The sequence below is a fragment of the Maribacter sp. ACAM166 genome (assembly GCF_005771495.1).
In the GTDB taxonomy this organism is placed as follows: Bacteria; Bacteroidota; Bacteroidia; order Flavobacteriales; family Flavobacteriaceae; genus Maribacter.
Map to the genome: position 1 here is coordinate 1 of NZ_VAUW01000019.1, position 57671 is coordinate 57671.

Annotated in this window: 50 protein-coding genes, 1 tRNA gene and 1 riboswitch (1 of these 52 running past the window's edge); of the genes, 11 read left to right on the plus strand and 40 right to left on the minus strand. The window is 36.4% G+C overall.

The window, feature by feature from the left end; genetic code table 11:
• On the plus strand, positions 1-1350 hold a 1350-nt coding region (locus ES765_RS13035), incomplete at its 5' end, for a DUF11 domain-containing protein (RefSeq protein WP_138114765.1).
• A gap of 53 nt (positions 1351-1403) precedes the next feature.
• On the plus strand, positions 1404-3827 hold the full coding sequence (locus tag ES765_RS13040) for a T9SS type A sorting domain-containing protein (RefSeq protein ID WP_171017301.1): 2424 nt from the start codon (positions 1404-1406) through the stop codon (positions 3825-3827).
• 40 nt (positions 3828-3867) lie between these two features.
• On the opposite strand, the gene ES765_RS13045 is transcribed toward ES765_RS13040, so the two are convergent.
• From ES765_RS13045 to ES765_RS13065, 5 genes are all read right to left on the minus strand, one after another.
• A complete protein-coding gene (locus ES765_RS13045; protein ID WP_138114767.1) occupies positions 3868-4878 on the minus strand; it encodes an IS30 family transposase in 1011 nt (336 codons plus the stop codon).
• Positions 4879-4995: 117 nt separating this feature from the next.
• Positions 4996-6180 (minus strand): site-specific integrase, encoded by a 1185-nt coding sequence (locus ES765_RS13050; RefSeq protein WP_249356389.1) that lies wholly within the window; start codon positions 6178-6180, stop codon positions 4996-4998.
• Between the two features lie 227 nt (positions 6181-6407).
• Positions 6408-6481 (minus strand) — tRNA-Pro (locus ES765_RS13055).
• A 176-nt stretch (positions 6482-6657) separates the two neighbouring features.
• Positions 6658-7587 (minus strand): alpha/beta hydrolase, encoded by a 930-nt coding sequence (locus ES765_RS13060; protein WP_249356391.1) that lies wholly within the window; start codon positions 7585-7587, stop codon positions 6658-6660.
• Entirely contained in the window at positions 7584-8381 is a 798-nt protein-coding gene (locus ES765_RS13065; RefSeq protein ID WP_249356394.1) for a M15 family metallopeptidase, read from the minus strand. The genes ES765_RS13060 and ES765_RS13065 overlap by 4 nt, the downstream gene beginning before the upstream one ends.
• 82 nt (positions 8382-8463) lie before the next feature.
• Between ES765_RS13065 and ES765_RS13070 the strand changes: the two genes are divergently transcribed.
• On the plus strand, positions 8464-9588 hold the full coding sequence (locus tag ES765_RS13070) for a glycoside hydrolase family 130 protein (protein ID WP_138114768.1): 1125 nt from the start codon (positions 8464-8466) through the stop codon (positions 9586-9588).
• Between the two features lie 57 nt (positions 9589-9645).
• Complete coding sequence (locus tag ES765_RS13075; protein ID WP_138114769.1) at positions 9646-11430, plus strand: arylsulfatase; 1785 nt, start codon at positions 9646-9648, stop codon at positions 11428-11430.
• Positions 11431-11436: 6 nt separating this feature from the next.
• Here ES765_RS13075 and ES765_RS13080 read toward each other — a convergent pair whose 3' ends face one another.
• The 5 genes from ES765_RS13080 to ES765_RS13100 all read right to left on the minus strand — a co-directional run bounded on the left by ES765_RS13080 (position 11437) and on the right by ES765_RS13100 (position 17933).
• Positions 11437-13053: a sulfatase gene (locus tag ES765_RS13080; RefSeq protein WP_138114770.1), complete on the minus strand. Its 1617-nt coding sequence runs from the start codon at positions 13051-13053 to the stop codon at positions 11437-11439.
• Between the two features lie 90 nt (positions 13054-13143).
• A complete protein-coding gene (locus tag ES765_RS13085; RefSeq protein ID WP_138114771.1) occupies positions 13144-13968 on the minus strand; it encodes a sugar phosphate isomerase/epimerase family protein in 825 nt (274 codons plus the stop codon).
• Positions 13969-13982: 14 nt separating this feature from the next.
• Entirely contained in the window at positions 13983-14705 is a 723-nt protein-coding gene (locus tag ES765_RS13090) for a gluconate 2-dehydrogenase subunit 3 family protein (RefSeq protein WP_138114772.1), read from the minus strand.
• A gap of 3 nt (positions 14706-14708) precedes the next feature.
• Complete coding sequence (locus ES765_RS13095) at positions 14709-16430, minus strand: GMC family oxidoreductase (RefSeq protein ID WP_138114773.1); 1722 nt, start codon at positions 16428-16430, stop codon at positions 14709-14711.
• Positions 16431-16562: 132 nt separating this feature from the next.
• A complete protein-coding gene (locus ES765_RS13100) occupies positions 16563-17933 on the minus strand; it encodes a sialate O-acetylesterase (protein WP_138114774.1) in 1371 nt (456 codons plus the stop codon).
• Positions 17934-18087: 154 nt separating this feature from the next.
• Between ES765_RS13100 and ES765_RS13105 the strand changes: the two genes are divergently transcribed.
• A complete protein-coding gene (locus ES765_RS13105) occupies positions 18088-19461 on the plus strand; it encodes a Gfo/Idh/MocA family protein (RefSeq protein ID WP_138114775.1) in 1374 nt (457 codons plus the stop codon).
• A 1-nt stretch (position 19462) separates the two neighbouring features.
• Here ES765_RS13105 and ES765_RS13110 read toward each other — a convergent pair whose 3' ends face one another.
• From ES765_RS13110 to ES765_RS13135, 6 genes are all read right to left on the minus strand, one after another.
• Positions 19463-20479 (minus strand): LacI family DNA-binding transcriptional regulator, encoded by a 1017-nt coding sequence (locus ES765_RS13110; RefSeq protein ID WP_138114776.1) that lies wholly within the window; start codon positions 20477-20479, stop codon positions 19463-19465.
• Between the two features lie 171 nt (positions 20480-20650).
• Positions 20651-21967, minus strand: a complete 1317-nt coding sequence (xylA, locus tag ES765_RS13115; RefSeq protein WP_410504591.1) for a xylose isomerase — start codon at positions 21965-21967, stop codon at positions 20651-20653.
• A gap of 13 nt (positions 21968-21980) precedes the next feature.
• Entirely contained in the window at positions 21981-23465 is a 1485-nt protein-coding gene (locus ES765_RS13120) for a xylulokinase (protein WP_138114778.1), read from the minus strand.
• A gap of 239 nt (positions 23466-23704) precedes the next feature.
• On the minus strand, positions 23705-24346 hold the full coding sequence (locus ES765_RS13125) for a response regulator transcription factor (protein ID WP_138114779.1): 642 nt from the start codon (positions 24344-24346) through the stop codon (positions 23705-23707).
• A gap of 667 nt (positions 24347-25013) precedes the next feature.
• The gene (locus ES765_RS13130; protein WP_138114780.1) at positions 25014-26690 is read right to left on the minus strand and encodes a type IX secretion system membrane protein PorP/SprF; all 1677 of its coding nucleotides are present in this window, start codon (positions 26688-26690) and stop codon (positions 25014-25016) included.
• A gap of 83 nt (positions 26691-26773) precedes the next feature.
• Entirely contained in the window at positions 26774-28000 is a 1227-nt protein-coding gene (locus ES765_RS13135) for a TolB family protein (RefSeq protein WP_138114781.1), read from the minus strand.
• Positions 28001-28544: 544 nt separating this feature from the next.
• On the opposite strand from ES765_RS13135, the gene ES765_RS13140 reads away from it, so the two are divergent.
• Positions 28545-28997 carry a ferritin-like domain-containing protein gene (locus tag ES765_RS13140; RefSeq protein WP_138114782.1) on the plus strand — a complete coding sequence of 151 codons (453 nt, stop codon included), beginning with the start codon at positions 28545-28547 and terminating at the stop codon, positions 28995-28997.
• Between the two features lie 181 nt (positions 28998-29178).
• Here ES765_RS13140 and hpf read toward each other — a convergent pair whose 3' ends face one another.
• The 6 genes from hpf to ES765_RS13165 form a co-directional block, all read right to left on the minus strand.
• Entirely contained in the window at positions 29179-29481 is a 303-nt protein-coding gene (gene hpf / locus ES765_RS13145) for a ribosome hibernation-promoting factor, HPF/YfiA family (protein ID WP_138114783.1), read from the minus strand.
• A 9-nt stretch (positions 29482-29490) separates the two neighbouring features.
• On the minus strand, positions 29491-29889 hold the full coding sequence (locus ES765_RS13150) for a VOC family protein (RefSeq protein ID WP_138114784.1): 399 nt from the start codon (positions 29887-29889) through the stop codon (positions 29491-29493).
• Between the two features lie 99 nt (positions 29890-29988).
• Positions 29989-30387, minus strand: a complete 399-nt coding sequence (locus ES765_RS22060) for a hypothetical protein (RefSeq protein WP_212744237.1) — start codon at positions 30385-30387, stop codon at positions 29989-29991.
• A gap of 12 nt (positions 30388-30399) precedes the next feature.
• A complete protein-coding gene (locus ES765_RS22065; protein ID WP_212744239.1) occupies positions 30400-30690 on the minus strand; it encodes a hypothetical protein in 291 nt (96 codons plus the stop codon).
• 99 nt (positions 30691-30789) lie between these two features.
• Positions 30790-31449 (minus strand): hypothetical protein, encoded by a 660-nt coding sequence (locus ES765_RS22070; protein WP_212744240.1) that lies wholly within the window; start codon positions 31447-31449, stop codon positions 30790-30792.
• A gap of 388 nt (positions 31450-31837) precedes the next feature.
• Positions 31838-32107: a pyridoxal-phosphate dependent enzyme gene (locus tag ES765_RS13165; RefSeq protein WP_138114785.1), complete on the minus strand. Its 270-nt coding sequence runs from the start codon at positions 32105-32107 to the stop codon at positions 31838-31840.
• A gap of 430 nt (positions 32108-32537) precedes the next feature.
• On the opposite strand from ES765_RS13165, the gene ES765_RS13170 reads away from it, so the two are divergent.
• Both ES765_RS13170 and ES765_RS13175 read left to right on the plus strand, forming a co-directional pair.
• Positions 32538-33002, plus strand: coding sequence for a (2Fe-2S)-binding protein (locus ES765_RS13170; RefSeq protein WP_138114786.1), 465 nt, complete (start codon positions 32538-32540; stop codon positions 33000-33002).
• Between the two features lie 54 nt (positions 33003-33056).
• Positions 33057-35261 carry a xanthine dehydrogenase family protein molybdopterin-binding subunit gene (locus ES765_RS13175; RefSeq protein ID WP_138114787.1) on the plus strand — a complete coding sequence of 735 codons (2205 nt, stop codon included), beginning with the start codon at positions 33057-33059 and terminating at the stop codon, positions 35259-35261.
• A 1155-nt stretch (positions 35262-36416) separates the two neighbouring features.
• On the opposite strand, the gene ES765_RS13180 is transcribed toward ES765_RS13175, so the two are convergent.
• The 17 genes from ES765_RS13180 to ES765_RS13255 form a co-directional block, all read right to left on the minus strand.
• Positions 36417-37742 (minus strand): DUF3570 domain-containing protein, encoded by a 1326-nt coding sequence (locus ES765_RS13180; RefSeq protein WP_171017302.1) that lies wholly within the window; start codon positions 37740-37742, stop codon positions 36417-36419.
• A 25-nt stretch (positions 37743-37767) separates the two neighbouring features.
• On the minus strand, positions 37768-37980 hold the full coding sequence (locus tag ES765_RS13185; RefSeq protein WP_138114788.1) for a DUF4266 domain-containing protein: 213 nt from the start codon (positions 37978-37980) through the stop codon (positions 37768-37770).
• On the minus strand, positions 37977-38957 hold the full coding sequence (locus ES765_RS13190) for an FAD:protein FMN transferase (protein WP_212744241.1): 981 nt from the start codon (positions 38955-38957) through the stop codon (positions 37977-37979). Before ES765_RS13190 ends, ES765_RS13185 begins: the two co-directional genes overlap by 4 nt.
• Before the next feature lies 1 nt (position 38958).
• Positions 38959-39399 carry a thioredoxin family protein gene (locus ES765_RS13195; protein ID WP_138114789.1) on the minus strand — a complete coding sequence of 147 codons (441 nt, stop codon included), beginning with the start codon at positions 39397-39399 and terminating at the stop codon, positions 38959-38961.
• Positions 39400-39503: 104 nt separating this feature from the next.
• A complete protein-coding gene (locus tag ES765_RS13200; RefSeq protein WP_138114790.1) occupies positions 39504-40643 on the minus strand; it encodes an efflux RND transporter periplasmic adaptor subunit in 1140 nt (379 codons plus the stop codon).
• A gap of 10 nt (positions 40644-40653) precedes the next feature.
• Positions 40654-44991 (minus strand): CusA/CzcA family heavy metal efflux RND transporter, encoded by a 4338-nt coding sequence (locus ES765_RS13205; RefSeq protein ID WP_138114791.1) that lies wholly within the window; start codon positions 44989-44991, stop codon positions 40654-40656.
• An 80-nt stretch (positions 44992-45071) separates the two neighbouring features.
• Positions 45072-45470: a hypothetical protein gene (locus ES765_RS13210; RefSeq protein ID WP_138114792.1), complete on the minus strand. Its 399-nt coding sequence runs from the start codon at positions 45468-45470 to the stop codon at positions 45072-45074.
• A 91-nt stretch (positions 45471-45561) separates the two neighbouring features.
• Positions 45562-46683: a 2-iminoacetate synthase ThiH gene (thiH, locus tag ES765_RS13215; RefSeq protein WP_138114793.1), complete on the minus strand. Its 1122-nt coding sequence runs from the start codon at positions 46681-46683 to the stop codon at positions 45562-45564.
• A complete protein-coding gene (locus ES765_RS13220) occupies positions 46676-47449 on the minus strand; it encodes a thiazole synthase (RefSeq protein WP_138114794.1) in 774 nt (257 codons plus the stop codon). Before ES765_RS13220 ends, thiH begins: the two co-directional genes overlap by 8 nt.
• Positions 47449-48102 (minus strand): thiamine phosphate synthase, encoded by a 654-nt coding sequence (gene thiE / locus ES765_RS13225; RefSeq protein WP_138114795.1) that lies wholly within the window; start codon positions 48100-48102, stop codon positions 47449-47451. Before thiE ends, ES765_RS13220 begins: the two co-directional genes overlap by 1 nt.
• Positions 48099-48863 (minus strand): hydroxymethylpyrimidine/phosphomethylpyrimidine kinase, encoded by a 765-nt coding sequence (locus ES765_RS13230; protein ID WP_138114796.1) that lies wholly within the window; start codon positions 48861-48863, stop codon positions 48099-48101. Before ES765_RS13230 ends, thiE begins: the two co-directional genes overlap by 4 nt.
• Positions 48856-49443 carry a thiamine phosphate synthase gene (locus tag ES765_RS13235; protein WP_138114797.1) on the minus strand — a complete coding sequence of 196 codons (588 nt, stop codon included), beginning with the start codon at positions 49441-49443 and terminating at the stop codon, positions 48856-48858. Before ES765_RS13235 ends, ES765_RS13230 begins: the two co-directional genes overlap by 8 nt.
• A gap of 148 nt (positions 49444-49591) precedes the next feature.
• A complete protein-coding gene (gene thiC, locus ES765_RS13240; protein WP_138114798.1) occupies positions 49592-51451 on the minus strand; it encodes a phosphomethylpyrimidine synthase ThiC in 1860 nt (619 codons plus the stop codon).
• A 33-nt stretch (positions 51452-51484) separates the two neighbouring features.
• The gene (gene thiS, locus ES765_RS13245) at positions 51485-51688 is read right to left on the minus strand and encodes a sulfur carrier protein ThiS (protein ID WP_138114799.1); all 204 of its coding nucleotides are present in this window, start codon (positions 51686-51688) and stop codon (positions 51485-51487) included.
• Positions 51689-51809: 121 nt separating this feature from the next.
• Positions 51810-51906: riboswitch (TPP riboswitch) on the minus strand.
• A gap of 282 nt (positions 51907-52188) precedes the next feature.
• Complete coding sequence (locus tag ES765_RS13250; protein ID WP_249356399.1) at positions 52189-53136, minus strand: L,D-transpeptidase; 948 nt, start codon at positions 53134-53136, stop codon at positions 52189-52191.
• A 57-nt stretch (positions 53137-53193) separates the two neighbouring features.
• Complete coding sequence (locus ES765_RS22330) at positions 53194-53367, minus strand: hypothetical protein (protein ID WP_249356402.1); 174 nt, start codon at positions 53365-53367, stop codon at positions 53194-53196.
• A 30-nt stretch (positions 53368-53397) separates the two neighbouring features.
• A complete protein-coding gene (locus ES765_RS13255) occupies positions 53398-53961 on the minus strand; it encodes a TIGR00730 family Rossman fold protein (RefSeq protein ID WP_249356404.1) in 564 nt (187 codons plus the stop codon).
• 123 nt (positions 53962-54084) lie between these two features.
• Here ES765_RS13255 and ES765_RS13260 point away from each other — a divergent pair, with 123 nt between their 5' ends.
• Genes ES765_RS13260 through ES765_RS13270 form a run of 3 tightly spaced genes read left to right on the plus strand, consistent with a single transcriptional unit; the run spans position 54085 to position 56669 of the window.
• On the plus strand, positions 54085-54888 hold the full coding sequence (locus tag ES765_RS13260; protein ID WP_138114800.1) for an MlaE family ABC transporter permease: 804 nt from the start codon (positions 54085-54087) through the stop codon (positions 54886-54888).
• Between the two features lie 4 nt (positions 54889-54892).
• The gene (locus ES765_RS13265) at positions 54893-55687 is read left to right on the plus strand and encodes an ABC transporter ATP-binding protein (protein WP_138114801.1); all 795 of its coding nucleotides are present in this window, start codon (positions 54893-54895) and stop codon (positions 55685-55687) included.
• Between the two features lie 4 nt (positions 55688-55691).
• Entirely contained in the window at positions 55692-56669 is a 978-nt protein-coding gene (locus tag ES765_RS13270) for an MlaD family protein (protein ID WP_138114802.1), read from the plus strand.
• Between the two features lie 61 nt (positions 56670-56730).
• Here ES765_RS13270 and ES765_RS13275 read toward each other — a convergent pair whose 3' ends face one another.
• Positions 56731-57671, minus strand: the 3' portion of a protein-coding gene (locus tag ES765_RS13275) for a metallophosphoesterase (protein WP_249356406.1). It continues 145 nt past the right edge of the window; the window shows 941 of its 1086 coding nt (coding positions 146-1086); the start codon falls outside the window, past its right edge — the gene reads right to left on this strand; it ends in the stop codon at positions 56731-56733.

Genomic DNA, 57671 nt, shown 5'->3' on the forward strand with positions numbered 1-57671 from the left:
ATCACTGGAAGTCCAATTACTTCTTTGGAAGCGGGAGATTCTAGCGATGCAATCACTGGAACATATACCATTACACAAGATGATATGGATGCAGGAGGGGTAACCAACTCGGCTTTGGCTACGGCTAAAGGTCCTGAAGGGAATGACATAACCGATACCTCTGGTACAACAAACGAGAATGACACGCCAACGGTAACAACCTTCACCCAAACTCCAACTGTTGCCTTGATTAAGAGTGCCGTCGTGAGTGGAACGGGAACTCTAGGGGATGAAATCACCTATACCTTTACCGTTGAAAATACGGGTAATACGACTTTAACCAATGTCGTGGTAACCGACCCAATGGTAGGATTGACGATCACTGGAAGTCCAATTACTTCTTTGGAAGCGGGAGATTCTAGCGATGCAATCACTGGAACATATACCATTACACAAGATGATATGGATGCAGGAGGGGTAACCAACTCGGCTTTGGCTACGGCTAAAGGTCCTGAAGGGAATGACATAACCGATACCTCTGGTACAACAAACGAGAATGACACACCAACGGTAACAACCTTAGACCAAAATCCAGGCATTGCATTGGTTAAGAGTGCAGTCGTGAGTGGAACGGGAACCCTAGGGGATGTAATCACCTATATATTTACAATTGAAAATACAGGAGATACTACATTGAATAATGTCATTATAACTGACCAAATGGTAGGATTGATGTTCAGGGGAAGCCCAATTACTTCTTTAGCACCAGACGCAACGACTTTAACAATGGCTACCTATACCATTACACAAGATGATATTGATGCAGGAGGGGTAACCAACTCGGCTTTGGCTACTGCTCAAGATCCTGAAGGGAATGACATAACCGATACCTCTGGTACAACAAATGAGAATGACACACCAACCGTAATAGTAGCCTCAGTTCAACCAGACTTTACACCAACAATAGATATTGATGATTTAATCTTTTTATCTGCAGGAGATACAAAAGATTTTGTTGTTCACATATCTGAAATAAAAAGTGCACCATCAGTTGGGCAAGTAGTTCTTACAATTACAAAAGGAAAAGCATTTTTGATTACGTATGGAGCTGCGACTAGCACTTCTAGTGGTGTTTCAGTTAATAATAGTGACTGGATAATAACTGAAAATTCATTCAGTATAACAATGACATTAAAACCAGGTGTTATAATTAATGCCAATACATTCTCATCTATTGGTTTTACGATAAAACGGGAATCAGATATACCAACTCAAACTACGCAACCAATTACAGTTACAATTGAAAATGGGTCAGGATTAGATAGTGAGAATTCTAATAATACTTACAACACTGTTGTTAAAGCTCAATAAGAATGATTGTTGTTAAATATCCAAAAAAAATGTTACCGTTAAACAATAAGATCATGAACAATTCTCTAAATAAATTAATAGTATTGTTTTTTACAGCATTTATGGTGATACCGAAAGGATATGCACAAAATAACGCAGATCCTGGAATTGCAATTTTAATGAGTCCATCAAGTGTTTCTCAAGGTTCCACAGGAATTTTGATTGCTACTGTTGGTAATTATAGTAACCAAACTATAGTTGAAAATTCATTACGAGTCACTATTAGTGTTGGCGCCAATACTGAAATTATAGGAATTGCTTCAGGAAGCGACACACGTTGGAGTCAATTGAGTTTAACAACTGGTTCTTCAAATACAATAAAATTAACAAATTCAGGTGGAGGTTTTGACAACTCTAATGGTGGTGATATTTTGCTTACTGTTAGAGGCAATGTGCTGAGTGATAACGATTTAATTTTAGGGAATATTGTATATATTATGGCACAAAATGCGGTATTATGCCCTAATTGTAAAACACCTCCATTAAATACTTCTCAAGGCAATGCGAATAGTTCAAATGATAACTCACAAACAAGTTTGGCTGTAATCTGCGATTCAGGACTAGAATTAGATGCAGGAACAGACGGAGCGCTTACAATTTGTGAAGGAACTGATAAACCAACAGAAGCAGAATTATTTGAAGCCATAGCAGGCGAAGAGGAAGGTGGAGTCTGGACAGGTCCAGTAGCAGGTGTTTATACCTATACAGTTACTAGCGAATGTACGACAGAAACAGATACATCTATAGTAACTGTATCAGAAAGTCCAGCAGCAAATGCAGGAACAGACGGAGAGATTACTATATGTTGGGGGACTAATCAACCAACAGAAGCAGAATTATTTGGTGCGCTAACAGGTGAAGATACAGGTGGGACATGGTCTAATGTTGATTTGGTATATACCTATACCATACCCGCATCAGGAGCATGTCCAGGAGATACAGCAGTAGTACTAGTAACAGAAGTTAGCGCACCAAATGCAGGAACAGACGGAACATTTACAGTTTGCGAGGGAACTACACCAACGGAAGCAGAACTATTTAATGCCTTAACAGGAGAAGATACAGGTGGAACATGGTCTAATGTTCATTTGGTATATACCTATACCATACCCGCATCAGAAAAATGTTCAGGAGATACGGCAGAAATAATAGTAACAGAAGTTAGCGCACCAAATGCAGGAACAGACGGAGAGATTTCAATATGTTGGGAGGCTAATCAACCAACAGAAGCAGAATTATTTGCATCTTTAACAGATGCAGATTCAGGCGGAACATGGTCAGGACCTAATTCAGGTTTTTACACTTATTCAGTTGTAGTAAAAGGAATATGTGGTATTAACGCTACAGCTAAAGTAAAAGTAACGGTTGAACAACCAAAAGAACCAACAACAGCTTGTTATGAAATAGCAACATTTGATAGTGATAACTGTGTTTGGATGGTATCGGGTACGCAGCCTAAAGAACCAACAACTACTTTACACGAAAAAGCAACGTTTGATAGTGATAACTGTGTTTGGATTGTAACTGGTACACAACCAGAAGAACCAACAACCGAATGCTATGAAATAGCAACATTTGATAGTGATAACTGTATTTGGATTGTAACTGGTAAACAACCAGAAGAACCAACAACCGAATGCTATGAAATAGCAACGTTTGATAACGATAACTGTGTTTGGATTGTAATTGAGATACAACCTGAAGACCCAATAACAGCTTGTTATGAAATAGCAACGTTTGATAGTAATAACTATGTTTGGATTGTATCGGGTACACAACCAGAAGAACCAATAACAGCTTGTTACGAAAATGCTACGTTTGATAGTGATAACTGTATTTGGATTGTAACTGGTACGCAACCAGAAGAACCAATAACGGCTTGTTACGAAAATGCTACGTTTGATAGTGATAATTGTGTTTGGATGGTAACTGGTACGCAACTTGTAACACCAACCTTAGGTTCGGTAACACAACCAACATGTGAAACAGCTACAGGAAGCTTTGTTATAAGTAACTATGATGCATCATACACCTATATAGTAAGTCCAATTAAGGGAGTACGTATTTCAGGAGACACTGTAATAGTACCAGAAGGAACTTACACCGTAACGACAGAAGGACCTCATAACAGATTGGGAGATTGTACTAGTTTAGGTTCTACAAGTATAACTATTAATTCCCAAATAAAGTGCAGCGCAAAATTTGATGTTACTTTAGCTGAAAACCCTTCTTCGGATACTTTTACGTTGCGCATTGAGAGTATGAATCGTGAGAACCTCTGTATTAGAATTATTGATGCTTATGGAAAAATGATTAAACAATACAATTCACCTTATAAGGATATTATTAAATTAAGAAATGAATTAAGTCCTGGGCTTTATTTTATAGAAATTAGGCAAGGTGGGGAAAGAGTTATATTAAAAGCCTTAAGATTATAGAGTGAAAAATCTTATCTAATTACTCTATTTTTTCCCTTTATTAAGCAACGCTGAGTGCAACACATCTTTTATTTAGGACTTCAATTGGGTTATTATAATTAAACTTTCTAATAGGTCTGTAATTTAGTAATCTTTCTACTTCTTTTATCCTTTTGACCGAAACCTGTCGAAGGTCTGTTTTCTTAGGGAAAAATCTTCTGATGATACCTATTCTATTTTCTACCGTTCCCTTGTCCTGAGAGGTATATGGTCTAGTGAAATAAGTTTTTACATTTAAGTGCTCTGCTATTTTGTTGTGGTGTGCAAACTCCTTTCCATTATCAAAAGTTATAGTTTTTATCCAAGAAGCATTAAAATTGGTAAGTCTTTTATTCATTTTGAGGTATACTTCGTCCGCATTTTTACTGTGGAGCTTCTCTAGCATGGTAATCAGTGTTGTTCTATCGGTCATTACCAGTAACGCCGATTTATGATTGCTTCCCATCATTAGGTCTACTTCTATATCGCCTATTCGTAATCGTTGCTCCACGACCTCTGGGCGTTCATCTATACCCACCCTTCCTATAATGGCTCTGCGTCTGTCCTTTATATTATTGCGCCTTTGCCGTCGTCCGGTATGGCGTAAATATTTGTAAAGCTTTTTATATGGATCATGTTTACGATGATTGCTATGTTTGCTTAACCATATCCATTTGTATATGGTCTCATGACTTACAGACTCCTGGGATTCTTTTGCAAGCCTATTCGCAATAAGCTCGGGACTCCACTTTTCATATTCCATAAGCCCCGAAATACGCTTTTTAAGTGCATCGGTAAGCAATACCTGTTTTGGTTTGACTTTATGCCTCTTAAGTGCCTTGTCTTGGGCATGTAATGCAATATAGCTGCCCGCAGTTCTGCCACGGACAGGAATATTCCTGCATAGCTCGCGCGATACCGTACTTTTGTTTACGCCTATAATCTGTGCTATTTTAGTAATACTTGAACCTGCCTTTACCAAAGCTTCGATTTGATATCTTTGCTCCAAAGCCAACTGTTTATAATTTTTCATATAAGACGAATATAAATATTGAGCCTAAAAGATATTCTCTAAACAGAATTATTGATAAGACAGTCTTGTTTCGGCCTGGTTCTTCTTGTTTAATTTACTGCGCAAGGAAAGCATATCCTATGAAACCTTTTGTTCAATGACCCGGGCATAGATTTGAGTTGTGGAAAGCTTTGTATGCCCTAAAAGTTTAGATACTGTTTCAATGGGCACTCCATTGGAAAGTGTAACGGTGGTTGCAAACGTATGTCTGGCCGCGTGAAACGTAAGTTTTTTATTAATTTTAAGTATTGACGCTATTTCCTTCAAATATATATTGACTTTTTGATTTGAAAATACAGGCAAAAGTTTTTCCTGTTTGTTTTCGGAATCTTGGTCATACTTTCTTATAATATCAAAAGCCTTATCCAAAAGAGGGATTTTTACCGCTTCATCGTTCTTTTCTCTTTTTGTGAATATCCAATATTCTCCATCGATACCGCGCACAATATGTTCATCGCTAAGCAATTTCACATCGATATAAGACAGGCCCGTATAACAGGCAAAGACAAAAACGTCCTTTGTTTTTTGATGCATCTCTTTTGAAAGCTGAGCAGATTCCAGAACTTCAAGTTCCGATTGGGATAAAAACGCTCGTTGATGTTTTGTGAACTTCAGCGAGAACCTTACAAAAGGATCTTTTTCCACCCATTCCAATCGGAGGGCGAGGTTCATCATCTTTTTTAATCGTTCCAAATGTTTCATAACCCCATTTTTCTTTAGGGGTTGGGAACGGTTTATAGATTTACCGTTACGAAGGAACTGTTCAAAGTCAATTATAAATTTATAGGATAATTGTTTGAGGAAAACGTCATTGGTCTTTAGCTTATTCTTCAAATACCTTTTGATATAACGTTCCGTAGTATAATAATTTTTCATAGTGCCGGGTTTGAGCACGGAAACCATATTTTTATTATGGTAGGAAACCAGTTGGAGAAGTGTTTTGTGCTGTTCATCTTCGCCGAGATACCTCGCCTTGATGGCTTGGGCTGTAACGTATTTGGATTCTCCAACAAGCTGTTTCTGACATTCCAATAAATCAGAGTAAACTTGGTCTAAATACACGTTGAGGGATTTCCCCTCGGAAGTTCTTGAATTTGCCCTTTTGGAACGGGTATCCCAATAGGTAACCGAAGTGAACCGTTTTAAACTGATTTCAGCACGTTTACCATCAACCGTAATTCGTGCATAAATGGGTGCAAAATCTTCTTTTTTCTTGGCCATACTCAACCAAAAATGAATACTAAAAGTCTTTGAAGTCTGCATAAACTCTCGCTTTAAATTAATAATCGATTTGTTTACGAAAGTCAAATCGTTGCGAAAGTCAAATCTATTCAATTACCAATGTAGTGAAAATTCTGGTAATAAATTAGGTAACCGAATAGGTAACCTTTGATTTGATAATAAAGCCAATCTTATGATATCAAGAAAAATGAAAATCCCTGATTTCCATAAGATTAGCTATGTTTTGGTGTCTATTGACACCCTTTTTGTCGGGATGACAGGATTTGAACCTGCGACCACTCGACCCCCAGCCGAGTGCGCTACCGGACTGCGCTACATCCCGAAACTTCAATTAAAAATTATTATAAATGGAAATCAAAATAAGCTTTCTTAATAAGCCAAAACCTAATATAGTACAGTTAATCCTGAACTTTTCCAAAGGGCTACATCATGAAATCGGATTGCAAAAATATAAAAGTTAACTAGATTAGCTTCTATATTTTTCTCGAAAAATAAAAACTAATCCAAGCTTTCTATCCAATCATACATAAGCGCTGTCCAACCTCGTAAATATGGGTCATTAAGTGCTAGGGAAAAACCGTGTCCCCCTGTAGGATACAAATGCATCGTAGCGGAGACTCCTTTGTCCTTAAGTGCCTTATAAAAAAGTAAACTGTTCTCAACGGGTACGGCATTATCATCCGTAGCATGAAACAAGAACGTGGGTGGTGTATTTGCTGTCACTTGTTTTTCATTCGAAAAATGGTACTGTAGTTTTTGGGTCGCATTATTCCCTAATAAATTGTTTTTGGAACCTCTGTGGGTCATTAAGCCCATACTTATTACTGGGTACCCTAATACCATGAAATCTGGTCGTGCACTCTCCTTGTCCGCAGCATCTATAGAATCATAAACAAGGTCGTCAAAATGCGTGCCTAAAGTAGACGCCAGATGCCCACCTGCAGAAAACCCAATGATGCCAATTTTATCATGGGAAATATTAAATTTTTTAGCATGAAATCGAACCAATCGCAAAGCTCTTTGCGCATCTATTAATGGAACATTTTGTTTCTCTTTTTGGGTTTTATCAGATGGCAATCTATATTTCACAACAACACCTGCAATACCTTTACCGTTCAAATATTTTGCAATATCCGTTCCTTCCCAATCATAAGCGAGTACCCCATACCCACCTCCTGGGAAAATGAGCATCGCCTCCCCATTTGCATTTCGTTTCGCAGGTAAATACACTTCTAGTGTAGGTTCTTGAACCTTGCTTACCACCAATATTTCATCAAGCTTACGGACTTCTGACTCATTAGATGCTATTTTATTGGGTATCTTATCTTTTGGCCACAGTGGCATAATAGTATCTTGCGCCATTATTTGACCTATAAAAATTAATACAATTGGTAGTGCTAAACTTTTCATATTTCTAAACTTTTTCATTCACATGACCATTTAAAATTTGCTATTGGGTCGTTGGAAGCGCCTTGCAAGTTATAGTGCCACCATTCTGTTCTAGTGGACCAAAACCCATACTTTTCCATGGTTTCTTTCAGTAATTTTCTATTAGCCAGAATTTCTTGCGGTAAGTCTAAATTATCATGATAGGCTCGCTTACCAAAAAAATCAAAATCCGTTCCCATATCTAACTCCACATCATTTAAAGTAACTAAAGTGATGTCCACTGCCCCGCCCTTATTATGAATGGAACCTTTAACAGGATTTGCAACATATTGTGGATTCGGAACTATTTCCCACATTTTGTATTGCACCGAATTTGGACGGTAGCAATCATAAAATTTTATTTTCACCCCTTGTTCCTTAAAATATGCGTTTGCCGCTAATAATGCTTTTGCTGTTTTCACCCTAGTATAACATTCAGCACAGTCATAAACTTGTGCCTTTAGAAAATTATTATCTGTTGCATATCTTAAATCATAACCAAAATCATCACTGTAATCTGCAAGCCGTATGAAGGTTGTGTCCATCAATGAACTTAAAGCTGTAACGACCTTTTTAGTTTCTGTTTTGATACTATCTTCTACAGTAAGTGTGTCTGATTGAATACTGAATTCTGATGATTGATGGCCTGTTTCTATTGCCTTAGTATTTTCCTTACAACAGAAAAACAACACCAAAGTAAAAACCAATAGTATAGCAATGTTATTGCCTTTTTTCAAACCTTTTAGCAAGGTGTTTATGTAGTTTAATTTTTCACGCATTCTGTTATCCAACATCTTCCAGTATTAATATTTAGTTCATAAAGAATAAATGTCTATCTTAAAATTTACTGATATTTTAGCAATTTAACCAAAAACAATGAACAAGCATATTACATTAGTTTTCACTTTAGTTATATTATTTACCTCATGCGGACTGGAGAAAGAAAAGGCGGTCAATACAAGTGATTCGAAAGATTCTCCATGGTTATTGGGGTTTGAAAAAACAGAAATCAATCCTATCATGCAGGCCGACTCCACATATACCTTTCTTGACCCTGTTTCAAAAAAAGAAGTTCTTTGGCAAAAAGCTGACGTTTTTAATCCTGGTGCAATCGTGAAAAATGATACCGTATTTCTATTATTTAGGGCAGAAGATAATCCTGATGCTATTCTAGGTGGAAGAACATCACGTATAGGGTTGGCGTACAGTACAAATGGTGTTGACTTCACCAAATATTCAAAGCCTGTGTTGTTCCCGGATAATGACGAATTTTCACAATGGGACCAACCCGGAGGTATTGAAGATCCTCGTATAGTAGAAACTCCAAACGGCACCTATATCATGCTTTATACGAGTTGGAACAAAGATATTGCCCGTCTTTCAAGTGCAACCTCAACAGACCTCAAAAATTGGACTAAACAAGGCCCTGTCTTTGAAAATGCATACAACGGTAAGTTTTTGGATGAATGGAGCAAATCAGGCTCCATAGTCACTGAATTGGTAAATGGCCGCTTAATCGCTAAAAAAATAAAAGGAAAATACTTAATGTATTGGGGTGAACTTTTTGTTAATCTAGCCACTTCAGAAAATGGAGTAGATTGGGAACCAACTTTAAATGATGATGGTCAATTATTACATAGTTTTAAACCCTCGATAAATGAATTCGATAGCCATTTAACAGAGCCAGGCCCACCTGCCCTATTTACCGACGCTGGTATTCTTTTGCTATATAATGGCAAAAATTTAAGTGGCGATGGTGCTACTTCTAAATATCCAGAAGGAACCTACTGTGGCGGTCAAGTTCTGTTCGATAAAAATGATCCTACTAAAATGATTGAACGAATGGAAACTCCCTTTATATGTCCTAGCCTACCCCATGAAGTTAGTGGTCAATATAAAGCTGGCACCACTTTTATTGAAGGGTTAGTGTATTTTCAAGATAAATGGTTTCTGTATTATGGTACTGCAGATTCTATGGTGGGCTTAGCTGTGAAGGATTAAAGTTTTATTTTAAAATCGGCTATTTAGCTTTAAGAATACAAATAACAGAGGTGAATTATGGCTCTATTTAAAATTTCAACCATTTTTATTTTATTGCTGCTACTTTCCTGTTCAGAAGAGAAAAAAAAAGATAGCTCTGAATCCTCAGTAAAAACTCCGAATATCATTTTAATTCTTGCCGATGATCAAGGTTGGGGCGATTTAAGTAGTAGTGGTAATACCAATTTAAATACCCCTCATATCGATTCTTTAAAAAACAAGGGTGCTTCCTTTGAAAACTTCTATGTGCAACCGGTATGTTCACCTACTAGAGCTGAAATTTTAACCGGTAGGCACTTTACCCGAATGGGCGTTTATGATACATCATCGGGTGGTGAACGTATTAATTTAAATGAAACCACTCTAGCAGAACTTCTTAAAGATGCTGGATATCGTACCGCAGCTTTTGGCAAATGGCATAATGGCATGCAGCCACCGTATCATCCCAATTCAAGAGGTTTTAATCGTTTTTATGGTTTCGCCTCTGGGCATTGGGGTAACTATTTTAGTCCGATGTTAGAAGATAATGGTGAACTAGTAAAAGGAAAAGGTTTTTTAGTTGATGACCTTACCAATCAAGGGCTCAAATTCATAGAAGAGGATACTACGACTCCTTTTTTTCTTTATTTACCCTATAACACTCCACACAGCCCAATGCAGGTACCCGATATGTATTGGGATAAAATGAAAAGTAAACCACTAAACTTAGTATCCGAAGATAATTTAGAAGAAGATTTACGATTTACTCAAGCAGCTTTGGCCATGGTTGAAAACATAGACTATAATGTTGGTCGGGTTACCAATAAAATTAAAAAGTTGGGACTGGAAAAGGAAACTATACTCATCTATCTTTCTGATAACGGCCCTAATGCTTATCGTTGGAATGGTGGCATGCGCGGCAAGAAAGGTTCGGTTGATGAAGGCGGGGTTCGTACACCTTTCTATATACAATGGGCAAACCATATTGAACAAGGGTTGAACATCAAGGAAATTGCCAGCGGAATGGATATTTTACCTACCCTTTTTGGTTTGCTGTCCCTACCTATTAATACCGAAAAACCAATTGATGGAAAAGATTTAAGTCCGTTGCTTTTAGGCAAATCAATGAATTTAAAAAACCGTTTGGTTTACAACCATTGGAATGGTAAAACAAGCGTTCGTAGTCAACAATTTAGATTAGATGAGGAAAATAGATTATATGATATTAATGCTGATCGTGCTCAAACTAATGATGTATCAAAGCAGTACCCTAAAATTACGGATTCTCTAATAGAGGCAAAAAATGATTGGGAAAAAGAAACCATTCTCATTACCAAAAAAAATGATAATCGTGACTTTACCATAGGCTATCCAACAGCTATATTTACACAACTTCCTGCCAGAGATGGTACGGCAAATGGCAACATTAAAAGAAGTAATCAATGGCCAAATGATTCATTTTTTACGAATTGGAAATCCGTTACCGATTCTATTACTTGGAACGTTGAAGTACTTGAAGATGGTCATTTTCAAGTTGAGTTATATTATACATGTCCAGAAATAGACTTAGGTTCAAGTATTGAATTAAGTTATGAAAATAGTAAAATTGCTAAGAAAATAACAGAGCCGTTCGACCCTCAATTAACAGGTATGGAAAATGATAGGGTACCAAGAATGGAGTCTTACGTAAAGGACTTCAAACCACTAGAATTAGGCGTTATCATTCTCAAAAAGGGAACGGGAACGCTTACACTAAAAGCCTTGGAGATTCCAGGTAGTCAAGTAGGTGATTTTAGACTATTGCAATTTAAGAGATTAGATTAATCTAAATCAATTCCAGTTCAGCATCTCACTATCCTGATATCCTATTCGTTCAGCCTTAGCTTCAAAGGGAATAACCTTGTTCAGTGGCTTCACATATACATTCCAAACAGAGTCAGTTACATACCGCCAAGAGATAGTTGTACCAGTTTTTGGATGGATTAATTCAATACCCCGAGCTGTTTCCTCTAATTGCAATTTTTTTAATTTAGGCTGTTTTCCTTTAATCAGCCAGTTTTGTACTAAAACTTGCTCTTTCACTTCTCCTAAATCTTTCATATTCTTTATCCATTGATTTAGCAATTCTCGGTAATATACCAATGAATCTTTATATTCAGGAATCCTTGAAAGATTGTGTAATTCAGTAGGGTCTTTTTCTAAATCATAAAATTCCTCTTTTGGTTTAACCGATTGCATCCAGATGGATGGAAATTCGGTTAATTCATTCAAGCTATCTAATCTCCTTAATTCTTTCATAGTAGCCATTTGCTCCCTGTAAGTAACGGGTAACGCCCTACTTAAATCCTCATTAAAATTTTTAATGTATTTAAATCGAGGAGATCGCACAGCGCGCAGTCGGTCATATAGTTCATCAAATCTATCTGAGGAATGAAAGGTTATTTTGGGTTTAACGTTGACTTCAAATTTTCCGAATTGAGCACTGCCCTGTATCACTTTTGGTGGCTCTATTCCTGCAAGAGAGAGTACTGTCGGCGCCAAATCAATGAAACTGAATAAACGATTATCGGTAGTTCCAGCTCCTTTGCTAACGGGAAACTTAATGATCATTGGCACCTTTAATCCTGAATCATACAGTGCTCTTTTATACCTAGGGAATGGTCCGCCATGATCTCCATAAAAAAAGATATAAGTAGTGTCGTAAAGTCCATCCGCCTTTAATTGATTCAAAATTTTTCCAATTTGATTATCTAGTCTCTTAAGATTGCTATAATTAACAGCCAAATCATGCCGCACTATATCAGTATCAGGAAAATAAGGCGGAACCTTTACATCTGCCGGATCTACGAAAAGTGAATCATAAGTTCTTGCCCAAATTTGCGATTCATGGCAAACGGAGAAATTAAAAACACTGAAAAATGGTTGGCCGGATTCTCGGTTACGCCAATGATGATCTTTACTTGAATCATTCCATGCCGCATCTGTTTTTTCAAAATTATAATCCTCTTTGGGACCGTTGGATGTATAATATCCGTTTTTTCTAAGGTACTCAGTAAACATTTTAACTCCTTCAGGTACTACGGGAGAATAGCTAGGAATACCTATAGTAGGTTCATTTTCACCTTTGGCGTATGCATTATAAGTGCGCATGTTATGCGTCCCTAAAGTTGTAGGATACATTCCGGTAATAATCGCGCTCCTAGCCGGTGCACATACGGGAACTGGAGCTACAGCATTAGTGAAAATCACACCATCTTTAGAGAGAGACTCTAAATATGGAAGGGACTGAATTGAATCTCCATACATCGGAAACCAATCTGGCGATTGATCTTCTGCCACCAACCAAATAATATTGGGTGATGATTCAATTTTCGCTTCGGTTGCTTCGGCACGTTCCCTACAAGAAAAAGAAACTGCTACGAGGCATGAAAGTAAAATCCATTTCATACAGTAAAATATTAAAGATTTCAATTCGTATAAAAAAACCCCTATTCAATAAATCAAATAGGGGCCTTAAAATTTAAAAAAATGAATGTATTAATCTAACGCATCCAAATATTTTAAACTTTCCGGAACTTGCGAAACAACGTTAGAAGATTCATCTTCTATAAACATATATTCAATTCCTAACTTTTTGGCTTCAGCAACAATACCTGCAATATCAATTTGACCGGTACCAAGAACTACATTAGTCTCAACATCCTCATGCCCTGTGTTATTTCCTTCAATTCCTTCTTCTAAATCCTTAAGATGCAGGAGTACAAATTTAGATGGGTATTTTTTCATTAAAGCCAAAGGGTCAGCTCCACCGTGAAATGCCCAATACACATCTAATTCAAAATTAAAATCAATTGCATTTTCAGCCATGTAATCAAACAAAGTACCATTCTTATAAGGTCTAAATTCATACCCATGGGCGTGGTACGCTAGGGTAAGTCCGTTCTCTTTCAAAACTTTACCTGCCTTATTGAATACCTCAGTTGCATGTTGAGTTTCTTCTAAATCCCATTTGTTATCATCATGAGGTACCCAGGCACACATTACGTATGTAGCTCCAAAATCTTTGGCATTTTTAATGACCTTATCAATATCATTCTCTAAATCACCAAATTCAGCACCAACACTTACCATCTTTAGATTGTAAACAGCCAGTAAAGCTTTAAAATCTTCCATGGGCATATCATAAGTACCACCGCCTTCAATCTTCGTAATTCCCCATTCATTAATCAGGCCAAGTGTATTGGATACGTCAACTTTAAATTGATCTCGTAGACTATACAATTGCAAACCCACTTCCTGGGCCTGTGACAAAAAACCACTCCCTAAAAGAACAGCGGTTATCATTAATTTTTTCATCATCATCTTCCTCTTTTCATTTAAGTAAGCAAATTTCCTTTTTCATCCCACTCTGCGATGACGTTTCTTTGGCTCTGATCTACGCATTTTGCAATCCATTCTGGATCATAGGCCACACCATGTTGGTCCAAAACGTCTTGCGGAACACCATCCCACACATTGGGCGAATTTCCTTTGTAGCCTAAATCCGCTATTCCTACTTTTGATGTGTAATACCCTGTAACGGTTAGGCCTCGCATCATATAGAAAAACTGAATTTCAAGCGGTTGTTCCTCTAAAGGAACTTCTGTGTCATGCCAGCAAATTTCATCACAGATTTGTTTTTTCTGTTCTAAAGTTGCCGACTTGAATTCAGTTCCGAAATCTGTATTGCTTTTATGATCCAACCACATTAACCCACCTAAAAGCGTTGGTGCCATTCTGGGAATATCCTTACCCATAAACTCAACGAGTTCAGGAACACCTGCCTCGATAGGGCCTCCATTAGGTTCTTTCGAGGGAAGAATAACTACGCTTAACGCCGCAATGGTCTCCATCTCATGTTCGTTGAATAATTGTTCTGCATTTAATTTCTCAATGCGCTCCAATTCCTTTGGTGTTCGTCCAAAATATTTTTCACTACTTGTTGCAATCGCCTCATCAATAGTTTCGCCGTTTTCTGTCTTACAGGAGTTGAATACTAAACCAGTGCCGGCAGCCGCTCCACCAAGTATTAAAGTTTGTAAACTCTTTCTTCTATCCATGTTCTAAATATTTTGTGCCTTAAGTTGTTCGATAATATAATCAGATGCCCTCCATGAAAGTGCCATAATCGTCCATGTACAGTTCTTATCTGCTTGAGAAACAAAAACACCTGCATCTACAATAAAAACATTGTCTACATCATGCAGCTGCTGAAACTTATTCGTAACAGACGTTTTTGGGTCATCTCCCATACGTGTGGTTCCCACTTCATGAATAATTTCACCTGGTTTATGTAGACCGTAATCTTTATCTTTACCCGGTTTATCACCTAAATAGTGCCCCCCCATATTATGAATTATTTCTTCAAAAGTATCCTGCATGTGCTTGGCTTGATTTCTTTCCAAATCTGACCAATTGTAATTAAACTTTAACACAGGGATGCCAAATTGATCTACCGTTGTCGGGTCTATCTCACAATAATTTTCTTTACGTGCCAAGCCTTCTCCACGGCCACCAAAACCAACTACTGAACCATAATATTTTTTCACATCATCACGCAAACTATCTCCATAACCACCTGTTTTAAGGCCAAAATACTTATTCATAGCATTAGGGTCCGAACCAAAACCATAATTAGGTTGGCTCATACCACCCCAAACTTCAATGTGATAACCACGTGGGAAATCTAGTTTGGAATTATCACCCCACCATGGTGAATACACATGCATACCACCTACACCATCTTCATTATAAGAGGTCTCTCTATTCATTAAGCCCGGTATAACACCAGCAGCACTTGCACCCGTAGAATCATGTAAGTATTTACCCACTATATTACTGCTATTACCTAATCCGTTTGGGTGTTGTTTACTTTTCGAATTTAATAGAATACGCGCAGAACTACAAGCAGATGCAGCTAAGACCACAACTTTTGCTTTAAGTTTATATTCTTTTCTGTCGTCCTTACTTATGTAAGAAACTCCCGTTGCTTTCCCTTCTGCATTGGTAGTCACTTCACGTACCATTGAATTAACAAATATCTTTACTTTACCACCACTCTTTTGTGCCGGAAAAATTAAGCAGCTACCTGCAGAAAAATCAGCATACACAGAGCATGACCGAGAACATTGCCCGCAGTAAAAACAAACTCCACGTTCGTTATTTATCCTTTTGGTCAACATTGAAAGTCTACCTGGAATTACAGGTATATTAGATTTCTTTGCCCCATTGATATAAAACAATTCATGCAATCTCGGTTTTGGAGGAGGAAGAAAAAATCCGTCAGGATCATTTTCCCGACCTTCGTTGGTTCCAAAAACACCGATTAATTTATCTAACTTATCATAGTATGGTTTAACATCTTCATATCCTATAGGCCAATCATCACCATGACCATCACGAGTCTTCCCTTTAAAATCTTTTGGCCCGAACCGCAAAGAAATTCTGCCCCAATGGTTGGTTCGACCTCCTAGCATTCTTGAACGCCACCATTTAAATTCAGTTCCTTCGGCATGTGTGTATGGTTCTCCATCAACTTCCCAATCACCATAAGACATATCCCATTCCCCAAAAGCGCGATCAGTACCTGCACCTCTTCGAGGAGAATCATATGGCTGTTTCATTTGTGTTTGGGTTACCGGATCGGCAGGATCAAAATAGGGTCCTGCCTCAACGACAGCAACATTTAAACCTGCATCTGCCAACTGCTTAGTAGCCATACCACCACCGGCTCCAGAACCAACGATAATGACATCATAGATTTCTGAGGATTCTTTTATCTGCATAATTTCAAATTAGTTAATGATTACAATTTAGCCATTTAATTAAAAAATCAACGTGTTTTTAGCTGAATAACCTTGGTTATTGGATGGGCGTTTGATTTTAAAGTTCATTTGTACATTATTACTACCCATTTATTATTCACTCCTAAACGTCGAAGCAGGTAAACCTACTTCATTTTTTAAATTGCTAATGTCCGTACTTTTCCAAGCATACCTAACAGCTTTAGGATTTTTCACTTCTTTTGAACTGACCAAAACAACACCATCCTTCAATTTTACCTTTGCGGCAAACCATTCCCCTTCGCTATTACTGATCTCAAATAAATCAATCTTTTCTCCCTTGCTATTTAGTCCTTTATCATGGGTAAATTCTATGTGAATTTCATTCCCTATTATTTTTGCCGAATCAAACAACGGACCGTAAACCTCTTGTTCCAACACGTTATAGTGTTGTTTAAGGGCGATATTTGCCAATCGTAAACCAACATCTTGTTTGTTCTGCGGATGGATATCCTCAACAGTACAAATATCGCTCGTCATAGCCATACCCGTATTATTCAACGCTAAGGTTCTACGCTGCTGATCTCGCAAAACACCACCTTCATAAGGCTTTCCGTATTTAAAGGGTGCTATCTGTACATAGTAAAATGGAAACTCATCATTCCATTTCTTACGCCAAGAGGTAATCATACTTGTAAAAAGCTGTTGGTATGTTATAGCATTGGCCGTATTTGATTCTCCTTGATACCATAGAACACCTGCAATTTTAAAATTGGTCAAAGGCGCTATCATGGCATTGTATAAGGTAGATTTCTCTATCGTTACCCAGTTATTTGGTTCCACCAACTCATGCGCAGTGACCAATTCTGGGTGCTCTTTAAAAACGGATTCGGGTGTCCAAACTTCTGCACATGAAGCACCCCAAGAAGAATCAATCAACCCAATGGGAATATTCAATTCTTTTTGCACCTTTTTAGCAAAAAAATAAGCTACTGCGCTAAAATCGGGCATGGTTTCAGTTGAACAGGTTTTCCAAGTACCTGTTACATCTTCCAACGGATATTCAGCTGATCTTTTCTCAACAGTGAATAATCGAATATTAGGATGGTCAGCATTTGCAATTTCTAATTCCTTATTATCAATTTTACTATTCGCACTCCATTCCATATTACTTTGCCCAGAACAAAGCCACACTTCACCTATCAAGACATCGTTCAATATAATTTCGTTGTCATTCCCTTTAAAGATTATTGTGTAAGGTCCACCTGCCTTTGGCGTTTGAACTTCTAAGTGCCATTTAGCATTATTACCGGTTTTCATTTCAATCGTTGTATCATTCCAACTTGTATATATAGTAAATTCCTCATTTGGACTTGCCCATCCATAGAGTACTACATCGGTCTCACGTTGCAACACCATTTGATCAGAGAATATATTCGGTAAGGAAATTTCTGCCTTGACAAAAACTGTTGTTAAAATAAATAATAAGAAAAAAGTAAAACGCATGGAATAGGTCAGAATGTTAATGGATTTAAATATAGGCAATTATTCTCCCTATTTTTTAAATCTATTTGAGAAGTACCTCCTTTTTTTTAATAATTTCATTTCATACCTTGATCGATTATAAATTACTAATACCATCAAATTAAAACTAACTACCATGTCAAATTCAGCACTACCAATAAAACGACGTAATTTCATCAAAGCTGCATCTGCATCGCTGTTACTTACTTCATTTAGCTCATATGGGTTTGAATTTTTCAAAGACGAGAAGCCAAAAAAAGTAGCACTTATTGGGACTGGATGGTACGGAACGAGTGATTTAATGCGCCTAATACAAGTGGCTAATGTTGACGTGGTTGCACTTTGTGATGTCGACTCCAATTTTTTGAATGAGGCTGCAATCTTAGTATCTAAAAGACAAAAAAACGGTAAAAAACCTAAACTTTATGCCGATTATAGAACGATGCTAAAAAGTAACGATTTGGATATTGTGCTTATTGGCACTCCTGATCATTGGCATGCGTTAATTTGTATTGAAGCATTAAAATCAGGAGCTCACGTTTATGTTCAAAAACCAATAAGTGTTGATGTCATGGAAGGTGAAGCAATGGTTGCTGCAGCCCGAAAATATAACAAAACAGTACAGGTTGGTACCCAACGAAAGAGCACACCCCATTTAGTGGACGTGAAGGAGCAAATTATCGATACCGGACTTTTAGGAACTATTGGCCACGTTGATATGTGTTGTTATTATCATATGCGTGCAAATGGAAACCCTCCGCTACAGGAAGTACCCGATTTTTTGGATTATGAAATGTGGACGGGTCCTGCCCCATTGAGACCGTATGATGGCATACCCCATAGAAGATGGTGGCGTACTTTTCGAGAATATGGCAATGGAATAACAGGCGATATGTGTGTACATATGTTGGACACCGTTCGTTGGATGTTAGCCCTAGACTGGCCTAAACGGATTAGTTCAGAAGGCGGAATTTTTGTGCAAAAAGACGGCAAATCAAATATATCAGATACGCAGTCGGTCGTATTCGAATATGATGACCATAATTGTAATTGGCAACATCGTACATGGGGAAACCCAGCAGATCCAGAATATCCTTGGGCATTTAAAATTTATGGCTCTAAAGGCGTTTTAAAGGCTGATGTTATGAAAGCTGAATTTATTCCATCTGATGGAGGTGAACCTATAACGTTTGAGGTGCTTTACGAACGTGAAGAATACCCTGAAGATTTAACCGAAAAAGATATAGAGCTGCATGCTGCACCTGCAACCCGCAAGCATATGATCGATTTTTTAAATGCCATTAAAGATGGAACCAAACCCGTTGCAGATATCGAACAGGGACATATTTCTACTGCAAGTTGCATACTAGCAAATCTTTCTATGGACTTAAAAAGACCATTAATATATGACCCAAAAAGTAGAACTGTACTGAATGACCCAGAAGCTACTGGCCTATTACAAAGAACATACCGTAGTGATTGGGAGCATCCACACCCTGATACTGTTTAAATTATTGTAGTTTTTTAGTAGAATTCCTAACAAGAAGACTGGTCTTTACCGTTTTGGTTTCATACGGCAGACCCGGTGTTTTAATTCTATTAATTAATAATTTTGCGGTAAGCTCACCTATATATTTTCCATGCTGACTAACCATAGTTAATGATGGTGTTATGTATCTTGATAACTGTCCGTTAGTGAACCCTATAATAGAAATATCATTGGGAACATTATACCCACGAGCTTTCACCACCTCCAATACTTTTACAGCCGTTATTTCATCAAAACCAATAATGCCCTCTATGGTTTTATAATTGAGTAAAAAAGACATCAATAATTCAAGATCATCTTTTGGTACAAGATTCATTAGTAATTTGTCATCAAAAGGAATTTTATATTCTTCTAAGGCTTTCTTATAGCCTAGTATTCTTAATTTACCAACGCTAGAACTACCCGTTGGGTTGATTACTGCAATATTGGTACAGCCAATATTTATCAAGTGCTTTGTTGTTTTATACCCTGCCTCAAAATCATCGACCACTACTTTATCACATTCCAATAGATCAGATACACGATCAAAAAGTACAACAGGAATGTCATTATTTATGATATCTGTTAAGGCTTCATGCTTATTCTCATTTTGGGTTTCTTCCGCCAAGGAAATTATTAAACCATCGACGGTGCCAGAATCAAAAAATTCTAAAGTTTTACTTTCTTTCGTATTAGATTCATTACTTATACAGCTAATGATATTATATCCATGCTCATTGGCAACCTTCTCTATACCGTACAAGACTTGCACAAAGAAATAATTTAAAATATTGGGTACTACTACACCAATAGTTTTGGTGCTTCTATTAAGCAGATTAAGCGCTAACCTATTGGGTTTATAATGCTTTTCTTTAGCGTATTCTTGAATCTTTAATTTTAATACGGTACTTATTTCGTGACTATCATTTACAGCTTTTGAAACGGTAGAAATGGAAACTTTAAAGTGGCCGGCAATATCCTTTAAGGTTATTTTCTTCATATCTTATATCTTATATCTTAAAAGGAAATGAATTTAAGTCCATTAATTTCTTTTAATAGCAAAAAGTAAACTGTGCCTAATGAAATATCAAGGTACAGTTTACTTCATAATTATATAAGTGTATCGCGCTTACCCTAAACTAATTTTTAACTAGTTAATAGGTTATACTGATTATATATATTGATTAATGATATTCTCGAACAATTCTTGTTTACCACTCTGTAATGCTAACTCACCATTATCTTTTGCGATAGCGTAAAGGTCTTTCAAATCTAATTTTCCATTCTCAAAATCCTTTCCTTTTCCAGCATCAAATGAGTTATATCTTTTTTCACGAAGGGAGTTGTAAGAAGATGAAGAAATAATTTTATCCGCCGTAATCAAAGCTCTTGCAAAAGTATCTGCTCCACCGATATGTGCATGGAATATATCATCTAAGTCTGTACTGTTTCTTCTAATTTTAGCATCAAAATTAACACCACCACCTTGTAAACCTCCGGCTGCCAAGAAAACTAACATTGCTTCTGTTGTCTCTTGAATATTATTTGGGAACTGATCGGTATCCCATCCATTTTGATAATCACCTCTATTAGCATCCATACTACCCAACATTCCTGCTTTTGAAGCAACGGCTATTTCATGTTGAAAGGTATGTTGTGCCAATGTAGCGTGATTCACCTCTATGTTCATTTTAAAATCATTTTCCAAACCGTAATCTTTAAGAAACCCTATGGCTGTAGCACAATCAAAATCATACTGATGCTTCATAGGCTCCATCGGCTTTGGCTCAATAAAGAAATTTCCTTTGAATCCTTGGCTTCTTGCATAATCTCTAGCCATGGTTAGAAATTGTCCCATATGGTCTAATTCACGACTTAAATCGGTGTTCAAAAGAGACATATAGCCTTCACGACCACCCCAAAAAACATAGTTCTCACCACCTAAGGCAATAGTAGTATCTAAGGCTAATTTAATTTGACCACCAGCTCTTGCCATTACATTAAAATCTGGATTGGTAGCAGCACCATTCATATATCGAGGGTTAGAAAAACAATTGGCTGTACCCCAAAGTAATTTTTTCCCTGATTCTTTTTGCTTTTCCTTTATGTAATCGGTAATTATTGAAAGTCTTTTTTCAGATTCTACAAAAGTTGACCCCTCTTGAATTAAATCAAAATCATGAAAACAGAAATAATCAAATCCTATTTTATCAAAAAACTCAAACGCTGCATCAGCCTTATCTTTGGCGGCTTGTATTGCATCTGAAGATTTATCCCACTCAAAACTTTGTGTACCAGGACCGAATGGATCAGAACCTTGTCCACAGAATGTATGCCAATAAGCGGTCGAGAATTTAAAATGATCCCTCATGGTCTTACCTGCAACTACTTGATCCGGATTATAATATTTAAAGGCCATAGGGTTATCAGATTCCTTTCCTTCAAATTTAATTTTATCTATCCCTTTAAAATATTCCTTTTTTGCCATTATGTTGATTTTATTAGTTGTTTAACGTTAATTCCAATTCATTTTTCCAAGTAGTATAGGCATCTTGGTATGCCTTCTTATCTGCTTTCGGACTAAAGGTCATTACATAATCATTATCTAATATCACTTTACCAAATGCTTCAAAATCACCTTTATGTAAGTTCGCAGCCCTAGCTGCGCCAATAGCGCCAGTTGTATTATAAATTTCTATATCGTAGCCTATCAGCGTAGCAACGGTTGTGGAGAAAATTTCAGAGCGAAAAAGATTATCGTTACCGGCTCGCATTACGTTGACCTTAATACCATCTGATTTCATGATTTCCATGCCGTAGACAAAAGAGAACGCTATTCCTTCTAGTGCTGCCCTACACAAATGTCCTTTACCATGATTATTTAAGTTAAGGTTAACTATTCGTGTGCCAACTTCGGTATTCTTAAGCATTCGCTCTGCTCCATTACCAAATGGAATCAATGCTATACCGTCTGAACCAATCGGCACTTCATTTGCCAACGTATTCATTTCGTCATACGACTCAACATAGAGGTTGTTCAATAACCATCGGTACTGAATACCAGCCCCGTTTATACATAATAGTTTGCCAATTCTTGCTGGTTTTCCTGGGGAATAATTTACATGCGCAAAGTTGTTTACACGAGAACTTTCTTTAACCGATAGATTATCTGTCACAGCATAAACGACACCAGAAGTACCACCAGTGGCGGCTACTTCTCCCGGTTTAAAAACATTCAAGGTCAATGCATTGTTAGGTTGGTCTCCAGCCCTATACAAAATAGGAGTCCCAACGTTAAGTCCACTTTCACCGGAACCTTTTTTATTTACAGTTGACTGTATAGAAAAGGTGTCTACGATAGCTGGGATCATATCTTTATCCAAACCATAATACTGTAACAAAATATCTGCTAGTTCATCCTTTTTAAAATCCCAAAATATCCCTTCAGAAAGACCAGAAACAGTTGTGTTCACAACACCTGATAACATATAGGCTATATAATCACCTGGCAACATGATTTTATAAATCTGTGCGTAAATTTCGGGTTCATTTTCTTTAACCCATTTTAATTTGGAAGCGGTAAAGTTTGCGGGCGAATTCAATAAATGAGTGTCGCAAAGTTCAGAACCTATTTCATCGTAGGCATTTTGACCAATTTCCACAGCTCTACTGTCACACCAAATTATAGATTTTCTCAAGGCATTGCCTTCTTTATCAATAAGCACTAGACCATGCATCTGATATGAAATTCCAATACCGGAAATATCGGTTGTACTAATATTACATTGTAGGCTTAATTTTTTTATACCACTACAGACATAATGCCACCAATCTTCAGGACTTTGCTCTGCCCACCCATTCTTTAAAGCTTCCATAGACATTTCTGTCTCTGGCTCGGTTACCACTCCGATACTTATACCCGTTGAAGCGTTCACTAAGGCTATCTTAATAGATGAACTGCCAATATCTAGTCCTAAATGATACATATATGTTGTGAGTTGATTTTTAGCTGTAATAAACTAAACCAAAAATAACTACTATATGTCCACTTCTTTATTTTCGATACGAAAATAAATAGTAAAAGTATTTACGAGAACCGGATATTAATATTTATAATCACTTCAATACATTGATTATCAGTATTATAAAACAAATTTTGATATTCGAAAATTACCGAAAGGCTTTTCGTAAAGCGAATAAGTATTCAAAAAAATGATTACTATCATTAATATTCCTCGAGTTGATTTTGAAGCTGTTCAAGTTTTGAAAGTGCCTCTGATTTTGAGTTTACATCTAACTTTAAATAGATATTTTGGATGTGGAAATTAACTGCACTAGGCGTGACAAATAACTTTTCGGCAATCATCTTATACGTAGCACCTTGGCAGAGAAAGTCTACAATTTGATTCTCTCGTTCTGAGAAAAAAGCAAAGGTTTTTTTATGAAAATTATGAATAATTTTCTTTACAATATCATTGCTCATGGCGGCTCCTTCCTTTTCCATACTTCTTAAGGCATGTTCTAATTTATCTAAGGTCAAAGGTTTCGTCAAATAGCCATTGGCTCCTTTTTTAAAAGCATTTTTAATGATATCAAAATCATTTATTTCGCTGAACATTATAATTTTAATGCCCCACTTCTTTTTTCTAAACAACTTAATCGCATCAATTCCATTTACCCCATTCAAGGCTATTTCTGTTAGCACAATATGGGGTTGGGTGTGTTTAAAATCTTTTAAGGCCTCTGCAGCAGATGTGTAACTACCAACAAGTTCATAGGCCTCTAACTCTTCAAAGTGATTTTTATAAACGAAATGTAACGATTTATCACTCTCTAAAATTATTATTCGAATAGTAGGTTTTGTCATGATTTCCAAAATTTAGCGATATTATGCTGGGAGCAGAATAATATCTTGGGTTAGTTTTAAATAACTTCAAGAATATTTATTGAAGTTCTTGAATAACTAAACATAGGACAGTAATGATGCCCTTATAGATTACTCTATTGGTACATTAAAACAAGACTAATGATGGATTGTACTAAGAAAAATCGATAGATTCAGATTCTTCTTCGCCCTAGTTCAGTTAATAAATTTCACACCTAATGGAGCAGTCGCCAGGGTGTTAAATTTATGATGCTAAAACTCTCTCTAAACTGTGGTTTTGAATAATTCATTTCTATAAAGTAGCTAGAAATCAATTGAATAAACGGACTAAAATAAAGTAGGTAATTGTTCTTCATGTTTCTGGGGGGATTTGGGGTTAAACATTGGTTTACAATTAATTTTGTTTGAGGAATATATAATTAAAACCAATAAACTCGCTAAAAACATAAGAATTTTCGTTCAAATACACGATTTACCAAATAAAAAAGGTAGTTCATCGATTGTTAACCTTGTGTTAAACCAATAATCTCGATTATTTAAAAACAAAAAAAGGAGGGGACCCAGTCATCCCCCCGGATAACGCCCCTCCCTTATTGACAATTCAAATCAATCATAAAACTTCTAGAAAATAGTATTCTAGTTAACGCTATTATTCTCTACTAATTTCATCATCTTCGAAGGTATTGGAAGCAGTGGCCGTAGTTTCATTAACCTGCATAATCCACTTTTCTTCATTATACCGTCCATCTAAATTTGTACTAGCCGCCATTTGTGCTTCATTTTTATAGTTATAATCTGCTAAGTACACATAATAAAGACCGTTCTCTTTGTTATAGAATTGTTTTGGATTTAAACCTTTGCTTTTAAGATCCTCCATAAATAAATTTAAATATTTTGTCTCACTATATACATTGGCAATAACATAATATCCAGAATTCATGTCTATAACATCTGAATCTACTAACATTTTCACCGGTAACTCTTTAAAATTCGCTCTTCTGTTACCAGGAAATGCTTTTGCTGGCTCTGTTTCAAAATCAATATCATTTGAAACATATGAAGTATTCTCTTCGGTACTAAAATCTTGTAATGAACTTTTAATCGTCGTATCAATATCGTTTCTTAACATTCTAACAATTAGGTCAAAACGTTCTTCAAAAGCAGCAATTCTTACTTCCTCTATAGAATCTTGTCGAAGAATCAACTCATCAAGAACAATCTTGTTCTCATACGCAAGGTCATTTTCAGACACATCGGTAGATTTATTTTTCTTGTTCGATTGTTTAGCATTATCGCGTTCAGCAATTAAATGTGCAATTTGCTCCTCGTAATTACGAACAATATTGTCTATTTGGTTATCTGAAGAATTATCAGCAACCGTTATACCCAATTCATCATCTTTAAAGGTATAGGCTAAAGAAATCTCATGGTTCCACCCTAAATTAGCATCTTGTTTTGATAAATCCTTTTCCATCAAATAGCCGAGCGACATTTTTTTACTTAAGTTGAAACCTAGTCCTGCAGAAACTCCATATTCCTCATCAAATGTAGTTTGCAACCATCCGTAATTAGGTAAGTCCAATAAAAGAGACCCATAATAGTATAAGCTTCCGTCAAAATTCTGGCCCACTTGTGCCATTGGCATAAATCTAGCATTCTCAAAAAGACCTCTAGAATTCTCAAAAGCATGTGTGTACTGAACGGATGCCTTTACACTTTTCAAAGACAAATCAGTTAAAAATTCATTTGTTGTTTGATTGTATTTTAGCAAATCTTCGGCATAAAATCCAAAGTCAAATTTGCCAAGGGTCAAATTAATACCAGGTTGTACCGCAATCTTACTTTCCTTTCTTGAATCAGCAATTTCTGGATCCTCTTCTCCACTAATAATTCTATTTTTATCCAACCCTTGATTGAAATACGTAATATTTGTACCAAAGGTTAATACTGATTTTTCACCTAGTTGTACTGATGAGGCATAATTTGCATTAAAGCCAAACTCTTGTACAACGCCAGACCACTGACTATATACTCCTATACCTACTGCGGTATGTTCATTTAATTTATTACTAAATCCTAGAAAATAATTTTGACTATTGTCGTCAAAGGTTGCATATTGATTTCTATGTAAAATATTTAAATACGATTTGTTTTCGCGCACCAAAGAAAACGTAGGGTTTATAAAAAACCTATTGAAGTATAATTGGTTATGATAGGTACTACTTGATCCTAAATTAGCATTAGTTTCTTGACCTTTAACTGTTTGGACAAGGGCCAATAAAAGTAACGCAATAAGGAAGCTATTGATTTTTAACGGACTTTCCATAACGTTTGATTTTTATGATTAGAGAATTGATTGTCTTATTGAATTGGGAAAATTATAGTAAAGTGGAAATGAATAATGGGTGGTTATTCATCTTCAAAAACAGAGCTGGAATAGTGTGTCTGTTTTTCTGTATTAAACGCTTCTAAGAAACGGTAATCTCTATCTTTCTCACTTGCAGGTTTATCGTTTAAATTGAAAGCTACATTTTGGGTATTTCCACTAGTTGAATTTCTATTGGATACTACATAACCTGAACCATTACTTTGCAAAAGATTCACAGAATACTCGTCGTATTTACTATTTATAGAATTTCCCATATTTACAGCAAGACCTACCTTTCTTTGGCCTACCTCAACCAAAAACACATCTAGACCACCATAACCTTCCCGTCCATCTGATGCAAATACCAACCTACCGTTTGCTAACGGATTCGGATGTACATCATTCTTTGATGTGTTAACCTTTTTTCCTAGATTTTTTGCAGTTCCTAAAGCACCATTTTTATGTATAGTAGCTACATAAATATCGTAGTCCCCAAAACTGCCTGGCATATTAGACGCAAAGAATAAACGGCTCCCATCTGGCGAAACTGCTGGGTGTTTGGCAGAGTAATCTCCCGGACAAATAGGAACTTCGGTTATGCTCTTCCACTCTCCTGCAATTTTATCTGCCTTATAAATTTTATGGATTTTTTGCTTTTTTGAAAACATACCCGTAACTGGCTTTCGGTAGGTCGTTTTACTAAAATATGCAGTATTCCCGCCATTTGTAAGTGCAACAGGTGGTGTGTACTCACCTGTCGCTTTTATTCGATTTTTATGCGTAGAAACTAACTCAACATCGCCTTCTGTAGTATTCCAAGGCAAAAAATTAGCTCTATTATTAGCTGATAAACCTGTAGGTATACGGTTTTGTGTCATTTTATAATCTTCTCTTACCAACTCGGTCCAATTTTCATCCGCAATTTCATTTTGAACTTCCTTACCTAACTTAGATACGGAGTGATCAAATCTTTTTTGATAGCTTTTTTTCAAGGAGCCATCTTCTGAAATTTCTATGAGTCTACCATACCAGTACAGCGCATTTTCATACTTCTTAGTTAGAAAGTTGGCGTTGCCTAAGTCTTCAAAGATTTCCTCATCTTCATAACCAAGTGCCTTTAATTGCTGGTAATTTTCTGAGCGTTTAGATACCTCCGTTATTTTTCTTTTCTGAAAATTTTCGGAGCTGTGATTCATGGCCAAATCTTGACCATAACCCACGGTGACCATGCAAGCGAGCAAAAGGCCACATTTAATTGAATTGTTCATGTTATTAGATTTAGGGGTTTTATACTTCCAAAGTTCCAACAACAAATTCAATCCATTATTAATAAAAATTCATAGGTTTTAAAAAAATATATAAACTAAACCATTCAAAAAACATCTTAATTATATAATAATCAGTATCTTACAATTAATAAAACCAACTTATCCACTGCCTTGTTTACTTTTTATTTTATCGAAAACATAGGTATAACTCAAATATGCAAGCTGTAAACCTACAGCAGCAATCTTTGATTTCCTGTAATTTACTAATAGTTTAGCTAGACCAAATAAGGGTGACAATCCCATAATTCTGATTTTTTAATATTTACCCTAAAATAATATTTGATATAGTCTAAGCTTGACTCAATCCAATCAAAATCTAAGCGAATAACAACACCAAATTATTATAAATTTTAAATGAAACAACAATTTTAAAATAGCAAAAATTCGATTCAATATAGTCAAACCTATCGTTGGTTTTATCTTACTTTAGAAGTAGAATAATTTGAAATCGGTAGGCTATTCAGCCTATTCAAAAAATATAAACATGAATAAGGATATAGAAAAAATTGAAAATCGAATAAAAGATTTAGTTACCAACAATGAAGATGCCATTAAAGGTTTTGAGAAAGCTTCAAAAAATGCAGAGCAAGTAGGTATTAAAAGCTATTTCGAAAGAAAGGTGATACAACGCATGCAATTTCTGAAAGAACTTAGAGCGTCTGTACCAGACTTAGATATAGGGAGTGTCAAAATTGAAGGAAGTGCTACAGGAGCAGTTCATAGAACGTGGATGGATGTGAAAGCTTTTTTTGCTGGAGATAATGATGAAGCCATGTTAGAGGAAGCTGTTAGAGGAGATAAGGCTGCGATTAAAGATTATGACAAAGCTTTAGTAGAAACTATGGTTCCAGCAAGATTAAAGGAAATAATTCGAGTACAACGTGAAAAGCTACAGAATGATTTGGAAACAACTGAAATTTTAGAGGACTACAGATAAGTATACCTATCTAATTAGAAAAATCCCTTGCAATTCAAGGGATTTTTTTATCTTATTATTTTAACCTAGTTCAAGCTCTTCTACTTTTTGCTTTTTGTTTTGAACGACGCTTTTTAAGCCAGTGTTTATAAAACTTTTTTCCAAAATATAGTATCAGTGCTTTTTTCACTTTCTTAAGGGTTTAAAAATTTTTCATTTTATCTTTTCGTTTCTTTAGCTGCCGTTCTAACTCCCGAACAGATTCACCTACGGAATCTTCAAAATTTTGATTACTAGCTTCGGAAAAAATTCTAGGACCAGGAATACTTAACCGTATGTTACATATTTTACCTGTTTCATTTGAAGTGGTATTCTCCTCTTTTAGAAAAACGTCGGCCCTAATTATATCATCAAACTTACCGTGAAGTTTGTTCAATTTTTCTTCAACAAACCCTTCTAATCTTTTGCTAGCGGTTACGCCATCATACTCGTATATAATTTCCATAGCTGTATTTTATTGGTTAACATTTATCATCCATCCTATTCCGAAACGATCAGTACACCTGCCAAAATGACCCCACTCACGCTCTCTAAATTCATGATGAACTTGTCCTCCACTCGACAAGTCGTTGAACAATTGTTTTCCTTCATCCAAGTCATTTAAATCAATACTCATATTGATCTGATTTCCATTATTTAAAGGAGTATCCGGTGAAGCGTCATAAGCCATAAAATGAATACCTTTTCCTTTAATTTCTGCGTGTTGTAATTTTTGTCGGTACGATGATGGAACATCTATGTTCTTGTCTTCATACGTCTGTCTGTTTTTAACTTCGGCCCCAAATAGTTTGGCATAAAAATTTAATGCCTCTTGACAGTTCCCGTTAAATGCTAAATATGCTTGTATTTTCATGATATATTGTTTTAAATCAAGTTAGGAACAATTAAAAATTTAGCTTGTCTTAAAACGGATAGTTATTGATTCATTTACTTTTCCAAAATAAGTGCTAAATCACTTAAGCACTATTTTGTTATCATCAATAAACTGAAAGAACGATAATTTATCATCTGAAACTGTGAAAATTAGATTGGTAGAAAGTTCAAAAAGGTGTGCTTCGGTTTCGAAAAAGTGCATCATATACCCTGCTGTATTTACAAACCCAACATATTCTCCAATGGCAAGTAATCTAGGCAACCTGATTTTACGCTTGAGTAAAACATCTCGTTCTAAACAGTAAGCACCCGTAAAATAAACATCTATTGGCTCTGATTCATCCACCTCTGAAGAATACATCATATACGGGTCTAGAAGAAAATCTGCACTTGAGCTCATCATTTGACTCATATTCATTTCTAACCCAACCAACCATTGATTCTTTGCATCCTTTTTTCGGTACACCACTTTCGCCACAGTAAGACCTACTTAATCCAATAGTGAACGACCTGGCTCAATTCGAAGCTCAAAATCATGATTACGTAATAACGTTGAAACGGGCAGACCTGAATCGAAATCATTAAAATCTAAAACTTCACGTAAAAATGTATCCTTATTGATTTTATTAAAAAACGGATAGGTATTTAATTTTCCGCGTAATTTTCCATCCTCAAGCCTATACCCCAAACCGTTATCATTAAACGTAATATCATTACTTTGATTCGTGACTGCAGTTCTAAGTTTATCGTTAAGCGATTGCCATTCACTTTCGTATTCCAAATAATTCATCAAAATTCCCCACCCATATCTATAAATGAAATAGGGTATCCTTTCTGCTTCAAACTATTCCCGATTTTAATACTGTTCAATAAACCAATACTACGCTTGGCATGTAGAATATCCGTCTAAATGAAAATGTAAGCCAATAACATTCAACTCATCGTATGAATTGTTGTCACCAACGTAAGATGCGATAAAATCTACAACCTTATCTACATCAAAACCAAACTTACTATATAGCTTTTCGCCATCTACTTCAAAACCACTTATTCTAAATCCGACAGCTGCTTTTCTATCAATTCTTGAAGCTACTGCTTGTGTCAGTGCACATTCGTCCTCATTATCTAGAATTATTGGAACTTTGTTTCTAATCCCCAATTCTATCTGTTCTTCAGTCTTAATAGCAGAAGTCAACACTAAATTCTCGCCATTTCCACCAAGTGACAGCGATTGCTCCAATTCCTTAGAACTAGCTGTATCAACCCCGATACCCGATGCAAATGCTTGCTTCTCCAAACCTTTAGATTTGTTTACCTTGTGCGCATAAAATATTCGATATTTTAATCCGTAGGAATCAAAAAGCTGTTTATAATTTTCGTTGAATGATGGCAAATGATGAATATTAATAGGAGAACCATGTTTTTCTATCAACCCTCTCAAAACTGTTTGATCGTCAAACAGCTCATGCATCCAATCTGAAGTAATCGGTGTTAAGCCTTGCTCAGGATTTCCTTTATAATACATGCTTTTCGCTTTCATAATGTTCATTTATTCCTTCTCTATTTTGCAATGCTTCACAGGTCATTTTCGCCCATGTGGATGCAAAGTCATTTCTAGTTCTTGATAACGTATCATTATCAAAAGTTACTCCCTCCTGTTTTGACCCCTATAAAACAAGAGTATTTTTTTAAATTTCTATTATCAATTACGCGGTCAATTTATTCGTTAAGATTATATGTTTGTCCCTGTCCCATTTTTCCATTGGCGTAATACGTCCCAACAGGCCATGTAGCCTATCGTTGTTATAGAAAATGATATACCTCTTTAAGATCTGCTCGATTTTGACTCCATACGTCTTCAGAATCTTTTCAGTATATGCATTTAGTTTGGGGTCAACAACAACTATTAATTGAAGATCTTAATAAAGTCATGCTTGAGCCAAGCCCAATGCCATGTTACCAGAGCTGGATTCAACTACTGTATCTCCTGTTTTTATTCGGCCTTCGGCAAACGCTTCTTGCAGAATATATAAAGACGTTCTATCCTTTAAATTTCTCCCAGGATTTGCCGCTTCCAATTTTCCAAAAAGATTGAATTTTCGATGTTCTATAATCCTATGCAATTTAATTAATGGAGTTTCGCCAATAGTATGGATTATTGATTCAGCGACAGCAATTGAAATATTTTGAGTTATCATAACCGAATAATTTTTTTCTAAAAGCCATCACATGGAGCATGGCTAAATTCACCGCCATAAAATTACCGAGGCAAATAATAAACTGATTCCACTATTGAATAACTCTGTAACTCTTTCGAACCCAAACACCTGAAATTTAAAGGATACTTCTAATTTAAATTTTTCATAATCACATATAATAATCGTTCTTTTTGAATTTATATTATGATAAACCTCGCTTGGAAAAAAAAGCGTTTAAAGAGTGAAATTCTAATCTTAAAATCCATTTTTCAGTAGTGCACTACAAATGACCAAGAACAAATACTTTGATGTGCTTATAATCAGGCAATTGCACCTCTCTTGAGATTTATAAAACTTTATGAGTAAACCTATTTAATAAATATAAAATTTTCCCTAAATTGTTAAGGACTCAATTAAACATCAAAAACTAATGGCAAATTTCAGTTTAAAAGTAAATGGAAAAACAGAGCAGGTAGATGTAGATCCTACCACACCAATGCTTTGGGTACTAAGAGACCATTTAAAAATGGTAGGTACAAAATTTGGGTGTGGTATCGCCCAATGCGGTGCCTGTACGGTACACCTAGGTGATAATGCAGTGCGATCTTGTCAACTTCCTGTTTCTGCCGTAGGGGAGCAATCTATTACTACCATCGAAGGTCTTTCAGAAAATGGTGATCACCCAGTACAAAAAGCTTGGATAGAAGAAGATGTTTACCAATGTGGATATTGCCAATCAGGTCAAATTATGAATGCAAGTGCATTTTTGAAGAAAAACCCTAATCCATCAGACGAGGAAATTGAGAACGCCATGCATGGTAATATCTGCCGTTGCGGAACCTATACCCGTATAAAGAAGGCAATTAAAAATGCTGCCAGTACCCAGAGTGCCTAGCACAAATTAGTTGCCAGGTTTTTGGTTTTCAACTTTCAATTTAAAAATAAATAGATGACACTCATAAAAACAACATTCAATAGACGTTCCTTCATAAAAAGTTCTGCGCTTGCTGGCGGTGGCTTGGTCATAGGTTTTAGCTGGCTAGCTTCTTGTAAACCAACTCCAGAACAGGTAAACAACATGCCTAAGGAATGGTTTGATATTAATGGTTTCCTCAAAATTGGTGAAAATGGTATGGTAACCATCATGTCCCCAAATCCTGAAATTGGCCAGAACGTAAAAACATCGATGCCCATGATCGTGGCAGATGAATTAGATGTTGATTGGAATAACGTACTAGTAGAACAAGCTCCCTTAAATACTGATATCTTTCAAAGACAACTAGCTGGAGGCAGTCAATCTATCCGTGCTAGTTGGGGAGGATTACGCATGGCCGGGGCAACTGCCAGGCATATGTTGATTGCTGCCGCTGCCGAGGCATGGCAAGTACCTGCTTCAGAAATTACTACCGAAGCAGGTATGATTACCCATATAGCTTCGAATAAATCTGCTGGTTATGGCGAAATGGCATCTAAAGCTGCAACAATGGAGGTGCCAGAAGAAGTATCTCTTAAAGAAATCAAAGATTTTGATATTATAGGAACGGATAGAAGGAATGTGGACGGACTAAAATTGGTTACCGGCAAACCTTTATTCGGAATTGACATACAAGAGGAAGGTATGATGATTGCCATGATAGTTCATCCCCCTGCTTTTGGCATGAGTTATAAATCGATGGATGCAGAATCTGCAAAATCAATGCCTGGTATTAAAGATGTATTTCCTATCGATGTATATCCAGAAGGCATGGAAAAACAATGGTCTGATGGTGGGGCTATTGCAAAAATGGTTGCCGTTGTTGGTGAAACGACATGGCAATGTATGCAAGCCAAAAAAGCCTTGAAGGTTGAATGGGAGAAATCGTCAACCTTGGAAAATACGGCAGGTCATGACGAGGCTCTCGCTAAATTATTAAACACTTCTACAAAAGAGCCTGCACGTAGTGATGGTAATGTTGTCAAAGCATTCAAATCAGCATCTCAAATTATAGAACGTACATTTAGCGCTCCATTTTTAGCACATAATACGATGGAGCCCATGAACTTTTACGCCGATGTTACTGGCGAAAGAGCAATATTAAATGGACCAATTCAAACTCCTGAGTTTTTGGAAAAGTCATTGGCATCTAGATTGGATATGCCCGTTGAAAAAATAGATATACAAATGACCCGTATGGGAGGAGGGTTTGGAAGACGTTTATATGGAACGTTTGGTGTAGAAGCCGCAGTCATTTCGCAAAAAATGCAGGCCCCTATAAAATTGGTTTATTCACGTGAAGATGATATGACCCAAGGTACATATCGCCCTACCTATAAAGTAAAGTACAAGGCAGGATTGGATAAAGAGGGAAATTTAATCGCTTGGCATGTTAAAGGTGCAGGATCAAACGATGATTTAATTTTTGAAAATAGATTCCCTGCAGGGGCAGTTGATAATTATTTAGCTGAAAAATTTAGTTTAGAGACGAACGTCACTACAGGCGCATGGCGCGCACCACGCTCAAATTTTATTGCCGGTGCCGAACAAGCATTTATAGATGAAGTTGCAGAGGCTGCAGGTAAAGACCCTATAGAGTTTAGACTCGAATTATTTGATAGGGCTATCAAAAGCCCTGTCGGAGATCCAGAGAAAAATGATTATGACCCTAAGCGTTATGCAGGTGTTCTAAAATTAGTGAAAGAAAAATCTGGTTGGGATGGTAGTATGAAAAACGGAGCAGCTAGAGGTGTTTCAGCCTACTACTGCCATAACTCATATGTTGCCCAAGTATTGGATCTCGCAGAAGATGTTAATCCGCCTAAAGTAGATAAGGTATGGTGTGCCGTTGATTGCGGGATTGTAATTAACCCTATGGCAGCAAAAAATCAAATTGAAGGAGGAATTATCGATGGGATAGGTCATGCTACGTATAGCCAAATGACCTTTGAGGATGGTAAACCTCAACAATCTAACTTTGATACTTATCGCTTAATACGACATAAAGAGGCACCTAAAGAAATTGAGAGCTTTTTTGTGGATAATGGTATAGACCCAACAGGATTGGGAGAGCCATCTCTACCGCCTATTATAGGAGCATTGGCAAATGCATTATACAAAGCAACAGGACAAAGACATTATAATCAACCATTTATTATGGAGAAACCCGTTTTAGGTTAACACTCTTATGCTATTGCAAACGAAAACGCCGGAACATTATATTCCGGCGTTTTTATTTTTATGTTCAATATAGGTTAAATCTTAAATTTTAATACGGTCCTAAAATTACTTCTAGAGTCATTATCTATCATAAGTAGCGTGATATTATCACCATCTTTTAGTTTATTATTAAATTAAAGTTATATGCTAGTCTACTAACTAGTTGCAAGTAATCTGTAAAATAATATTCATACTGCAAGCCACCATAAATCAGCGACATAGTAATGATTTCTACCCTATCGGTTCCATTTACCACAGCCCATTTTGAATATTTGACGTAATCCCAACTAGTTGTGCAAATAACTTTATACGATGGTTTTCTGAAAGATGATATTGCGGGTTCGTTTTTAGAATACCTAAATCATATGACCAATCGGGTCTGAATTTCTTATAATAACTGATAAACGGTAATAAAAAAACATATCCTCTATTTTGTAAGTAGGTTATTAAGCCAAGTATTAAACGTGAAGGTTTATCAGATTCACTTTCGTACTTTTTAACAAAAACCAAATCTCCAGAAAAAACAATATCATCTGCAAAAATAAACTCTTAGCTATATGGTTAGTACTTATACCAGGTTGAAATCTAACACCTAAACGTTGTTAATTTTTTATCATTTTTGTTTAACCCGTATGTACATACAGTAGCTGAGAATTATTTAGCTGATTCCTATCAAAAGTGGAATTCTCATTTTCAAAACGAAGCTGTTAATTACTATAATGACCCCTCCGAATAAATACCTGCCTTCGTCCTTTAAGCGAATAGGATTATTAATCAAGCCCTAATACGGGAATATTCTACATTAGAATTTTTAGTGGGATGGGAATAAAATTAAAATCCACTCTTGCCAAATTGCTCAACTGAGTACTGAACGCTGAACGCTGAACGCTGAACGCTGAACGCTGAACGCTGAACGCAAAATATAAAACCAATTAGACATTTGAACTACAAAGGATTAAACACCATAGATTTATATTAAAATTATTCATGAGCAAGAAGAACGGGTAAGGTGTATTGGTAATTTGATTTTTAATAAAAATATGCGCTCCCACACCAAAAATTATGCTAGGTAAGCACACTAAAATATCGCTTTATTATTATAAAATATTAAGCGTGCTAATCCATTACAAATTTAAATCCTGCGGTTATAATACTCGAACTAAACGTAGTATCTCTATCATACTGATAGAACTTAAAGTCTATACTTTTAAGACCGAGTTTCCAAATATGTGCTTTCGTAAAGATATCGGTATACGAAATCCCTATACCCAATTGATTGGCTGAATATTTTGATAGATCGTAATCGGATGTGTAAAAGATATCGGTAGATAACGCTGTCTCATATGGGTTAAAATAATCTGCTTGCGTTTGCTGGTAGTATCGGTAAGATGGATATAACGTAAATTTATCTGAAATCTTAATCGGCACTTCGATACTTGCAGTATGTGAATCAATACCCCAATCATCAAAATAATATCTGTAAAAAGTACGTACCACAAATGTTTCGTTGATATACCAATTTAATCTACCGCCTGCAGCCACTTTAAACCGACTATCTGGCAGTTGTTCTATAGCATCGGCTAATTGAAAATTCTCAATAAAAGAGTCTGCCACATCACCAAAATAAACACGTTGAAACGGTGTGGATAATAGTCCTTGCTGCTGAACAAAATCTAAGGCTAAAGAACCTTGTACGTTTTTACTTAAGATTTGTGAAAAACCGAATCCAACGGAATAAGAGTTTCTAGTTTCATCTATAAATTCATCAAAAATGGGACTGTAATTAGAATTACCTGTAATAGTATTATTAGAGAAAAGCCGATTGGATAGACCGTTTGCCCCATTTGCGAAAGGCCTTAATTCTGACGGATAAATCGAATTCCATTTATCTAAATACACATTGGCATTAACACTTACTTCCGTGTTTTTTTCATTGAATAATTTTGTAAAGCCTCCTCCAAAACCCAAGGAAAAATAATCATATTCTGAGGATACGGAAACTTTACCCGATACTATGGTATTTCGGTCATCTGAACTATCACTATAAGACCCTGTTAAGTTGGCCCAAGTATCAGAACTTGATGCACCAGAACTAGCAACAAAGGGGTCTGCAGGTTGCCCACCATCAAACGGCCCCACATTACTCGATGATGCAGAAGTGTATGCAGAAACACCCGCATCAATCGTAAGCACGTCATCATCATTCAAAGGAATCGACACTACAAAAGTTCCTGTAACATCTGTTAATTCTTCGGTTCCTATACCACCACTCACCGCAGCATTATCTCCGTTTTGACTATAATAACTAGTTAAAAAATCCACTTCTGTGGTTTCCAATACCCGCTTCTTATAGGTTTGAACTGAATCTTGACGTTGTTGCCCATAACTTACTATAAACAATAGCAATAATGCTATAAAGCCTATGGTTTTAACTATTCTCATCTTTTCCGTTAGGTTATTATCTTAATTAATTACAGCCGCAGCCACCACCAGTTTTTCCTCCATTTGCCCCAACAGCTGCTTCCCTATACGAGTGCATGGTAGTCACATTACGATCAACTTTCTTATCCTGTAAAACCATGTCGGGATCATTAATATTTATTTTTTCGTATTCCTTTAAAACCGTACAGCTCCCAAAGGAAAAAGCAATAACGGTTACAATTAAAAATTTTCTAATCATGATTTCTCTATTTCTATATTCTTTGATGTTGTAATATTTCCTTTATCATCAATAATAATACATGCTACTTTTGGTAACTGCTCTATGCGGTTTAAGCCTGCCTCTATACCCATGACAAAAACTGAGGTTGCCAAAGCATCGGCCAATTCTGCTTTCGGAGCAAATACCGTAACACTGATTATCCCAGTAGCAGGGTATCCACTACGTGGGTCAATAATATGGGTATATCTTATATTATTGAACGTGACATACTTCTCATAATTTCCCGAAGTAACCACAGCCCCATTGGATATTGGCAACAAGGCAAAAACTTTATTCTTGTTCATAGGATTGGTAATCGCTATGTTCCATTCCTTATTATCTGGTTGTTTCCCCCAGGTATTCATATCACCCGACGCATTTATTATACCGGACACTACACCTTTTGAAATCAATACATCTTTAGCACTATCTGCGGCATAGCCTTTTCCTATAGCTCCGAAACCAATTTTCATTCCTATCAACTTTAGAAAAACAGTGCTATTCTCTTTATTCAAAACTATATTTTGAAAACCTACCTTCGCCACGGAATTCCTTATAGAATCTGCCGTAGGCATCACTGTCATACTACCATCAAATTTCCAAATCTTGTCCATCGATGCGTAGCTAATATCAAAAGCACCATCTGTTAACTTAGAGATTCCTATTGCCCTTTGTATCAAATTAAATAATTCAGCATCAACCTTGACAGGATGTATACCTGCATTCCTATTGATTTCTGATGTTTGGGAATTAGCATCCCATGAAGATATTAATCGCTCAATTCTAGATATCTCATTGACAGCCAAATCAATGTATCCATTAGCTTCTGTTGAGTCATTTGCTACAACCGTAATATCAAAACGACTTCCCATTAATTTCAGCGTGTGCTTAAAAGGTTGCTGGGCATATAGCACTCCAGCAATGAGGAGGGTGAAAATTGTCGCAGCCTTCTTCAAATTATTTTATGAATGTATTCAGTTCTTCGATATAAGCCATTACCGGTAATCTTTTGTAACTCGTTTCACCTAAAACCTTACCTGTATCGTCCATGATTACTACAAAAGGAAAAATCCCGTTCCTATTATACTTTTCTGCTAAAACCTTGTTCCTATTGGTTTGTTCAAGAGATAAGGCATTCCTTTTTCTTCTAGGGAAATCTGCTTGTAACATCACATAATGCTCTTTGGCATATACTTTAAAATCATTTGTATTCCAAACTTCACGGTCTAATTTAATACAAGGTGTACACCAATCTGACCCTTGAAACACCAAAATTATGGGCATATCTTTTTTATTGGCCACTGCCTTGGCACTGGTAAAATCGGTTTCCCAATCTTGTGCAACGGAAGAACCTGCCCCCAAAACTACAAATAGCACTATTAAAATATATTTCTTCATTTTATTTGAATTGTATTTACTACTGAATTAGTCAACCATTGTACCTGTAACTTTCTCTTAAAGCTTAATTAAAAAGTAGTTTAGCAAGTTCTCTTAAAATCACATTACTCCCCTATCAAGCTAAACGCACCTTTTACTAAAAATTGTGCTTCCGGTTTAAAAGTTGATGTATTTTTCAAGGCTGTCATATCCTCATAATTGCCATTGGTTATAACTGCAATTTGTTTGAAATAGTAACTATTATCCTTTTTCTCGTCCAAAATAAGCACATAGGCTTGTTCTTCTACGACACTAATGGCATTGGTAGGAAGAGATTTTTGTTTAGATGAATCTGTGATTATAGCGGCCTCCACAAACATTCCTGTTAAAAAATTGGAATCTTCATTTTCTAAATGCGCATGCACCTTAATAGTCCTATTTTTATCTATGGAGGTACCAACCAAATGAACCTCAGCCTCAAAAGTTTCCGATGATGCTTCGGGTATTCTAAACGCTACATCTTGCCCCTTTTTCACCTTCATTATATCCTTTTCAAAGACAGATAATTCTAAATGAATATGATCATTGTTAATAATTTCCATGATTGGAGTGGATGGAGAAACAAAAGTACCTTTAGAAACATGAACTTTGGTAATGCTTCCAGAAATTGGTGCATATATGGCGGCTATCGAATTAATAGTACCCTTTTCAACTAGTTCTGGAGAAATATTGATCATGGTCAATTGCTTTCTTAGACCATTGTATTTAGCAACAGCTGTTTTATAGTCGCTTTCAGCTTTCAAAAAATTTTTCTGTGAAGATATATGTTCCGAAACCATGGTTTGCTGCCGATCATATTCTGCTTTTAAATAACTCAATTGACCATAAACCTCCATATACTGCTGTTGCATAGTAACAAACTCAGGATTCTCAATTGTAACCAACAGTTGTCCTTTACGCACTTGATCACCAATCAGTAAGGGTGTTTTCCTAATATAGCCGCCCATTGTAGCGCTGACCATAGCCCTATTCTCTGGTGGAACGTCTATCATCCCTGTTGTATTCACCGTACTAGGAAAAGTTCTTACTTTAAGTACATCCAGTTCCATTTTACTCTGTTCAAACTGCTCTTGGGAGATTTGAATACGATCATCAATCATAGTAGATGGCGCTTCATTTTCTTCTGATTTTTTTTCTTTATTTCCACAATTCCAAAGTGTAGTTATTATAATAAGGACCGTTATTTTATATATGATTCTTTGCATAGCGCAGTATTTATAATGTTAAGAAATTAATGTCTACAGTAATTTGATTGTATTCTTTTAGCTTGTCTAGATATCCCAATTTTATATAATAGGCACTTTCCAAACTTTGAATGTATTGATAGAAATCAATTTCACCGTTTTTAAAACTGATTTGAGCCGTTTTTAAGATTTCCTCTGAAAGGGTAGCTCCTTCATTTTCATAATAATCAAGGGCATTTTGAATTTGCGACACTTGTTGTAGTAAGACTTGCTGTTTTGTATTTAACTGAATTTTATACTCAACAGACTCTGCTGTAGCTATTTGCTTTGCAATTTTGGATGCCTTAATCTTAGAAGCTTGACCACTAAACAACAACGGTATTTTGAGACCTAACTGATAACCATATAAATTAGTATTAAGTTGATCATTGGTACCCTGAAAATAACTTACACTAATATCTGGTAAAAGATGTTGCTTCTCAAAACTACTTTCTGCATCCCTTACCGCCTTATTATTTTCATAATACTGAACCTCAGGCGTATTTTCTACCACTAAAGGATTCAACCCTATCTTAAGGTTCAACCCATCCGCAATAAAAAGGCTATCCTCTACTTGAACTATTTTTAAGAGATTACGATAGGTAATGGACACTTCTTGAATGGCCTGCTTATAATTTAAGCCGATTTGGCGTTGTTTAGCGGCTGCGGTTATCTTTTCTAGATAATTGGTTTCGCCCAACTCAAACCGTCTGGCTGCCATAACAGAAAAATTGGCGTACAGACTATCTAATTCCTTAAACATCGTTACCTTTTTTCGTGCTATTTGATAGTCATAATACCCCATTGTAACCCTTCTTTCTAGTGCCTTCTTTTGAATATAAAAACCACTTTTTACTAATTTCGTTTGGGCCTTATTTACTTTTTTTTCAGAAAAGTAGGCTGTAGGGAAACGAAAATCCTGTTGAATACCAAACACTTTAAGAGGTACATTATTTGGAGCCAGGTTATTCTCATCAAATTCATAATAAACATGGGTCTTGTTAAAATTAAAGGCACTGCCAACCAATGCTTGAGATTGATTAACTTTAAGTTCATTTGCCTTTAAACCCATATTATTCTCAATGGCTAATGGAATTAAGTCCTCCAAGTTTTTACCCTTTGGCTCTTGTCCAAAAGCTCCAGCAGTAATAAGTAAAATAACCACTCCCAAAACTTTTTTAATAGCGGTTTTAGGCAATGCACTCTTCTTTTTGACATCACTATCAAATATGGAATACAGCACGGGCAAAACAACTAAGGTTAAAATGGTAGCCGTAAACAGACCACCAATTACTACGGTTGCCAAGGGCCGCTGCACTTCTGCACCTGCATTGGTCGAAATGGCCATTGGAAGAAAGCCTAACGCCGCGGCAGATGCCGTTAGTAAAACGGCTCGTAATCTGTCTTTTGTTCCTTGTTTAACTAAATCTTCTAAATTGTCAAAAGGCTCCTTTTTTAATTCCTTGAAATGCTCAATCAATACGATTCCATTCAAAACAGCAATTCCAAAGAGTGCAATAAATCCAACTCCCGCAGAAATACTGAAAGGCAACCCTCTCAACCATAATAACAGTACCCCACCAACAGCCGCCAAGGGTATTGCTGAGTAAATCATTAAAGCTTCCTTGACTGATTTAAAGGCGAAGTATAATAATATGAAAATCAAAACAAGGGCTATAGGGACTGCAATCAATAAACGGTCTCGTGCGCTTTGTAAATTTTCGAACTGCCCTCCATAGGTGATAGAATATCCAGCAGGTAATTTCACATTCGCGTTTATCAATTTCTGTACATCGTCAACAACAGATTGTAAATCGCGGTTACGAACATTAACACCAACCACAATACGTCTTTTCGTATCATCCCTTGAAATTTTGGCTGCTCCCTTTTTATAAGTAATATCGGCCAATTCACTCAATGGAATTTTCCCTCCTGCTGGCACATCTACATATAAATTTTTGAGGTTGTCAATATCTTGTCTTTTATCCTTATCCAAACGTACAACCAAATCAAAACGTTTCTCACCTTCAAATACGCTTCCTGCTGTTTTACCTGCAAAACCCATGGAAACCATATCGTTCAATTCTTGAATGTTTAGTCCATACCGTGCAATTTTTGCCCGGTCGTAGTTTACGCTCATTTCAGGCAATCCAACAATCTTCTCTACTGAAATATCGGCGGCACCCTGTACATTATGAATTAAAGTCCCGATTTCATTCCCTTTTTTTGCTAAAATATCTAAATCTGGACCAAATATTTTAATAGCTATATCGGCACGGACCCCAGTTATCAACTCATTGAAGCGCATTTCAATAGGCTGAGTAAATTCTACCTCCATACCAGGAATAACCGCCAAAGCTTCCTTAAACTTATCTGCTAATTCATCTTTGCTAGAAGCACTGGTCCATTCTTCTTTTGGTTTGAGAATAATAATAACATCACTCTCTTCCATAGACATGGGATCGGTGGGTACTTCGGCAGCTCCAATTCTAGTGACCACTTGTTTTACCTCCGGAAAGTTTTTGATAAGAATTTTTTCAATCTCCGTTGTAATTTCAACGGTATTACTTAATGATGTCCCCGTTTTCAAAATCGGTTGTATCACAAAATCGCCCTCGTCTAAGGTAGGTACAAACTCGCCTCCCATTGAAGTATACAAGAAAATTGAAATCGCAAGCAAAAACGCTGCTATTCCTAAAACCAATTTCTTGCTCCGCAGTGCCCAATCTATTATTGGTTCATAATTCTTGTTCAACCATTTCATTAGGCGTACTGAAATATTCTTTTCAGATTCCTTCGAAGGTTTTAAAAATAATGATGCGGCAACAGGCACATAGGTAAAGCATAATATCATTGCTCCTATCAAGGCGAAGCTAAATGTAAGCGCCATGGGTTTGAACATTTTGCCTTCTACCCCACTTAATGATAGAATAGGAATGAAAACAATCAATATAATCAGTTGTCCAAATATGGCAGAATTCATCATTTTAGAAGCTCCATTAAACGTGATTTTGTCTTTTAGGGCTTGTCTATCTGCTTTCGCTAGACTATTGATTTCTTGCTGTTTTCGTGTTATTTCAAAAGCAATAAATTCTACTATAATTACGGAACCATCTATAATAATTCCAAAATCAATAGCTCCTAAGCTCATCAGATTAGCATCGACACCAAAAATATACATAAGTGATAAAGCGAAAAGTAGACACAATGGAATAACCGAGGCAACTACAAGTCCAGACCTAAAATTACCTAAAAGCAGGACCACCACAAATATGACGATTAGGCATCCTAATACTAAGTTTTCGGTTACCGTAAAGGTCGTCTTTGCTATGAGCTCACTACGATCCAAAAACGGATTGATATAGACCCCCTTTGGTAACGATTTCGAAATTTCTGCAACACGTTCTTTTACGGCCTCAATAACTTTCTTGGAGTTCGCGTCTTTGAGCATCATGACTTGCCCCAATACTTTTTCACCTTCCCCATTACCTGTTATGGCACCAAAACGTATAGCGCTTCCAAAACCTACCGTTGCAACATCCTTTATATAAATGGGGATTCCATTTTTATTTTTCACTACGATGTTACGAATATCCTCAAGTGAGGTAACTAATCCTTCTCCACGAATAAAATAGGCTTGATTCACTTTTTCTATATAACCACCACCAGAAACACTATTATTACTTTCTACGGCTTTAAAAACATCACTTGACGTAATATTCATGGCATTTAGTTTCTCCGTATTAATAGCAACCTCGTATTGTTTTAAAAAGCCTCCCCAAGTGTTTACCTCAACCACACCGGGAATACCGGATAACTGACGCCTTACAATCCAATCTTGTATAGTTCTTAAATCTGTTACGCTATATTCATCCTTATATTCTGGTGTTACCTCAAGTACATATTGGTAAATTTCTCCTAGACCAGTGGTTATAGGTCCCATTTGCGGAGTGCCAAATCCTGCCGGTATTTTCTCCGAAGCTGATTTTATCTTTTCGGCAATAAGTTGTCTTGGCAAATACGTTCCTAGATCATCTTCAAAAACGATGGTCACTACGGAAAGTCCAAATTTAGAGACCGAACGAATTTCCTTTACACCAGGTAAATTTGCCATTTCCAACTCTATTGGATAGGTGATAAATTGCTCCATGTCTTGCGTAGATAGATTACGGGACGTCGTAATTACCTGCACTTGGTTATTGGTTACATCTGGTACTGCACCAATGGGGATTTGAGATAGGGAATATAGCCCGTATCCTATAATAAAAACTGTAAATAAAAGAACAATAAACTTATTCTTTAAGCTGAAGTTAATGATATGTGATAGCATTTTTTCATAAAATAATCAATGTTAAATGCCCTGATTCTAAGTTAATGAATCTGGACTAAAAATAAAATTTATCGATTGTTTTATGAAAATCGGGGTGGTTGCAAAATACCTTCTGTATGCAATGAAGATGAGGGTGCCTGGTAGTGGAAATTAGGTATTTTGTACTCCAAAATCTCCAATTGATTCAAATCTGTTTTTAAGCTATTAATAACCATGCCCGTAACTGAAGTAACTGAGCAACTGTGATTAAAAGGAAGTTTTTCATGATCCTTTTTTTCCTCTTGGTGTTCTCTTTGATGGTCTGCTTTTAATTCACCGTAATGTTTGGAAAGAAAAACAACAATATTATCTCCATATTGGTCGCTATGAAATTGAGCATGCTCAATTAATTCATCTAACTGAAATAAATCATCATAGTGCACCCCAAAGCTTTGAAGCAGGATGAATGTAGATAATACTATAGAAAACAGTTTGTTCACGTTTGTAAATTTAAGAAAATATTCGACATCAATTTCTTAAAATTTATTTAAAATGGAACCCTTATTCATAGAATGAAAATATTCAACAATTTTAAACGAAGTTCGAATAACTTTTATCCCAATCTTTCCAAACCACCTCGTACCCTTGTGACTCAATCATTTTTCTAATTTCATCAGTACTTCGCACATCTGAAATTTCAAATTGCTCTAATGATTCTGGATCAACTACATACCCACCAGGATTTGTTTTAGATTCGGCACTAATAGAGGTTATTCCTAGATTGATGATATTATTCCTGAAGATTTCACTTTCACGCGTTGACATCGATAATTCGACATCTTCATCTAATAAACGGTACGCACAGATTAATTGCACCAAATCAGAATCTGTCATTTCTACCTTGGGCTGAACCTCACCTTGATGCGGTCGTAACCTTGGGAAAGAAATTGAATATTTTGTTTTCCAATAGGTTTTCTGTAGATATTTTAAATGAAGGGCTGTATAAAAACTATCTACCCGCCAATCTTCAAGTCCGAATAGTGCGCCCAACCCTATTTTATGAATTCCGGCTTTGCCTAATCGATCTGGTGTATTCAAACGATAATCAAAATTTGATTTTTTTCCCTTCGGATGATGTGTCTTGTATGTTGCTTTATGATAGGTTTCTTGATACACCAATACCGCATACAATCCTTCTTGAATTAAGGTTTCATATTCTTCTTGATCTAATGGCTGCACCTCAATACTGATATTTGAGAAGTGTTCACGAATTAAAGCAATAGCTTTTTTTAAATAAGATACACCAACCGTTTTATTGGCTTCGCCAGTGACCAGAAGAATATGGTCATACCCTAGGTTTTTAATATGGTTAACTTCTTCAAGTATTTCTTTATCAGATAGTGTTTTTCTTCTAATTTTATTAATCATGCTGAAACCACAATAGGTACAAATATTCTGGCATTCGTTTGAAAGATACATGGGTATAAACATTTGTATGGTATTCCCAAACCGTTTCTTTGTCAGCGCACTACTGCGTTGTGCCATTTGTTCTATAAATGGCTTTGCTTCAGGGGAAATCAATACTTTAAAATCCTCAAGGGTAATTCTACTTTTTGCCAATACGTTTTCTACGTCGAAAGAAGTGAAACTATAAATTTCATTCTCAAGCGTATCCCAATCGTAGGTTTCAAAGGTGTCTTTAAAATTACTCATTCAAGAAAGAGGTTAATGGGCTACTCGCTACAGCATGTTGTTTTATTGGTGCCAATTTCGCCAAGTACGCCATTCGACCTGCTTCAACCGCCATTTTAAAAGCAACACCCATCGCTACAGGGTTTTGAGACACAGCAATCGCCGTATTTACCAACACGGCATCAGCACCTAATTCCATCGCATAGGCAGCATGTGACGGAGCGCCAATACCAGCATCTATAATTACTGGCACGTTACTTTGCTCGATGATAATCTCCAAGAAATCTTTGGTCATTATTCCTTTATTACTCCCTATAGGTGCGCCCAAAGGCATTACACATTGTACGCCAACGTCTTCTAAACGCTTGCATAAAACAGGGTCGGCGTGAATATATGGCATCACAACAAAACCTAAATCAACTAATTCTTTAGCAGCTTTCAGTGTCTCAATTGGGTCTGGCAATAAAAATTTCGGATCCGGATGAACTTCTAATTTAATCCAGTTGGTTTCTAGTGCTTCTCTTGCTAATTGAGCCGCAAAAACAGCTTCTTTGGCAGTTCGCACCCCTGATGTATTTGGTAAGAGATTAATGTGGTTCTCCTTTAAATGAACCAGAATATCATCAGATTCATTATGCACCTCAACTCTTTTTAAGGCAACGGTAACCAATTGGCTTTCTGACGCTAAAACTGCATCTCGCATTTTTTGAGAGCTGCTAAATTTACCTGTACCGGTAAACAACCTAGAAGCAAAAGTTTTATCAGCTATGCTTAGTACGTCTTTCATTAATTGTTATTTTGATAAGGTGTCCATACTTTTTCTTGAACTTCATCTCCTGCTATAAGTTGCTTAAATTTTCCTATTCGATTAAAATCAGCGGTTATTTCACCAGATACGGCAAGACCGTGAACACCGGTTTTCATAATTTCAGATACATCATCCAAGGTTATTCCACCAACCGCAATAATGGGAGTTTCTTTATTAAGCTCCTTTAATAGGTTTGCGTAGCCTTCCAAGCCTAAAACCGGACTCAAATTCTCTTTGGTTTGCGTAAATCGAAACGGTCCCATACCGATGTAATCAACTTTTTTAGCACGTAGTGTTTTACAATCATCTAAGGTATTGGCAGTACCACCAACCATCTGCCACGTGTATAAATGTTTACGCACAATTGATGGACAGGTATCGGATTGCCCCAAGTGCACGCCGTCAGCCTTTACAACTTTGGCAATTTTATAGTAATCGTTTAGTATTAATCGTGTTTGAAATCGACTGGTAATCTCCCTCGCTTTTTCAGCTGCCTCTAAAATAGCAGCTTCTTTATAACCTTTAAGTCTTAACTGAACTAATTCAATGCCACTAGTACAAGCATTGTTAATATTCGTTAAGTGCTCTTCTACAGTTTTACCTTGTGAGATATAATGTAATTTCGGTATCATTTTGTTATCAATTTAGTATGTATTCCCAATAATGAGGGATGAGAATTTAAATAGTGTTCTGTATATTTTTTTGCATTTCTGCAGGCATCTTCCAATTCAACCTCCATATCAATATTACTTGCCAGTGCTGAAGACAGAACACAACCACTACCGTGCTTTTCTAAAACTTCAGTTGTAAATGGAGGAATATTAACCATTACGATTTGGCTATAGTACAATTCGTCATAGCCCTTTTTGTCTTTTCTATGTCCGCCTTTTAAATAGATATTCGTGAAACTGCCAATGTGTTCAAGCGTATCTTCAATAGTCATTTGAGGATACAAACTTTGAATTTCATCGTAGTTCGGAGTAATAATATAGCACTTGCTCCAAATTGCTTCCAATATATTTTGGTCTTCGCTCTGATGAAAATCAAAGCCTGCACTTGCTTTAATAATTGGATCTAAAACAATTTTCACCTTCGGATTTATCGCATGTAGTTTTTCCACTATTAAACGTAAGGTCTGCCATGATTCAACAATTCCGATTTTCACCGTATTGATTTCGAAGCGTTCGAAAACTATTTGTATTTGGGATAAAATGGTCTCTACAGGTATCCACGAACACTGTTTAAATTCAATATCGTTTTGAATCGTAATAGCCGTACAGACAGATAGCCCATGCAAACCATGGGCATCAAATGTTTTAACATCTGAAGTAATCCCGGCACCAGCACATGGGTCGTGACCTGCGATGGTCAGTATAGTTTTTAGATTATTCAAAATAACTTTTCATTTTTTTAAAAGATTCAACTGGGTTACTACTTTTCCAAATTCCACCTAAAACACCAACACCTTTAAAACCTAAAACATTAAATTCTTTAATGTTATCTGTGGTTACGCCTCCCATACCAATTATTGTTTTATCGATGTGGTTTACATCAAATCTGCGCCCTTTGTATCCTGGTTTTGAAATAGATGAAAAAACAGGACTTAATAAATGGTAGTCAAATTCAAAATCACATTCCTCAAGTACATTAGGTTCATGAAATGAGCTACTAATGGTTTTACCATACATCTCTAAGTTCTTAAAATATCGCCCAGGGTTGTCAATGTTATCTAATCTTTTCTGCTCTTGAAAATGAATCCCCTTTAAATTAAATTCATTCACCAATTCATGAAATAAATGTACCACTACCCTAGTATGGTATTTTGAATCTATTTGATTCAAATAAGTGCGATGCTGCTCTAAGTTTTTAGCAGGTTTCCTAACATGATAATATGCTAAACCTTCTTCAAATAATTGATGAAGTATTTCTATTTCGCTCTTAACATCAGTTTCTGGCGCTATTAAAACTATCATTTTGACTATTATTTTGACTTTGCCCAATGTATGACTAACTTTTTAAGTTAGGGATTGAAGCGGCATCCTTTTTTATTTTACTTAAAAAAGATATAGCGAGAAAGCCCGACCACGCTTTTTTAAGCGTGGGAACTTCCTAATCATTATTTTATAAATATACTTTTGACCCTTTACTTTTAAATTCTTTAGACTTTTCATCCATTCCTTTTTGAATGACTTCGTTGTCTACAATATCATTCGCTGCTGCGAAATCGCGAACTTCTTGAGAGATTTTCATAGAACAGAACTTAGGGCCACACATCGAACAGAAGTGTGCAACCTTCGCACCATCGGCAGGCAATGTCTCATCATGATATTCTAAAGCGCGTTCAGGATCGAGACCTAAATTAAACTGATCTTCCCAACGGAATTCGAATCGAGACATACTCAATGCATTATCTCGATGTTGTGCACCAGGATGCCCTTTTGCCAAATCTGCAGCATGCGCCGCTATTTTATAGGTGACAACCCCTACACGAACATCTTCTTTATTGGGCAAGCCTAAGTGCTCTTTTGGGGTTACATAGCATAACATGGCACACCCGAACCAACCAATCATTGCAGCCCCAATACCCGACGTAATATGATCATAACCAGGGGCGATATCGGTAGTTAACGGCCCCAAGGTATAAAATGGAGCTTCATCACAAACCTCGATTTGCTTTTCCATATTTTCTTTGATCATGTGCATTGGCACATGACCTGGCCCTTCAATAAAACATTGTACTTCATGCTTACGTGCAATCTTTGTTAACTCACCTAATGTTTCAAGTTCGGCAAACTGCGCTTCATCATTCGCATCGGCTATGGATCCCGGACGCAACCCATCTCCCAAAGAAAAAGCTACATCGTATTTCTTTAAAATCTCGCAAATATCTTCGAAATGGGTATACAAAAAACTTTCTTTATGATGTGCCAAACACCATTTGGCCATAATAGATCCACCACGAGAAACTATACCGGTTACCCGATTGGCAGTCATCGGTACATAACGCAATAAAACCCCAGCGTGAATGGTAAAATAGTCTACACCTTGCTCGGCCTGTTCAATTAAAGTATCGCGAAAAATCTCCCAAGTTAAGTCTTCAGCAACACCGTTTACTTTTTCTAAAGCTTGGTAAATAGGAACTGTACCAACTGGTACTGGTGAATTCCGTATAATCCATTCACGGGTTTCGTGTATGTTTTGACCTGTAGAAAGATCCATGATATTATCAGCGCCCCAACGGCAGGCCCAAACCGCTTTTTCCACTTCTTCTTCTATAGAAGATGTTGTTGCCGAGTTGCCGATATTGGCATTTATTTTCACCAAGAAATTTCGTCCCAAAATCATCGGTTCTGCCTCTGGGTGATTAATGTTGGATGGAATAACCGCACGACCCTTAGCCACTTCTTCCCGAACAAATTCTGGCGTGATTTTAGCTGGAATAGATGCTCCAAAATGCTCCCCAGAATGTTGCTTTCTTATTTCGGTCATCTCATCTATTCGTTGATTTTCACGAATAGCGATGTATTCCATTTCTGGAGTGATAATTCCTTTTTTTGCATAATGTAACTGTGTCACATTAGTACCGTTCTTGGCGCGCAATGGTTTTTTTAATAATGAAAAGCGCATATGATCTAGACTCTTGTCTTTTAAGCGTTCATTGCAATAATCAGATGAAAATTCATGTAACCGTTCCACATCGTTTCTATCTAGTATCCATTGCTCACGAATTCTTTCTATGCCTTGGTGTACATTTATTACTTTTTCAGGATCTGTATAAGGGCCAGAGGTATCATAAACCGTAACAGGCTTGTTCGATGTCATTTTACCAGTCATAGAATGCTTGGTATCACTTAAAGCTATTTCTCGCATTGCCACTTTAATCTGCGAATGTATTACCCCACTCACATAGATTTTTGTAGAATTGGGAAAAGGATGTCGTGTGATTTCACCTTCTTTTGGTGCTGTGTCTTTTTTCTTCATTTAAAGTGTTTTGTTTAACTATTGAGCAGGAAATTATCCGCCTTGTGTGGCTTGAATTATCAAAACAGTGTCGTCATTGGACAAGGTTATGGATTCCCATAAATTTTTAGAGATAATGGCATTTTGAATTGCAATGGCAATGCCAACTTTGGGTGATTTTAAATGCTCAAGCAATTGAAGAATAGTGAAACCCTTCTCGATTTCTACACGTTGCTGGTTGACCCAAATATTAATCATAGTACAGTATATTTTTGAATATGCTGTAAATCTTAAGGGTGTGGAGAACGTTTTGAATTGATAGGTAAAATACGTTTTAGAACGCTTACTATCATGAAAAGATGTGTAAACACATATTGCAATGTGTTTTTCGACTTTTCCCTTCGTTGGTACTAACCAAATCAGGTTCAAAGGGTTTTTCTCAGTTCTAAAAATTTAGAACACCCCTAAAGTTTACGGTACAAATCTATGGTAAAATTTACTCCTAGTAGATTTTAATGATTAGTTTTTTTCTAAAAACATAATTGATAGAAGTATCATATATGTAAATCTTAATTGCGTGAAGTTGATTTTACCATATATGTCCAATATCATTTTTATTCAGGCAGGAACTTCGTCGTAGAAGAAAATACAGACTTAGTATTAAAAAATATTCAACTACCGAAAGCACCCTTTAATTTGGTTTGGCGAGAACGTTAGTGTGTAGAAGGAAACCAATAATCTTTACTTTCAGTAAAGGTTTAATTTGATAAACCGTAGACATCTCTCAGAATCGAAAGAACCACACCCTCGTCATAGACCTCTAAATCATATCTTAGTGTGATTTTAGTACCCAGAGGGGTATGATAATAAATCGTCCAAGCATCTGCCTCTCCTATTCCGATACAGCCATTGGAGTAAGCTTTCCCTAAGGTTTTAGGATTAGTAGTGGGGTGTATCATTTGGCCATTTCTGATATTATTGATTTCAGTTTCTATCCATGGAATTTGAGGCATCATCGTTGTTTTACCGTCGTCCCTTTTCGTTACATAAAATTGCGCACCATTTACAGGATTATAAAAGTCTGGATATTTTACATGTTTTACAATGCTACCTTTTCCTATTTTCGTTCTTAAATCAGTTATACGATCCCCAAATTTCAAATAACGCTCCCTATGCTGACCTACCCTAACCGGAAAAGTATACAACAAAATTGAATCTTGATATATCCGTAATTTGAATTCCGGAATATTAATATCAATTTCGGTGTTGGCGAAATTCTCCAAGATAGTACACGCACTAAGGGAATCCGGAATGATTAAATGGCTCCCTTTAGGAAGCACAATCATTTGTCTTTGGTTATATACAAAAGAATCACGGGCTATCATTCTGTAATAATCAGTATTCGCCAACGTATCCATAATCCATGGATTATGTCTTACCAAAAGATGTTCGGATAAGGTATATGGCATTAAGGTATCGTACTTTCTCACTAAAGAATCCATAAACTCAAAATACGTTCCCACTCTTATATTTTCAGAAATATTTATCCGTTTTGGAACTTTAGATGCATTATTATAGTGCTGCGATATTTTCATGAAATCTACTTGTCCAATTTCAACAATCGATTGTTTTTTAGAATGACAAGAAATTAAAAAGACCATACAACTAATGACGAAAAGTAGCCGGACATAAATAAATCTAAACATATCAACTTTTAATTTTAAGGGTGCATCACTTTTTATGAAATTAAAAAATAACCGGCATCATATGCGTTTTAGTTTCGTCTCTCCAAAACACCATCTCGTTACCATGGGTTTTTTAATGAATCCGAATCTCTTCACGGTATGTTCGTTAAGGTGTTCTTTCATTTCTTCTACAGAATCGGTCAAGAACATTAAATCGATATCTTCTTTTGAGATGCTTTCATTGTCTACCATGATTTTAATATGATGGTATAATTCTTTATGCTATTCCTTCCCTAAAACAACTACAGGAAAATTGTTAATCATCTTGGTCTGGATTAAGGTCACGGCCTCAAAAAGCTCATCTAACGTACCAATACCTCCAGGCATGCCCACAAAGGCAAACGAATATTTTAATAATATAAACTTACGTACGAAGAAATAAGGAATGTTTATCCATTTATGTGCATATGGATTGGGTTCTTGTTCGTGCGGAAGTATAATGTTACATTCTATGGAATAACCATAATTAAGATATGCGGCTTTATTGGCAGCTTCCATAATTCCTGGACCACCACCGGTCATTACGGCAAACCCCATTTCAGATAGGACTTTGCCCACTTGCTCGGCTTGTTTATAGTAAATATTAGTATTGTCAAATCTTGCAAATCCAAAAACCGTGACACAAGGTCTAATGAAGTGCAACTTCCGAAGTGCCGTAATAAACTTGTACTGCACCTTTAACGTAAACCAAAGCTCTTTAAATCTATTTCGAGGTCCGTACAAAAAAGCGCGTTCTTCACTGAGAAAGAAAGAATCAGTATGCTTTTTAAACTTGTCTTGCATCATTTGTACCTCACTGATATCCTAATCAAAAGTAATTCATGTCTTTTGGGATGAAAATGATAACTCTCATACGAAGGATATGATTTTGGTCATTTTTAAATAAGCCAACTCTATATATATTTGAGTATGTCAGATTCATCCCCAAACGCGCTGGTAAAATCAAAAACATTTCGCCGAATAAAGCATTTTTTTGTCCAGATTGGGGACTTATCTTACTTTGCAGGCCGCTTCTTCAAGGAAGTCTTTTCCCCACCTTTTGAATTTAGAGAACTATTGCGGCAGTGTTACCAAATGGGCGTGCTTTCCTTGTTCTTGGTAGGGTTGACAGGCTTCATTATTGGTTTGGTATTAACCTTACAGTCACGGCCTACCCTTATCGAGTTTGGTGCGGTATCGTGGATGCCAAATATGGTTGGAATCTCTATTGTCAGAGAAATTGGTCCCGTTATTACTGCCCTTATTTGCGCAGGACGTATCGCTTCAGGAATTGGCGCCGAATTGGGTTCTATGCGGGTTACGGAACAAATTGATGCAATGGAAGTTTCAGGAACCAATCCCTTTAAATATTTAGTGGTAACGCGCATTTTGGCCACCACCTTAATGTTACCATTACTGGTAGTTTTTGGAGATTTGATTGCCCTCTATGGCTCTGCGTTGGTTGAAAATATTAAGGGTAACGTCTCCTTTCAATTATATTTCAACACCGTTTTTGATGCTTTAAATTGGGGCGATCTTATACCTGCAACGATTAAATCCTTCTTTTTTGGGTTCGTTATAGGGTTAGTGGGTTGTTTTAAAGGATACTATAGCACTAAAGGCACAGCAGGTGTAGGCATTGCAGCAAATACAGCCGTAGTAATGGCATCACTTTTCTTATTCATCGTTGACTTTATAGCAGTTTTCGTTACGGATATTTTTTATGAACTCTAAACACATGGAAAAGACAGGTATAGTAGCAACAAAAGAAACTCAGAATTTGGAGAGCAAAACGAACGGCAAGGCGGTTATCCGTATTAAAGACGTTTGCAAAAGTTTTGGCGACAATAAAGTATTAAACGGATTTAATATGGAACTCTATGAAGGAGAAAACGTCGTAGTCATGGGTAAATCTGGTTCAGGAAAATCTGTTATGATAAAGTGCTTGGTTGGCCTTCTAGCGCCAGATAGCGGTTATATTGAAGTAATGGGGAAAGAAATCTCAACCCTTGACAGACAAACCTTAGATGAACTACGTTCTGATATCGGGTTTCTTTTTCAGGGTAGTGCACTTTATGACTCCATGACCGTGCGGGAAAATCTAGAATTTCCTATGCGAAGGCACAAAGAGAAATTAGGGTACGTTTCAGATACAACCTCCTTGGTCCTAGAAGCTTTAGAAAATGTTGGGCTTGCCCATACTATGGATTTGATGCCAACGGAACTTTCAGGAGGAATGAAAAGGCGTATTGCCTTAGCCAGAACGTTAATATTGAAGCCTAAAATTATATTATATGATGAACCCACTAGCGGATTAGACCCAATTACCGCTAAGGAAATCATAGAATTGATGCGAAGCATCCAAAATAAATACGGTACCTCATCAATAATCATAACCCATGATGTAGACTGTGCACGGGTTATTTCTGAACGGATGATATTGTTGGTAGACGGCATAAATTATGCCGAAGGTACATATGCGCAATTATCAGTATCAAAAGATCCTAAAGTGGACGCATTTTTTAAAAAATAGTAATATGGCAAAGACAACATTAGAAAATCTGAAATTAGGCATATTCGTAATCCTAGGTACCTCATTACTTTTGACTGCGGCCTACCTCATTGGCAATCGGCAGAATATGTTTGGAGGCACATTTAATATCTCAGCGGTTTTTAAAAATGCAAACGGACTCCAAAATGGTAATAATGTGCGGTTTTCTGGTATTAACGTGGGTACTGTCAATAAAATTGAAATGCTTAACGATACTACTATTTTGGTTTACATGAGTATAACCGAAAATATGAAGGGACACATAAAAAAAGATGCAGTCGCTATGATTGGATCTGATGGTCTCGTGGGAAGTATGCTCATTAATATTGTGCCAGGAGCTGGTGTTACCCCCTTAATAGAAGAAGGAGACGAACTCGAGTCGGTTAGTAAAATAGCTACCCAAGATATGATAAGCACCCTTAACGTCACCAATGAAAATGCTGCATTACTAACAGCAGACCTCTTAAAGGTCACCCAATCACTAACAAAAGGAAAAGGTTCATTGGGAAGGTTATTGAATGATACCGTAATGGCATCAGACTTGCAACAAACCATTGCTAATTTTAAATATGCCAGCCATAGTGCTAATAAAACTTTATCTGAACTCAATGGTATGGTCTCAACTATAAACTTTAAAGAAAGTACAGCGGGCGTATTATTGGCAGATACCATATCTGCTAGGAAAATGAGACAAACTATAGATAATCTGGAAAAATCTAGTAGTGAATTAGAGCAGATGTCGAAGGAGCTAAATAGCGTAATCAATGGATTAAATGGTAAAAACAGTTTCGTACAATATGTTTCCAAGGATACCACTTTAGTCTTTCAATTAGAGCGGACGATGCAAAATATAGAACAGGGAACGGCTCGTTTCAATGAAAACATGGAAGCGCTAAAGCACAATTTTTTAACTAGAGGATATTTTAGAAAGTTGGAGAAAAAGGAAAAGAAAAACACGAATTAATATTTACTTATAAGGTTTTACTGTAGCTTCAAGGAATATAAAAGTCGGAGTATATATAACATCAAGCTTTCGTTAAATCGATACAAGTAATTTCAGGTCGCATGCCCAATCGACCCGGAAAACCCATCCAACCTAAACCTGTTGTTACATATAAGTATTGACCTCCTTCCTTATATAAGCCCGCCCAGTGCTCATATTTATACTTAATCGGACTCCACTTTTTATTTTTAAGGTTGATACCGGCCTGCATACCGTGGGTGTGACCAGAAAGGGTCAAAGCAATATTCGTATGGTGTGCCACTTCTTCTCGCCAATGCGATGGGTCATGTGATAGTAAAATTTTAAAAGAAATATCCTCTACTTTTTCCAACGCTTTTTGCAAATTCCCATATTGCTTAAAAGGAGGATTCCCCCAATTTTCTACCCCTATTATAGCTATCTGTTCATTACCATTACCTATGCGTTCAGCATCGTTGAGTAATAGGTTAAAATCTATTTTATTATAAAATTCCTTAATATTTTTAAAATTGATTTGTTTTTCGTCCTCTGAAGACCACTGACTGTAATCTCCATAATCATGATTTCCAAGTACGGCATATTTCCCCTGTTTGGCAGATAATTTATTTAAAACAGAATCCCATCCTCTTAGCTCCCAAGCAAAATTATTTACCAAATCTCCCGTGAATAAAATAAAATCTGGTTTCAACTGATTTATATTCTTGATGGCACGTTCTAGAATATGATACTTGAAATTGAAACTACCTAAATGAAGATCGGATATATGTACGATGCGTAAGTCATTAAAATTTGATGGCAAATTATCACATTTCAATTTTATGTGATGCACCTTAAACTTGTAAACAGCACTAAAAACCGCGTAGAGAATCACAAAAAATGGTAAGAATCCAGAAAAAACACCTATTAAGGGTACCACAATCAAAGATTCCTTATCAGAAAAAACAAAATTGGTATAATACAGTATACTAATTACCACCACGAAAA

What these genes read in the sequence shown, in the direction of transcription:
- ES765_RS13040 (WP_171017301.1), top strand. Translation starts at nt 1,404, where the DNA reads ATGAACAATTCTCTAAATAAATTAATAGTATTGTTTTTTACAGCATTT.
- ES765_RS13045 (WP_138114767.1), bottom strand. Translation starts at nt 4,878, where the DNA reads ATGAAAAATTATAAACAGTTGGCTTTGGAGCAAAGATATCAAATCGAA.
- ES765_RS13050 (WP_249356389.1), bottom strand. Translation starts at nt 6,180, where the DNA reads ATGCAGACTTCAAAGACTTTTAGTATTCATTTTTGGTTGAGTATGGCC.
- ES765_RS13060 (WP_249356391.1), bottom strand. Translation starts at nt 7,587, where the DNA reads ATGAAAAAGTTTAGAAATATGAAAAGTTTAGCACTACCAATTGTATTA.
- ES765_RS13065 (WP_249356394.1), bottom strand. Translation starts at nt 8,381, where the DNA reads ATGTTGGATAACAGAATGCGTGAAAAATTAAACTACATAAACACCTTG.
- ES765_RS13070 (WP_138114768.1), top strand. Translation starts at nt 8,464, where the DNA reads ATGAACAAGCATATTACATTAGTTTTCACTTTAGTTATATTATTTACC.
- ES765_RS13075 (WP_138114769.1), top strand. Translation starts at nt 9,646, where the DNA reads ATGGCTCTATTTAAAATTTCAACCATTTTTATTTTATTGCTGCTACTT.
- ES765_RS13080 (WP_138114770.1), bottom strand. Translation starts at nt 13,053, where the DNA reads ATGAAATGGATTTTACTTTCATGCCTCGTAGCAGTTTCTTTTTCTTGT.
- ES765_RS13085 (WP_138114771.1), bottom strand. Translation starts at nt 13,968, where the DNA reads ATGATGATGAAAAAATTAATGATAACCGCTGTTCTTTTAGGGAGTGGT.
- ES765_RS13090 (WP_138114772.1), bottom strand. Translation starts at nt 14,705, where the DNA reads ATGGATAGAAGAAAGAGTTTACAAACTTTAATACTTGGTGGAGCGGCT.
- ES765_RS13095 (WP_138114773.1), bottom strand. Translation starts at nt 16,430, where the DNA reads ATGCAGATAAAAGAATCCTCAGAAATCTATGATGTCATTATCGTTGGT.
- ES765_RS13100 (WP_138114774.1), bottom strand. Translation starts at nt 17,933, where the DNA reads ATGCGTTTTACTTTTTTCTTATTATTTATTTTAACAACAGTTTTTGTC.
- ES765_RS13105 (WP_138114775.1), top strand. Translation starts at nt 18,088, where the DNA reads ATGTCAAATTCAGCACTACCAATAAAACGACGTAATTTCATCAAAGCT.
- ES765_RS13110 (WP_138114776.1), bottom strand. Translation starts at nt 20,479, where the DNA reads ATGAAGAAAATAACCTTAAAGGATATTGCCGGCCACTTTAAAGTTTCC.
- xylA (WP_410504591.1), bottom strand. Translation starts at nt 21,967, where the DNA reads ATGGCAAAAAAGGAATATTTTAAAGGGATAGATAAAATTAAATTTGAA.
- ES765_RS13120 (WP_138114778.1), bottom strand. Translation starts at nt 23,465, where the DNA reads ATGTATCATTTAGGACTAGATATTGGCAGTTCATCTATTAAGATAGCC.
- ES765_RS13125 (WP_138114779.1), bottom strand. Translation starts at nt 24,346, where the DNA reads ATGACAAAACCTACTATTCGAATAATAATTTTAGAGAGTGATAAATCG.
- ES765_RS13130 (WP_138114780.1), bottom strand. Translation starts at nt 26,690, where the DNA reads ATGGAAAGTCCGTTAAAAATCAATAGCTTCCTTATTGCGTTACTTTTA.
- ES765_RS13135 (WP_138114781.1), bottom strand. Translation starts at nt 28,000, where the DNA reads ATGAACAATTCAATTAAATGTGGCCTTTTGCTCGCTTGCATGGTCACC.
- ES765_RS13140 (WP_138114782.1), top strand. Translation starts at nt 28,545, where the DNA reads ATGAATAAGGATATAGAAAAAATTGAAAATCGAATAAAAGATTTAGTT.
- hpf (WP_138114783.1), bottom strand. Translation starts at nt 29,481, where the DNA reads ATGGAAATTATATACGAGTATGATGGCGTAACCGCTAGCAAAAGATTA.
- ES765_RS13150 (WP_138114784.1), bottom strand. Translation starts at nt 29,889, where the DNA reads ATGAAAATACAAGCATATTTAGCATTTAACGGGAACTGTCAAGAGGCA.
- ES765_RS22070 (WP_212744240.1), bottom strand. Translation starts at nt 31,449, where the DNA reads ATGAAAGCGAAAAGCATGTATTATAAAGGAAATCCTGAGCAAGGCTTA.
- ES765_RS13165 (WP_138114785.1), bottom strand. Translation starts at nt 32,107, where the DNA reads ATGATAACTCAAAATATTTCAATTGCTGTCGCTGAATCAATAATCCAT.
- ES765_RS13170 (WP_138114786.1), top strand. Translation starts at nt 32,538, where the DNA reads ATGGCAAATTTCAGTTTAAAAGTAAATGGAAAAACAGAGCAGGTAGAT.
- ES765_RS13175 (WP_138114787.1), top strand. Translation starts at nt 33,057, where the DNA reads ATGACACTCATAAAAACAACATTCAATAGACGTTCCTTCATAAAAAGT.
- ES765_RS13180 (WP_171017302.1), bottom strand. Translation starts at nt 37,742, where the DNA reads ATGAGAATAGTTAAAACCATAGGCTTTATAGCATTATTGCTATTGTTT.
- ES765_RS13185 (WP_138114788.1), bottom strand. Translation starts at nt 37,980, where the DNA reads ATGATTAGAAAATTTTTAATTGTAACCGTTATTGCTTTTTCCTTTGGG.
- ES765_RS13195 (WP_138114789.1), bottom strand. Translation starts at nt 39,399, where the DNA reads ATGAAGAAATATATTTTAATAGTGCTATTTGTAGTTTTGGGGGCAGGT.
- ES765_RS13200 (WP_138114790.1), bottom strand. Translation starts at nt 40,643, where the DNA reads ATGCAAAGAATCATATATAAAATAACGGTCCTTATTATAATAACTACA.
- ES765_RS13205 (WP_138114791.1), bottom strand. Translation starts at nt 44,991, where the DNA reads ATGCTATCACATATCATTAACTTCAGCTTAAAGAATAAGTTTATTGTT.
- thiH (WP_138114793.1), bottom strand. Translation starts at nt 46,683, where the DNA reads ATGAGTAATTTTAAAGACACCTTTGAAACCTACGATTGGGATACGCTT.
- ES765_RS13220 (WP_138114794.1), bottom strand. Translation starts at nt 47,449, where the DNA reads ATGAAAGACGTACTAAGCATAGCTGATAAAACTTTTGCTTCTAGGTTG.
- thiE (WP_138114795.1), bottom strand. Translation starts at nt 48,102, where the DNA reads ATGATACCGAAATTACATTATATCTCACAAGGTAAAACTGTAGAAGAG.
- ES765_RS13235 (WP_138114797.1), bottom strand. Translation starts at nt 49,443, where the DNA reads ATGATAGTTTTAATAGCGCCAGAAACTGATGTTAAGAGCGAAATAGAA.
- thiC (WP_138114798.1), bottom strand. Translation starts at nt 51,451, where the DNA reads ATGAAGAAAAAAGACACAGCACCAAAAGAAGGTGAAATCACACGACAT.
- thiS (WP_138114799.1), bottom strand. Translation starts at nt 51,688, where the DNA reads ATGATTAATATTTGGGTCAACCAGCAACGTGTAGAAATCGAGAAGGGT.
- ES765_RS13250 (WP_249356399.1), bottom strand. Translation starts at nt 53,136, where the DNA reads ATGTTTAGATTTATTTATGTCCGGCTACTTTTCGTCATTAGTTGTATG.
- ES765_RS22330 (WP_249356402.1), bottom strand. Translation starts at nt 53,367, where the DNA reads ATGGTAGACAATGAAAGCATCTCAAAAGAAGATATCGATTTAATGTTC.
- ES765_RS13255 (WP_249356404.1), bottom strand. Translation starts at nt 53,961, where the DNA reads ATGATGCAAGACAAGTTTAAAAAGCATACTGATTCTTTCTTTCTCAGT.
- ES765_RS13260 (WP_138114800.1), top strand. Translation starts at nt 54,085, where the DNA reads ATGTCAGATTCATCCCCAAACGCGCTGGTAAAATCAAAAACATTTCGC.
- ES765_RS13265 (WP_138114801.1), top strand. Translation starts at nt 54,893, where the DNA reads ATGGAAAAGACAGGTATAGTAGCAACAAAAGAAACTCAGAATTTGGAG.
- ES765_RS13270 (WP_138114802.1), top strand. Translation starts at nt 55,692, where the DNA reads ATGGCAAAGACAACATTAGAAAATCTGAAATTAGGCATATTCGTAATC.